At 52.1% G+C, this 57,671-nt stretch carries 45 protein-coding genes and 1 pseudogene; 30 read left to right on the top strand and 16 right to left on the bottom strand.

Annotation, left to right across the window (positions count from 1 at the left end; translation table 11 throughout):
• The first annotated feature begins 42 nt into the window (after nt 1-42).
• The 4 genes from prpR to V7028_RS06385 all read left to right on the top strand — a co-directional run bounded on the left by prpR (nt 43) and on the right by V7028_RS06385 (nt 2,632).
• Nucleotides 43-1,629 (top strand): propionate catabolism operon regulatory protein PrpR, encoded by a 1,587-nt coding sequence (gene prpR / locus V7028_RS06400; protein ID WP_334119255.1) that lies wholly within the window; start codon nt 43-45, stop codon nt 1,627-1,629.
• Nucleotides 1,619-2,047 carry an alternative ribosome rescue aminoacyl-tRNA hydrolase ArfB gene (arfB, locus tag V7028_RS06395; RefSeq protein ID WP_442918698.1) on the top strand — a complete coding sequence of 143 codons (429 nt, stop codon included), beginning with the start codon at nt 1,619-1,621 and terminating at the stop codon, nt 2,045-2,047. The genes prpR and arfB overlap by 11 nt, the downstream gene beginning before the upstream one ends.
• The gene (locus V7028_RS06390) at nt 2,048-2,305 is read left to right on the top strand and encodes a YqaE/Pmp3 family membrane protein (RefSeq protein ID WP_334119254.1); all 258 of its coding nucleotides are present in this window, start codon (nt 2,048-2,050) and stop codon (nt 2,303-2,305) included.
• A gap of 105 nt (nt 2,306-2,410) precedes the next feature.
• On the top strand, nt 2,411-2,632 hold the full coding sequence (locus V7028_RS06385; RefSeq protein WP_334119253.1) for a hypothetical protein: 222 nt from the start codon (nt 2,411-2,413) through the stop codon (nt 2,630-2,632).
• Here V7028_RS06385 and rlmF read toward each other — a convergent pair.
• Entirely contained in the window at nt 2,629-3,534 is a 906-nt protein-coding gene (gene rlmF / locus V7028_RS06380; RefSeq protein ID WP_334119252.1) for a 23S rRNA (adenine(1618)-N(6))-methyltransferase RlmF, read from the bottom strand. The two genes, V7028_RS06385 and rlmF, sit on opposite strands and share 4 nt — an antisense overlap.
• Nucleotides 3,527-5,548 carry an AsmA family protein gene (locus V7028_RS06375; protein WP_334119251.1) on the bottom strand — a complete coding sequence of 674 codons (2,022 nt, stop codon included), beginning with the start codon at nt 5,546-5,548 and terminating at the stop codon, nt 3,527-3,529. The genes rlmF and V7028_RS06375 overlap by 8 nt, the downstream gene beginning before the upstream one ends.
• A 204-nt stretch (nt 5,549-5,752) precedes the next feature.
• Here V7028_RS06375 and V7028_RS06370 point away from each other — a divergent pair, with 204 nt between their 5' ends.
• Nucleotides 5,753-5,902 carry a hypothetical protein gene (locus tag V7028_RS06370; protein ID WP_334119250.1) on the top strand — a complete coding sequence of 50 codons (150 nt, stop codon included), beginning with the start codon at nt 5,753-5,755 and terminating at the stop codon, nt 5,900-5,902.
• 37 nt (nt 5,903-5,939) lie between these two features.
• On the opposite strand, the gene V7028_RS06365 is transcribed toward V7028_RS06370, so the two are convergent.
• A complete protein-coding gene (locus tag V7028_RS06365) occupies nt 5,940-6,908 on the bottom strand; it encodes an HpcH/HpaI aldolase/citrate lyase family protein (protein WP_334119249.1) in 969 nt (322 codons plus the stop codon).
• 73 nt (nt 6,909-6,981) lie between these two features.
• Nucleotides 6,982-7,968 (bottom strand): malate dehydrogenase, encoded by a 987-nt coding sequence (locus V7028_RS06360; RefSeq protein ID WP_008248504.1) that lies wholly within the window; start codon nt 7,966-7,968, stop codon nt 6,982-6,984.
• Between the two features lie 160 nt (nt 7,969-8,128).
• Here V7028_RS06360 and V7028_RS06355 point away from each other — a divergent pair, with 160 nt between their 5' ends.
• From V7028_RS06355 to V7028_RS06325, 7 genes are all read left to right on the top strand, one after another.
• Entirely contained in the window at nt 8,129-8,857 is a 729-nt protein-coding gene (locus tag V7028_RS06355) for a GntR family transcriptional regulator (protein WP_334119248.1), read from the top strand.
• Between the two features lie 194 nt (nt 8,858-9,051).
• Entirely contained in the window at nt 9,052-9,465 is a 414-nt protein-coding gene (gene sdhC, locus V7028_RS06350) for a succinate dehydrogenase, cytochrome b556 subunit (RefSeq protein ID WP_334119247.1), read from the top strand.
• Complete coding sequence (gene sdhD / locus V7028_RS06345; RefSeq protein ID WP_334119260.1) at nt 9,465-9,845, top strand: succinate dehydrogenase, hydrophobic membrane anchor protein; 381 nt, start codon at nt 9,465-9,467, stop codon at nt 9,843-9,845. Before sdhC ends, sdhD begins: the two co-directional genes overlap by 1 nt.
• Before the next feature lie 2 nt (nt 9,846-9,847).
• On the top strand, nt 9,848-11,629 hold the full coding sequence (gene sdhA, locus V7028_RS06340) for a succinate dehydrogenase flavoprotein subunit (protein WP_334119246.1): 1,782 nt from the start codon (nt 9,848-9,850) through the stop codon (nt 11,627-11,629).
• A 22-nt stretch (nt 11,630-11,651) separates the two neighbouring features.
• Complete coding sequence (locus V7028_RS06335) at nt 11,652-12,368, top strand: succinate dehydrogenase iron-sulfur subunit (protein ID WP_305566806.1); 717 nt, start codon at nt 11,652-11,654, stop codon at nt 12,366-12,368.
• A 72-nt stretch (nt 12,369-12,440) separates the two neighbouring features.
• Nucleotides 12,441-12,713, top strand: coding sequence for an FAD assembly factor SdhE (locus V7028_RS06330; protein ID WP_334119245.1), 273 nt, complete (start codon nt 12,441-12,443; stop codon nt 12,711-12,713).
• 26 nt (nt 12,714-12,739) lie between these two features.
• On the top strand, nt 12,740-14,047 hold the full coding sequence (locus V7028_RS06325; RefSeq protein ID WP_334119244.1) for a citrate synthase: 1,308 nt from the start codon (nt 12,740-12,742) through the stop codon (nt 14,045-14,047).
• 1 nt (nt 14,048) lies between these two features.
• On the opposite strand, the gene V7028_RS06320 is transcribed toward V7028_RS06325, so the two are convergent.
• Nucleotides 14,049-16,637 (bottom strand): chemotaxis protein CheW, encoded by a 2,589-nt coding sequence (locus tag V7028_RS06320; protein WP_334119243.1) that lies wholly within the window; start codon nt 16,635-16,637, stop codon nt 14,049-14,051.
• A 381-nt stretch (nt 16,638-17,018) separates the two neighbouring features.
• Between V7028_RS06320 and V7028_RS06315 the strand changes: the two genes are divergently transcribed.
• The 4 genes from V7028_RS06315 (at nt 17,019) to zapE (ending at nt 23,850) form a co-directional block, all read left to right on the top strand.
• Nucleotides 17,019-19,877, top strand: a complete 2,859-nt coding sequence (locus V7028_RS06315; RefSeq protein ID WP_334119242.1) for a 2-oxoglutarate dehydrogenase E1 component — start codon at nt 17,019-17,021, stop codon at nt 19,875-19,877.
• 68 nt (nt 19,878-19,945) lie between these two features.
• Nucleotides 19,946-21,226, top strand: a complete 1,281-nt coding sequence (gene odhB, locus V7028_RS06310) for a 2-oxoglutarate dehydrogenase complex dihydrolipoyllysine-residue succinyltransferase (protein ID WP_334119241.1) — start codon at nt 19,946-19,948, stop codon at nt 21,224-21,226.
• A 10-nt stretch (nt 21,227-21,236) separates the two neighbouring features.
• Complete coding sequence (lpdA, locus tag V7028_RS06305) at nt 21,237-22,673, top strand: dihydrolipoyl dehydrogenase (protein ID WP_334119240.1); 1,437 nt, start codon at nt 21,237-21,239, stop codon at nt 22,671-22,673.
• An 85-nt stretch (nt 22,674-22,758) separates the two neighbouring features.
• Entirely contained in the window at nt 22,759-23,850 is a 1,092-nt protein-coding gene (gene zapE / locus V7028_RS06300) for a cell division protein ZapE (protein WP_334119239.1), read from the top strand.
• 113 nt (nt 23,851-23,963) lie between these two features.
• Here the strand turns inward: zapE and V7028_RS06295 are convergent, their stop codons facing one another.
• The gene (locus tag V7028_RS06295; RefSeq protein ID WP_334119238.1) at nt 23,964-26,339 is read right to left on the bottom strand and encodes a Tex family protein; all 2,376 of its coding nucleotides are present in this window, start codon (nt 26,337-26,339) and stop codon (nt 23,964-23,966) included.
• 11 nt (nt 26,340-26,350) lie between these two features.
• On the opposite strand from V7028_RS06295, the gene V7028_RS06290 reads away from it, so the two are divergent.
• The 3 genes from V7028_RS06290 (at nt 26,351) to V7028_RS06280 (ending at nt 29,070) form a co-directional block, all read left to right on the top strand.
• Nucleotides 26,351-26,758 carry a hypothetical protein gene (locus V7028_RS06290; protein ID WP_334119237.1) on the top strand — a complete coding sequence of 136 codons (408 nt, stop codon included), beginning with the start codon at nt 26,351-26,353 and terminating at the stop codon, nt 26,756-26,758.
• 106 nt (nt 26,759-26,864) lie between these two features.
• Nucleotides 26,865-27,074 carry a YdcH family protein gene (locus tag V7028_RS06285; protein ID WP_257512765.1) on the top strand — a complete coding sequence of 70 codons (210 nt, stop codon included), beginning with the start codon at nt 26,865-26,867 and terminating at the stop codon, nt 27,072-27,074.
• Nucleotides 27,075-27,105: 31 nt separating this feature from the next.
• The gene (locus tag V7028_RS06280) at nt 27,106-29,070 is read left to right on the top strand and encodes an ATP-dependent DNA helicase (RefSeq protein WP_334119236.1); all 1,965 of its coding nucleotides are present in this window, start codon (nt 27,106-27,108) and stop codon (nt 29,068-29,070) included.
• Between the two features lie 4 nt (nt 29,071-29,074).
• Here the strand turns inward: V7028_RS06280 and V7028_RS06275 are convergent, their stop codons facing one another.
• Nucleotides 29,075-29,923: an outer membrane protein assembly factor BamD gene (locus V7028_RS06275; protein ID WP_334119235.1), complete on the bottom strand. Its 849-nt coding sequence runs from the start codon at nt 29,921-29,923 to the stop codon at nt 29,075-29,077.
• Between the two features lie 114 nt (nt 29,924-30,037).
• Here V7028_RS06275 and V7028_RS06270 point away from each other — a divergent pair, with 114 nt between their 5' ends.
• The 8 genes from V7028_RS06270 (at nt 30,038) to V7028_RS06235 (ending at nt 39,548) form a co-directional block, all read left to right on the top strand.
• A complete protein-coding gene (locus tag V7028_RS06270) occupies nt 30,038-31,201 on the top strand; it encodes an RluA family pseudouridine synthase (protein ID WP_334119234.1) in 1,164 nt (387 codons plus the stop codon).
• On the top strand, nt 31,173-32,006 hold the full coding sequence (locus V7028_RS06265) for a polyphenol oxidase family protein (protein ID WP_334119233.1): 834 nt from the start codon (nt 31,173-31,175) through the stop codon (nt 32,004-32,006). Before V7028_RS06270 ends, V7028_RS06265 begins: the two co-directional genes overlap by 29 nt.
• A 353-nt stretch (nt 32,007-32,359) precedes the next feature.
• Nucleotides 32,360-34,198, top strand: a complete 1,839-nt coding sequence (locus V7028_RS06260) for a PHA/PHB synthase family protein (protein WP_334119232.1) — start codon at nt 32,360-32,362, stop codon at nt 34,196-34,198.
• 21 nt (nt 34,199-34,219) lie between these two features.
• The gene (locus V7028_RS06255; protein WP_334119231.1) at nt 34,220-35,398 is read left to right on the top strand and encodes an acetyl-CoA C-acetyltransferase; all 1,179 of its coding nucleotides are present in this window, start codon (nt 34,220-34,222) and stop codon (nt 35,396-35,398) included.
• A 27-nt stretch (nt 35,399-35,425) separates the two neighbouring features.
• On the top strand, nt 35,426-36,169 hold the full coding sequence (gene phbB / locus V7028_RS06250) for an acetoacetyl-CoA reductase (RefSeq protein WP_334119230.1): 744 nt from the start codon (nt 35,426-35,428) through the stop codon (nt 36,167-36,169).
• Between the two features lie 197 nt (nt 36,170-36,366).
• Complete coding sequence (gene phaR, locus V7028_RS06245; protein ID WP_334119229.1) at nt 36,367-36,975, top strand: polyhydroxyalkanoate synthesis repressor PhaR; 609 nt, start codon at nt 36,367-36,369, stop codon at nt 36,973-36,975.
• 9 nt (nt 36,976-36,984) lie between these two features.
• Entirely contained in the window at nt 36,985-38,346 is a 1,362-nt protein-coding gene (rimO, locus tag V7028_RS06240) for a 30S ribosomal protein S12 methylthiotransferase RimO (protein ID WP_334119228.1), read from the top strand.
• 20 nt (nt 38,347-38,366) lie between these two features.
• The gene (locus V7028_RS06235) at nt 38,367-39,548 is read left to right on the top strand and encodes an acetyl-CoA C-acyltransferase family protein (protein WP_334119227.1); all 1,182 of its coding nucleotides are present in this window, start codon (nt 38,367-38,369) and stop codon (nt 39,546-39,548) included.
• A gap of 78 nt (nt 39,549-39,626) precedes the next feature.
• Here V7028_RS06235 and V7028_RS06230 read toward each other — a convergent pair whose 3' ends face one another.
• The 9 genes from V7028_RS06230 to mfd all read right to left on the bottom strand — a co-directional run bounded on the left by V7028_RS06230 (nt 39,627) and on the right by mfd (nt 56,031).
• Nucleotides 39,627-44,744, bottom strand: coding sequence for a calcium-binding protein (locus V7028_RS06230; protein ID WP_334119226.1), 5,118 nt, complete (start codon nt 44,742-44,744; stop codon nt 39,627-39,629).
• 17 nt (nt 44,745-44,761) lie between these two features.
• Complete coding sequence (locus V7028_RS06225; RefSeq protein WP_334119225.1) at nt 44,762-45,268, bottom strand: hypothetical protein; 507 nt, start codon at nt 45,266-45,268, stop codon at nt 44,762-44,764.
• A 411-nt stretch (nt 45,269-45,679) separates the two neighbouring features.
• A complete protein-coding gene (locus V7028_RS06220; RefSeq protein ID WP_334119224.1) occupies nt 45,680-46,150 on the bottom strand; it encodes a hypothetical protein in 471 nt (156 codons plus the stop codon).
• A 99-nt stretch (nt 46,151-46,249) separates the two neighbouring features.
• Nucleotides 46,250-47,578 (bottom strand): TolC family protein, encoded by a 1,329-nt coding sequence (locus tag V7028_RS06215; protein ID WP_334119223.1) that lies wholly within the window; start codon nt 47,576-47,578, stop codon nt 46,250-46,252.
• 4 nt (nt 47,579-47,582) lie between these two features.
• Complete coding sequence (locus tag V7028_RS06210; protein WP_334119222.1) at nt 47,583-48,887, bottom strand: HlyD family type I secretion periplasmic adaptor subunit; 1,305 nt, start codon at nt 48,885-48,887, stop codon at nt 47,583-47,585.
• On the bottom strand, nt 48,880-50,598 hold the full coding sequence (locus V7028_RS06205; RefSeq protein ID WP_334119221.1) for a type I secretion system permease/ATPase: 1,719 nt from the start codon (nt 50,596-50,598) through the stop codon (nt 48,880-48,882). Before V7028_RS06205 ends, V7028_RS06210 begins: the two co-directional genes overlap by 8 nt.
• Nucleotides 50,599-50,661: 63 nt before the next feature.
• The gene (serB, locus tag V7028_RS06200) at nt 50,662-51,537 is read right to left on the bottom strand and encodes a phosphoserine phosphatase SerB (RefSeq protein WP_334119220.1); all 876 of its coding nucleotides are present in this window, start codon (nt 51,535-51,537) and stop codon (nt 50,662-50,664) included.
• Nucleotides 51,534-52,562, bottom strand: a complete 1,029-nt coding sequence (locus V7028_RS06195; RefSeq protein WP_334119219.1) for a tetratricopeptide repeat protein — start codon at nt 52,560-52,562, stop codon at nt 51,534-51,536. Before V7028_RS06195 ends, serB begins: the two co-directional genes overlap by 4 nt.
• A gap of 4 nt (nt 52,563-52,566) precedes the next feature.
• A complete protein-coding gene (mfd, locus tag V7028_RS06190; protein ID WP_334119218.1) occupies nt 52,567-56,031 on the bottom strand; it encodes a transcription-repair coupling factor in 3,465 nt (1,154 codons plus the stop codon).
• A gap of 125 nt (nt 56,032-56,156) precedes the next feature.
• Between mfd and ispD the strand changes: the two genes are divergently transcribed.
• The 3 genes and pseudogenes from ispD to V7028_RS06175 form a co-directional block, all read left to right on the top strand.
• On the top strand, nt 56,157-56,888 hold the full coding sequence (gene ispD, locus V7028_RS06185) for a 2-C-methyl-D-erythritol 4-phosphate cytidylyltransferase (protein ID WP_334119217.1): 732 nt from the start codon (nt 56,157-56,159) through the stop codon (nt 56,886-56,888).
• Entirely contained in the window at nt 56,885-57,382 is a 498-nt protein-coding gene (gene ispF / locus V7028_RS06180; protein WP_334119216.1) for a 2-C-methyl-D-erythritol 2,4-cyclodiphosphate synthase, read from the top strand. Before ispD ends, ispF begins: the two co-directional genes overlap by 4 nt.
• A pseudogene (locus tag V7028_RS06175) lies at nt 57,382-57,671 on the top strand (hypothetical protein); the annotation flags it as partial. The gene ispF and the pseudogene V7028_RS06175, both read left to right, overlap by 1 nt.

Genomic DNA, 57,671 nt, shown 5'->3' with positions numbered 1-57,671 from the left:
TAAAACGTATAAATGTTTCAAATGCAACCTTAGGTATTTTGAATGAAACCCAGAATTGTGGTGTTCAGCATCAGTGCCTTGGCCGGTACACTGCGGGAAATCGCCCGCGACTACACCGGTTCAGCCAATATTGAGTTGGTGCCCAAGGCCTATGAAGACGCCTTGGCCTACGCCCGCAACCGCTACTACACCGACACGGCCGATGTATTCATTGCCGCGGGTTCAAATGGTGCGTTCCTGCAAAACCAGCTTGAAGCCCCTTTGGTGATCATTCGTACCGATGGGTTTGATGTAATGCAGGCACTGGCTTCTGCCAGAAAAGTATCTTCGGCAGTGGGTTTGGTCAGCTATGAACACGTGTTCGATGAACTGGAACAGTTTGCCCGCGCATTCGATGTGCCGCTGAACACCCGCACCTATCGCACCCCGGAAGATGCACGCCGCGCCGTACGTGAATTGGCGCAATTGGGCGTGCGGGTGGTGGTGGGGTCGGGTTTGGTCACCGAAATCGCCCAGGAAATGGGCATGGAAGCCATCCTCATTTATTCCCGCCAAGGCGTTGTAAAGGCATTTGAAGAAGCCATACGCCTGGCCAGCGCCAAAGCCACTGGCGGTGTGCGCCGAAGCAGCCAGGCCTACACCCACCACACCGAACAGGATCTGATTGGCACCAGCCCTGCGATCCAAAAGCTTCGCAGCACCATTCGGTTGTGCGGCAGCATCGATTTTTCCGTGCTTGTTCAGGGCGAAACCGGGGTGGGTAAAGAATTGGTGGCCCAGTCCATCCACACAGCCAGCCCGCGTGCCGGCAAACCGTTTGTGGCCATTAACTGCGCGTCACTGACAGAAAGCCTGCTGGAAAGCGAGCTGTTTGGTTACGAAGAAGGTGCATTTTCTGGCGCGGTAAAAGGCGGGCGCGCTGGCATGTTTGAAAGTGCGCAAGGCGGCACCGTGTTTCTGGATGAAATTGGCGACATGCCGCTGGCCTTTCAAACCCGGTTGCTACGCATTCTGGAAGACGGCACCGTGCGCCGCATCGGTTCGGCATCCTCACGCAAAGTTGATTTCCGCCTGCTGGCGGCCAGCAATGTGAATTTGCAGCAGGCTGTAGAAGAAGGGCGTTTTCGTGAAGACTTGTATTTCCGCTTGAACGAAATGCTGATTCAAATTCCGCCACTTCGCGAACGGCCTGAAGACATTGGCGAGCTTGCGGGTTACTTTTTGCGAACCACACCTGTGCGGGTCAGCAAAGTAAAGTTCGATGATTTTTTGAACGCAGCCTTGCCTGTGCTGCGCACCCTGCCTTGGCCCGGCAATATTCGGCAACTTAAAAACGTGTGCCGTAGGGCGGCGGTGCTGATGTTGCAGGAAGGTAATGTGCACCAATGGCGTGACTGGTTTCCTGATTTGTTGGGCCCATCGGTCAGTGTGCCAGCAGCGAAGTTCGGTGACATGAATGCGTTGGCTGTCGCCTACAGCAGGGCATCGAAAAACGACCGCCCTGAAATTGTTCGCAAGGCACTTGAGTTGAAGGATGGGGAAGTGCAAAAGGTGGCTGATGGTTTGGGAATCAGCAGGTCAACCGTGTGGCGGTTGGGGAAAGGCCAGGAAAAAATTAATGAAGCTTGAACCAGAACCCATGTCTTTCATGCCCCCCGTCATTGCTGAATCTGAAGTTGAGTTCACCGCCATTCGCGCTCAAGGTGCAGGTGGTCAAAACGTCAACAAGGTATCGAGCGCAGTTCATCTGCGTTTCGACATTCGTTCATCCTCTCTGCCCGAATACATCAAGGAAAAACTGCTTTCCCTGCAAGACCAGCGCTTGACCAAGGACGGAGTGATTGTCATCAAGGCACAAACTACGCGCAGCCAGGAGCAGAACCGGGTCGATGCGTTGGCGCGCCTGAATGAATTGATTGCCGAGGTGGCCAAGCCCATCAAGGCTCGGCGCGAAACTCGCCCAACCTTGGGTTCCAAGCGCCGCCGCCTGGAAGGCAAAACCATTCGGGGGCAAGTCAAGGCCTTGCGGGGAAAGGTGCAAGACTAGTTGAAACGTGCAGGCCCAAGTCTATGTCAGTATCAAGAGTGTGAATTATTTGCAAACTTGGGCAATAATGAGCACGAACCTCAACCACTTGGAGAATCAATGGACCTTATCCGCATACTGATCGCTATTTTGGTGCCGCCTCTTGGTGTGTTTTTGCAAGAAGGGCTGGGCAAACATTTCTGGATCAACATCATTCTGACTTTGCTTGGCTACATCCCCGGTATTGTTCATGCGGTTTACATTATTGCCAAAAAATGAAGCCACAGGAATACGCCTGAAAGTTACAACACAATGTATCTTGTATATCGACTTGGCGTTTCGCCCGTTAGTATCCACACAATTACAATCATTAAGGAACTCATGATGCAAGCTACAAAAATAGTCGGAATTCTGTTGATCATTGCCGGTACCTTGGGCCTTGTGTACGGCGGCTTCAGCTACACCGAAGAATCAACCGCAGCCAAAATCGGTTCACTGGAAATTACCGTGGATCAGGAAAAAGACGTGAACGTGCCCATGTGGGCCGGTGTGGGTGCCATAGTGGCGGGTGCTTTGCTGTTGCTTGCCGGTGGCCGTCGGGGCTAAAAAGTCCACGCAACAATGCGCGTGGTTTTGTTGCCTTGTTCCATTTCAACTTCCAGAACGTCCCGGGCGCCCACATTGCGAATCAATCGCTTTGCGGGTGCAACGTTCTCAGCCTTGGAAATCAAGGTTGTAAACCACTTGCATTGCTTGCCGAACTGCGCACTCTCGTTGATCATGGTTTGCAGAAAACCACTTTCCCCGCCTTCGCACCACAGCTCGTTTTTCTGACCACCAAAGTTCAAGGCAGCCTGTGATTTCGCCGCAGGTTTTTCCCCGCGATTGAATGCCAGGCTGTTCACCTTGCGCTGGTTGCTTTTCATCGCTTCCTTTTGCGAGGCATGGAATGGCGGGTTGCAGACACTTAAATCGAAACGCTCGCCCGGTTTGATCACTCCGTCAAAAATTTTTCGTTTGTCGCGCTGCAGGCGCAAATCAATCAAATGTTTCAGTGCTTCATTTTTATCAAGCACAGCAGCAAGGTTCTTCATCGCTGCTTGATCAATTTCAGTGCCCGTACATTGCCAGCCATGCACTTGCGCGGCCAGCAGCGAATAGATGCCATTGGCGCCCGTGCCAATGTCGAGCATTCGAACCGGGCGCGAATCAGAGGCCACAATGCCCACGCTTGACAGCAGATCGGCCACGTAATGAATGTAATCCACCCGGCCCGGAATGGGTGGGCACAGGTAACCATCCGGAACATTCCAGCCTTCGATTCCGTAGTGATGTTTCAACAGTGCGCTGTTCAATGCCTTCACAGCCGCAGGGTCGGCAAAGTCAATTGACTCGCTGCCATATTTGTTGGGTTTCACATGTTTTTTAAGGGCAGGGTAGGTCGACGCAAGCGCCGTAAAGTCATAGCCCTCGTTGTGCAGGTTCTTGGGGTGAAACGCCTTATTCATTTGTTGCCTTTTTAGACCTTTGTGCTTTGCTTCGAGCGGCCAAGTCGTAACAGCCAGTTTTGTTGGCGTCTTGTTTGGGGTCTGGCGTGCCTGCGTCAAGGAGGGGTATAAGGGCAGCCAGTGGATTGAGCAGTGCAAGCAATGCAGCGCCCGCCAGTTTGCCAGCAAGCGGGCCTTTTTGCACGGATACTTTTGGCGACCCCATGGTGCCTGTCACCAATAACGGTGTGCGCAAGCTCACCGGGCTGAAATCCTTGGGTGTTACGACCACCCGCAAGTCCAGGGCTTCTGTCTTCATGGAAATTGTGCCGTTAACCCACAGTGCGGAATCGGGCGTGTCAATCACAAATGCACGGGGGCGCAGCACGCCATTGCTGGCTTGCAGGTCCGCGAATGCGCACTTCATTTCCAGCACATCGTCTCCCCGGAACCACACGCCAAGCGCCTCGGCAGCATCCAGGCCAGCCGCCTCGATGATCAGGTGCGACATGGTGCCATTGCTGACCTCGGTTCGAACACTGCCCGCAAGGCTTCCCAAAATTTCCGCAGTTGAACGGCCTTTGCCTTTCAGTTTGGCCGCGCCATTCATGCGCCCTGTGACGTAAGGTGGCTGGTTTGATGGGCGGGTCAGTTTCAACCACTGTTCAAGCTGCACGCCAGCCCAGCCCAAATCGACTTCCCACAACGCAATGTCTTCGCGACCATCAAGCTGCACTATGCCTGCCAACTGGCCTTGCGCGGTTTTGGCTTCAATGTCGGAAATCCGAAGAACACCGCCGGTCAGCCCCAGATGGGCACGCAGCGGGCGCAAGGGTTTTAAAATTTCACTGCCCAGATCAAGGTTGTCGATGTCAATCTGTACGTCGGCATCCATGGCCCGCAGGGATGGCAAATCGAATGGTTTGTCAGGCAGCACCCGGCCTGTGGAATTTTCGGATTTCTCGGTTTTTGCTACGGGAGTGCCCACCGTGGGGCCCAGGTCGGCCAGAATCAGCGAGGGGCCTTTCAATACGCCTGAAAGCAATGGCGTTTCCCTGCCGCCTTCGTACACAAAATCGCCTTTCAGGCGACTGTTTCCAATGGTCGCGCTGGCAATATTGGTTTTCCATACCGGGCCTTCGCGACTTAACTCGCCTTCGGTGCGGAATGGCGGGGTGCTTGGCAAGGTAATGCCCAAGGCTTCGCCGGCCATGGCCAGCGAAGGGCCACTGACCACAAAATGACCAGACAGCTGTTGCATTTGCAGTGCATCTGTTGCTTCGCCTTTGAACGTCAGTTTCGCGCCGCCCAAGACAATGTCCAGAGTAACTGGTATGGGTTCTGCATTTTGTGCCACCCAAGGCAGAACGCCTGTGGAGGCCAGTTTGATCATGAGTTTCTTCTTTTGATAGCTGCCTTTCGCGTTCACTTTCAAGGCATTTTCACCGGAGTCGCCCTCTTGCAGGGCGAGAGTTGCATTCAGGTCGAGCGCAAGGGGTTCGTCGTTGTAGCGAATGGTGCCAGCTTCAATGGCGAGCAAACCGAAGCTCGGCAACGGCGTGGGTTTGGTGTCGGGCTTTTTTTGGGTAAAGTGCCAGGAAGCGCGGCCGTCAGCCAAACGCTCAATGTTGCCATCCAGAACATCGGCTTTCAGTGTTTTGATGTGCAAGGGCAGGTCGGGATCGTTGCGCCAGGCGAGCAAATCCCGGTAGCGCAATGCCAGCGCAACATTTTTTCCCTGAAGCATATAAGGTGCTTTGCTCCAGTCGGGGGAACCCAACTCAAAGAAACCCAACTCTAGTCGAACTCCGCCAATCAGGCGCAGTTTGAAGGCCGGGTTCTCGTTCGATTCAGTCAGGTCAACTTTCCGTTTCAAAGAGTCGCTTAAAAACTGTTCTGCAGGTTTGGCCAGAAAAGACCATCCCATCAATTCAAATATGCCAACAGCCAATACGATGAAGCCAATGCCGCTTGCCGTGGCGAACAGCCATGGGCGTTTGCGGCGCAGTTTCCTGGTGAATCGTGTTTGGTTCAAAATAGACCTGTGTTAGTGTTGCCGGGTGTAAATTTTTGCGTATGTTTCCACAAGTGGTTAACGCACACGACGCAAGTAAAGTCAACCAAGGTCAACGTAATTGCAGCATACTCGTTATATGGAATATTGAAATGTAAGGGCTTTCGGCCATCTTGTGCCGATTCAGACATCAAACCAATTATCGTTCAAAGGAAAGCTTCATACATGAAAACATTTTTTTCCATTTTGGCCCTTGTTGCATTGTTGGGCGGATGTGCTATTCATACGCCTTCAGGTTCGGTGATTGTAGATCCTCATGACGGTCATGGTGGTGGTTTCTGCCCGCCGGGTCAGGCCAAGAAAGGTAACTGCTGATTATTTGTCAAACGAATGCGTGTCGATGGGACGAGAGTTACTTCGCACGCATCCGCAGTACTTCAAAAAAGTACCTGTAGCTCGCCCTGTCATGCAACTCGCCCTTCACTTGGATGGGCCCCCAATCCGCTTTTTGTGCTTCGGTCAACACCAGCACTGCCTCTTCCACTTCAGAATCTGTGGGCAACATGGCCGACATGATGTGAACAATCTGATCCGGGTGGATGCTCCACATCCGCGTAAACCCAAAATCCCTTTTCGCACGTTGCGCATCTTCAGCCGCCATTTCGGGCTGGCGAATGTTGCGCGTTACATTGTGTGATGGCACCTTGCCAAACCGGTGGCACGCCGCTGAAATTTCCAGCTTTGCGCGGCGCACCAGCGGGTTCTCAAACTGCCCTGGTGAATTCAATGCTGTTTTGGGAATGGCGCTTCGATGACTTGAAATAAAATCCATGATGCCAAAGGAAAGTGATTCAACTTCTTCCATGCCGGCAATGTTGTGCACTGCCGCCAAAGCGCCATGGGTTTCAATCAACACATGCAAGGGTGGTGGTTCAACTCCGGCCTTTGCGCATTGTTCGCGAATAAGGGCAGTGGCCAGTTTTACATCATCAAAATTCTCGGGCTTTGGCAGCATCAGGTAGGCGGGCAGCGGCACACCCTCACGCAATACGATGGGCAATTCCAATTCAAACGCCGGGTCTTGCACCGGGTGGAGGCGAACGCCGGGTCTGCGCGTTTCCTTGCCGTAGCGTGCAGAAAAATCAGTCAGGCTTTGCGAGGCCCAGGTTGCAATCTCGGTGACCTGGCCCACCACCGCACCGTCTTCCAGGTCCAGTGTAATGTCGAAGCAAGCACCAATTTCAGCACGAATTTGCAGGGCTTTCTCGAAGTACTTGGGGCGGCCAGTGTAGTGGTCGCACACTGGCAGGTTCACCTGCGCATGGTCTTCGCTGTACAAAATGGTGGAAATGTTCGCCAAATCCAGGTTGTGCTTTTTCACGCGATGTTTCCTCGGTTGCAAATAAAAAAAGCCAGCATCTCTGCTGGCCTTTTTATCACGAATTGCTTGTGAATTACTTGCCCAGCAAGTGCTTCACGCCTTCGCGTTCTTCCATCAGTTCGTTCAGGGTAATGTTGATGCGTTCCTGGCTAAATGCATCAATTTCCAGCCCCTTCACAATTTCGAACTTGCCGTTGGCACAGGTTACAGGGAAACCAAACTGTGTGCCTTCGGGAATGCCGTATGAGCCATCGGAAGGAATGCCCATGGTGACCCACTTGCCGTTGGTGCCCAGCACCCAGTCGCGAACGTGATCGATCGCGGCATTGGCAGCAGAAGCGGCAGAAGACAATCCACGTGCTTCAATAATGGCAGCACCACGCTTGCCCACTGTTGGCAAGAACGTGTTGGCGTTCCATTCCTGGTCGTTGATCATGTCTTTCACTGATGCACCGTCGATTGTTGCGAAACGGTAGTCGGCGTACATGGTGGGTGAGTGGTTGCCCCACACAGCCAGTTTTTCGATGGATGCCACCGGCTTGCCGGTTTTGGCAGCAACCTGGCTCAATGCACGGTTGTGGTCCAAGCGTAGCATGGACGTAAAGCAGTTCGGGTCAAGGTCCGGGGCAGATTGTTGTGCAATGTAAGCGTTGGTGTTGGCGGGGTTGCCCACAACCAGCACCTTCACAGTTGGCTTGGCGTTGTCGTTCAGTGCCTTGCCCTGTACAGTGAAAATTGCGCCGTTGGCTTCCAGCAGGTCTTTGCGTTCCATGCCTTTGCTGCGGGGGCGTGCGCCAACCAGCAGGGCCACGTCCACGTCTTTGAATGCGGTGGCAGGGTCGTCTGTAATTACTACACCTTGTAGCAACGGGAATGCACAGTCTTCCAGTTCCATGACCACACCCTTGACTGCGGGCAGGGCAGGTGTAATGTCCAGCAACTGCAAAATCACGGGCTGGTCTTTGCCCAGCATGTCGCCATTGGCGATACGGAACAACAAGCTGTAGCCGATTTGGCCAGCAGCACCTGTAACGGCAACTCGCATTGCGGGTTTGGTCATGTCAAACACTCCAAAGGATTAAAAATCGAAGGCCATAGTTTAGCGCCAAACACTGACACCTTGTTGACTAATCTGGTGGTTTAGAGGGGTTTAACTTTTAAAAGTCCTCTATAAGATATAAGATACGCAATAATCTGAAAAAACAAGATCGAGAGACACTTTGCAGCCTGTAAATCCTACCTTCAGCCCGCTTTACCAGCAAATCAAAGGTTTGCTGCTGAAAAGCCTTCAAGATGGCGAATGGAAGCCAGGCGAACTCATCCCGTCAGAAACGGAGCTTGCGGTTCGCTATGGCGTAAGCCAGGGTACGGTGCGCAAGGCCATTGATGAACTTGCTGCTGAAAACCTGGTTGATCGCAAGCAGGGGCGCGGCACTTTTGTGGCCACGCACAACGAGGCCAAATCGGAATACCGGTTTCTGCGATTGGCTGCCGACGAAGAACCCGACGTCAGGCCCAAATCCACCTATTTGTCTGTTGAGCGCGTGCGCGCAAGCTCCCAAATTGCCAAGCTGCTGGACATCAGGCCCAGCGATTCCGTATTTGTGGTCAAGCGGGTGATGCGGTTTGACGGTGTGCCCCGCATTTTCGATGAAATCTGGCTGCCCGCATCCCAGTACAAAGGGCTCACGCTAGAGCGGCTTCAACTATGGAATTCCACCTTGTACGGTTTTCTGGAAAGCAGCTTCAATGTGCGCATGTTGCGCGCCAACGAACACATCAAGGCAGTAAGTGCCCAGGGCGAGCATGCCAGTATTTTGCAGGTCGAAGCAGGTACACCTTTGTTGCTGGTCGAGCGCCTTTCAATGACGTATGCTGACAAACCAGTAGAGCTTCGCCGTGGCTGGTATTTGACCGACAAATTTTCATACAGGAATGAATTGTATTGAATTGATACAAGTCTTTTGCGCGCAAAAGAATGCATTTGTGTCACTTAACGCCCAAAATCAAAAATTACACGCTTTAAGCCCTGGTTCATTTGGTTCAGAATATATCGTTGTCCGATATTGGTTTTTTAAAGGATTCAGGCCGCAAGGCCTAGGGTTTTGGCCCGTTTTCCAATCACTTTTATAAGAACACGAGCATGTCAAACACTGTTGCGAAGAAACGTCCGGAATACCGGAACATTCATGTCACACAAATTCTGAAATACAGATTGCCGTTGGCGGGCAAGTTGTCAATTCTGCATCGCGTCAGCGGTGCGGTGCTGTTTTTGGCGCTTCCCGTTATTTTGCTGCCGCTTTTCGACAAAAGCATCACTTCTGAACTGACCTTTCTCGAAATGCAATCGCTGGTCAGCAGCCCGCTGGTTAAAATTGTGTTGCTGGGCCTGATCTGGTCATACCTGCATCACTTTGCCGCCGGCATTCGCTACCTGGCGCTTGATGTACACATGGGCACTGAAAAATACGCAGCGAGCAAAAGCGCGGGCATTGTATTCGCAGTCAGCTTGAGCCTGACCGCCCTGTTTGGCCTGAAACTGTTCGGAGCGTTTTAATCATGGGTAACAATATTGGTTCAAAGCGCCTGGTGGTTGGTGCGCATTATGGTTTGAAAGAATGGGTGGCCCAGCGCATTACCGCGGTCATTATGTCCTTGTACACCATTGGCCTGTTTCTGGCGGTGCTGTTCACCCCTGATCTCGATTATGTGAAGTGGGTTGGTTTCTTCAACTTCACCGTGTTCTCTTTTCCCTTGGGAAAAATGCTGGCTTTGCTGGCCATTTTGTCCCTGTGCTATCACGCCTACATCGGTATCCGCGACATCTGGATGGACTACGTCAAGCCCACCGGCATTCGCCTCACGTTGCAAGTATTTACAGCCTTGTGGTTGCTCGGCGCTGCCGGCTACGCGGCTGACATTCTCTGGAGGGTCTAAAAGTGACTGCAGTTAAAACTTCCCTTCCACGTCGCAAATTCGACGCGGTGATCGTCGGTGCGGGTGGCGCAGGTATGCGCTGTTCGCTCCAGTTGGCAGAGGCTGGTCTGAATGTGGCCGTGCTGTCCAAAGTATTTCCCACGCGCTCGCACACCGTGGCCGCGCAGGGTGGTATTGGCGCATCGTTGGGCAATATGTCCGACGACAGCTGGTACTGGCACATGTTTGATACCGTGAAAGGTTCCGATTATCTGGGCGACCAGGACGCCATTGAATTCATGTGCCGTGAAGCCCCCAAAGTGGTTTACGAACTTGAACACTTCGGCATGCCTTTCGACCGCAACCCCGATGGCACCATTTACCAGCGCCCGTTTGGTGGCCACACGGCCAACTTCGGTGAAAAGCCGGTTCAGCGTGCCTGTGCTGCAGCCGACCGCACGGGCCACGCCCTGTTGCACACCCTGTATCAGCGCAACGTGCGTGCGCGCACCCAGTTCTTCGTTGAATGGATGGCGCTTGACATCATTCGCGACGCCGACGGCGACGTGGTGGGTGTAACCGCCCTGGAAATGGAAACCGGCGAAATGATGGTTCTGGAAGCCAAAACCACGGTGTTTGCCACCGGTGGTGCAGGCCGTATCTGGGACGCCTCCACCAACGCCTTTATCAATACAGGCGACGGCATGGGCATGGCAGCACGCGCTGGCATTCCTCTTGAAGACATGGAATTCTGGCAGTTCCACCCCACAGGCGTGGCTGGTGCCGGTGTTCTGGTTACAGAAGGTGTTCGCGGCGAAGGCGGTATTTTGCTCAACAGCGAAGGCGAGCGTTTCATGGAACGCTATGCCCCAACCCTGAAAGACCTGGCCCCACGCGACTTCGTGTCCCGTTCAATGGATCAGGAGATCAAGGAAGGTCGTGGTTGCGGGCCCAACAAAGACCATGTGCTGCTGAAGCTCGACCACCTGGGCGCAGACACCATCATGAAGCGTCTGCCTTCCATTCGTGAAATCGCGATCAAGTTTGCCAACGTGGATCCGATCAAGGAACCCATTCCAGTGGTGCCAACCATCCACTACCAGATGGGCGGTATTCCAACCAATGTGTATGGTCAGGTTGTTGCACCGAAAGTATCGGGCGGTCCAAGCGAAATTGTCAATGGCATGTATGCCATTGGTGAATGTGCCTGTGTGTCCGTTCACGGCGCAAACCGTTTGGGAACAAACTCGCTGCTCGACCTGATTGTGTTTGGTCGTGCAGCTGGCAACCACATCGTGAACAGCAACCTGAAAACACGCACCCACAAAGAACTGCCAGCCGATGGCACTGACTTGACCATGGCCCGCGTCGATAAGCTGATGAATTCGACCAGCGGTGAAAACGTGCGTGTTGTGGCCGATGCAATTCGCAAAGGCATGCAGTACCACTGTGGCGTGTTCCGCACCACCCAGTTGATGAACGAAGGCGTTGCAAAAATTGTTGATCTGGCCGCACAGGCAGACCACATTCACCTGAAAGACAAATCCAAAGTGTTCAACACCGCATTGGTTGAAGCACTGGAACTGGCCAACCTGCAGGAAACCGCCAAGGCCACCATGGTTTCGGCCGCAGCTCGTGAAGAAAGCCGTGGTGCACACGCACACAGCGACTTTCCCGAGCGCGATGACGACAAGTGGATGCGTCACTCCCTGTGGTACTCCGAAGGCAACCGCCTGGACTACAAGCCAGTGAACCTGAAGCCACTGACAGTTGAAACCTTCCAGCCCAAAAAGCGGACGTTCTAATCAAGGTTACGAGGTACAGAAAATGAGCGAAAAGAGAATCGTACGTTTTGAAATTTATCGCTACGACCCCGACACGGGCGAAGCACCAAAAATGCAAAAGCTGGAAGTGGAGCTGGAACCCACCGACAAAATGTTGCTCGACGCGCTGATGCGCATCAAGAGCGATGTGGATGAGTCGATTGCCTACCGCCGTTCATGCCGCGAAGGGGTGTGCGGAAGCGATGCCATGAACATCAACGGCAAGAACGGTTTGGCTTGCATCACGAACCTGCGCGACCTGAAGCAGCCCATCGTGTTGAAGCCGCTCCCCGGTTTGCCAGTGGTGCGCGACTTGATCGTGGACATGACCCAGTTTTTCAAGCAATACCATTCCATCAAGCCTTACCTGGTGAATGAAACACCTCCACCTGACAAAGAGCGTTTGCAGTCTCCCGAAGAGCGCGAGGAACTGGATGGTTTGTATGAATGTATTCTGTGTGCGTGCTGCTCAACCAGCTGCCCATCATTCTGGTGGAACCCCGACAAGTTCGTGGGCCCAGCCGGTTTGCTGCAGGCCTACCGCTTCATTGCAGACAGTCGCGATCAGTCCACTGGTGAGCGTTTGGACAACCTGGAGGATCCCTACCGCTTGTTCCGTTGCCACACCATCATGAACTGCGTGGATGTGTGTCCAAAGGGCCTGAACCCCACAAAAGCAATTGGCAAGATCAAGGAATTGATGGTGCGTCGCGCCGTCTAGAACCCTTGTTCGGATTTTTTTATTCAAATCGGGGTTGTGCACTGCAAAACCCCGTTTTTTTTGTTGTAATTTATGTCTAATCAGAGTCATCAGTCCGATCCAACCCAACGGGCCCGTTTGCGCTGGCGTGCAAGGCGTGGTTTGTTGGAAAACGACCTGATTATTCAACGATTTTTCGACAAGCATGAAATGGAGTTGACCGACGACGACGTGCACGCACTGACCGTGCTGTTCGAGGAAATCGACAACCACCTGCTTGACCTGTTTCTTGGCCGCAAAGAGCCGGACGGGGATCTGGACACGCCCAGTGTGCGTCGGGTGATCCAGATGATGCGAGAACTTTAATTTCAATCCCATTAGAAGGAAATCCGATGAGCACAGAACACAAGGCCACGCTGTCGTTTACTGACGGCACCCCTTCGGTAGAATTTCCCATTCACAAAGGCACCATTGGTCCCGATGTGATCGACATCCGCAAGCTGTATGGTTCGACTGGCAAATTCACCTACGATCCAGGCTTCCTTTCAACGGCCTCTTGCAATTCATCCATCACTTACATTGATGGTGACAAGGGCGAATTGTTGTACCGTGGTTACCCCATTGAGCAATTGGCCCAAAACTGCGACTTCATGGATGTGTGCTACCTGCTGTTGAATGGCGAATTGCCCAACGCAGTTGAAAAGATCAAGTTTGATGAACTGGTCACCAAGCACACCATGGTGAATGATCAAATGAATTTCTTCTTGCGCGGTTTCCGCCGCGACGCGCACCCCATGGCCGTGATGACTGGTTTGGTCGGTGGCATGTCAGCGTTCTACCCCGATTCCATGAATCTGCTGGACAAAAACCAGCGCGACATTTCCGCGATCCGCCTGATCGCAAAAATGCCGACTTTGGTGGCCATGGCCTACAAATACGGCATTGGCGCACCGAACATTTACCCCAAGAACGAACTTGGTTACACCGCCAACTTCATGCGCATGATGTTCGGCAATCCGTGTGAAGAGTATCAGGTGAATGATGTGCTGGTTCGCGCCATGGACCGCATCTTCATTTTGCACGCAGACCACGAACAAAACGCATCCACTTCCACAGTTCGCCTGTGTGCGTCTTCCGGGACCAACCCGTTTGCGGCCATTGCTGCAGGTGTTGCCTGCCTGTGGGGCCCATCACACGGCGGTGCCAACGAAGCTTGTTTGAACATGTTGACCGAAATTCAGGCCAACGGCGGTGTGGAAAAAATTGGCGATTTCATTGCCAAGGTGAAAGACAAGGATTCCGGAGTACGCCTGATGGGCTTTGGCCACCGCGTGTACAAGAACTACGACCCGCGTGCCAAGCTGATGCGTGAAACCTGTCACGAAGTATTGAACGAACTGGGCCTGCACGACGACCCATTGTTCAAGATCGCCATGGCTTTGGAAAAAATCGCCCTGGAAGACGAATACTTTGTGAAGCGCAAGCTGTACCCGAACGTGGACTTCTATTCCGGCATCGTTCAAAAAGCGATCGGCATTCCAGTGCCATTGTTCACAGCGATTTTCGCGCTGGCCCGCACTGTGGGTTGGATCGCCCAGTTGAACGAAATGATTGCAGACCCCGAGTACAAAATCGGTCGTCCACGTCAGTTGTTCAATGGTGCAGCGCACCGCGATGTAAAGCCCATCGATCAGCGTTAATTCATCGCCCGATTGTTTCGGATGAAAGCCCCTTGTTCATGCGAGGGGCTTTTTTTATTCCTGTCTCCAGTTGACGCAGCAAATGTTCACTGTTGAGCAACACCAGTACATTGTTTGATGTCTTGATTAGTCCTTGAACAATGCCGCCCTGTTCTTGCAGACGGTCTGATTCGTGAATGGCAGACATGGGCAGGCTAGGTATTTCTCCCAGTTCGTCCACAGCCAATGCCACTTTGGCATTGTTCCCTCCCGTTCGGAGAAGAATCATCTGCTGACGTTGACCCGTGTCGGGTTCGCTGCCTGAACTGGAAAGAAATTCAGATACGTCCACAATCGTAATCGCCTGTTTGCGGTGCAAGGTGTTGCCCAATATCCAGTCTGGCGAGTTTGGCAGACTGACAATCTGATTGCAAAGAAACGCCTCCTCAGCGTCTTCACTGTCAATGCCGTACCAGTGTCTGCCCACACGGAATGCGGCAATGTCCACCGTCTGTTCTTTCTGGCCTGCGTGCCGGAATTCTTCAAAGCTGATTTCCTCAGACTGTTTGTTTTCCTGTTTCAATGTGCCGATTTCCAGGCCATACAGGCAAATCAGATTGTTTTGATAAGTGTCTGAATCGCTCTTGAATTCTCTGTAAGAGCCCGAGTTGCACAGCCCATAGGCAAGAAGTTTTCCGGCGATGTTGAAATAGCCCAAGTCTGTCGCCTGTTTGACAAATTTGCGGTTCTGTTTCCAGGGCAAGGTAAACTTGCCATTTTCAGTGAACTGGTCGGTGGTTGATGAGATGATTTGCTGTTTCTCATCAACAATAAATGCAAAAGCCTTGTGTTTGCTTTCCCCCATGGATTCATTCAGGATGGCTTCAAACTGCGGCTCACTGTCAAATACCAGCGCAATTGCCCCAATGCATTGGGATGGATTGTCCGCGTTCTCGAACACGGCTGCGGAATAAATGTAGGTGGGTCGATCTTGATAAAGATCGGTTTTTTCAAATTTTGACACGCAGTATTGCGACTGGTTTTTTAGCTGCATCACGTTGTGTATCCAGCCCGCCTCGATATGTTTTCCGGGCTCTACCTCGGATGCGCTGTCGCAGATTACGCAACCGTTTCGGTCAAGCAGAAAAATGTTTGTGTATACCGTGTAAAGGCTGTGAATATGCTTTAGGCAATTGGCAGCATTCAGTCTCGTTTCCGGGTTTTCCGCATTCAGGAGTGCCTCTTTTAGCGTGGGGTTCAGTGCCCACCAGCGGCAATCGTTTGCACGTTCGTACAGATTGCGGTCCATCAAATCCATGGCAAGCATGGCGTGAATTTGTTGCTCGTTCTGGTAACCATTGATTTCAGTATTGACGAGATTATTCAAGGAATCACTGAACAAGGTTTTTGTCCGTTCGCCAGCTCGACTGATTTCCCATAAAAGCGTTTTCCCGAACGAGTTTCCCAGTGCTGAATTTGAATTTCGCTGGGCTATGTTGCCATTCCAGATGCTTCGGTTCAATTGCCGTTGTATCTGTGCTGCCTGGCTCTGAAAGTCTTGAATTCTGGCGTCAATCAAACCGGCATTCGGATCAATTTCCGATAGCCCGCCTTCTTCGCCCGCATGCTGTTGGCCAAATGCGTGGCTTAGCGGCACAAGGCAAAATCCCTTCCAGCCCGGCCCTGAGTAGCCTTGGTAGCCACGCGTGGGTCGTATGCAGCAAAGGTAAGCGACTGGCCCTATTTGGGTAATGCCCCACTCGGCCTGATCCGAGAGCGTGATAATTTGTCCTTGGCCCACATACTGCGAATTACTTGAAATAAGCACTTTGCCCGCTGCGTCGCTTACTCCGCACACACGCCACTCTGGTGGTGTATCGGGCAAACGCGGGCCAATCACCTTCGAGAACAGCGCTTTACTCTCTTCTTCAAGATTGAACACGAGCGCAATATACCCCTTGGTCTGGCCCGATACCGTCATCTTCCAGGCATAAATCAATTCATCGGATTTGTCGTTCATTCGTAAAGGGCGAAACGCCTCTGCATATTGTGCACTTGCAGCAACCTTGTGCTTGATCCATTTCAGGTCTTCGCCCGGGGCAAGTTCGCCCAGCATGTCGACAATCACGTCACCATGCTGGTCCAGCAAAATTACGTTTTCATAAACAGAATAGTTGCTTGTGTAGTTCTTCATCCTTTGGCGGATATGGCCGCTGGCCTCCTCGCTCAAGGAAGAATGCTGAGCGTCGATGCAATGTCCTGTGAAAGCCGAGTCAGTGACCAGGAAACCAATGTCGGCCGTTCTTTCGTACAGGTTTCTGACTAATATATCGATTGAATTTTGAGCCCGTGAAGCGAGCAATTCGACAGTTTGGCGGGTGGATTGTTTCACCAGAAAATTCGTAAGGTCGCTGGCCAGTTGCTGAAAGTGTTGGCGAGTATCTGCTATTTCAGTACCCACTTGAGTCAATTCGCCCAGCAGGCTCAGGTTGTTCCACGTTGATTGTAGGTCTCGAAGTTCGTCGATCAGGTCGTGGACACTGTCCAGGTTTTTTGCCATGTCAATGTGCGCGGAGTCCATTTCGATACCCCGATACTTTCGGATTGCCATGCCCTTATCCCTTCGTTGGAATTAGATTTATGGTCTGCGAAATGCTGGAAAGAGTGATCCCCATATGGAGTGGGTTTCCCCCTCTATGGTGGTGTTTTCAGATGCTGTGGCAAATCGTTTCCTGAAAACCACATATTTTTGGTCTGCCTTGTCAGATCATTTTAGGGTCTCGTATCTAATCTGCTATCCTTTGGGCTTAACTCTTAAAACAGTCGTCATTGGCTGTTTTTTGCTATCTGGTTAGGGGCAGGGGCTCCACAAACCAGACGGGGAGTGCGGTTTAACCCACGTGTGTAGGGATTCGGTCCGATGGCAATAGCCAAGGTCGAGTCCGAACCCCACATCTTTGAAACGAGAAACTCGGAAAAAGGTGAAGCGCAAATGATGCGATCATTTCAACAAAACTCGTATTTGTTCGGGGGCAATGCGCCCTATGTCGAAGAAATGTACGAGTCCTACCTGGACAACCCAGGCTCCGTGCCGGAAAAATGGCGCGCCTATTTTGACCAAATGCAAATGGTGCCTTCCGCTCACGGTGACGTGAACGAGAAAGACGTAGCCCATGCGCCGGTGGTTCAATCCTTTGCTCAACGTGCCAAGAAAGGCTTCATTCAGCCGCAGATTCATTCTGCTGACCTGGAAGTGGCCAAGAAACAGGTGCATGTACAGTCAATCGTGGCTGCATACCGCTTTCTGGGCTCACGTTTTGCTGATCTGGATCCGCTTAAGCGCCAGGAACGTCCAATTATTCCCGAGCTTGATCCTGCCTTCTACGGTTTGACTGAAGCGGACATGGACATCACGTTCTCCGCCACCAATACCTATTTCGGTCACGATCAAATGACCCTTCGCGACATTGTGAAGGCATTGCGCGACACCTATTGCCGCTCCATCGGCATTGAATACATGCACATTAGCGACCCCGCCCAGAAGCGCTGGTTGCAGGAACGCATGGAAACAAGCCTTGGAACCCCCCAGTTAAGTACACAGGAAAAACTGCACATTCTTGAGCGCCTTACCGCAGCAGAAGGTCTTGAGCGCTATTTGCACACACGTTATGTGGGCCAGAAGCGCTTTTCGCTGGAAGGTGGCGAGTCGTTTATCGCGTCACTGGATGAAGTAGTTCAACGTGCCGGTAAAGTCGGTGTTCAGGAAACCGTAATCGGCATGGCCCACCGTGGTCGGCTGAACGTGTTGGTGAACATTCTGGGCAAAAGCCCAAGCGTATTGTTTGAAGAATTTGAAGGCAAGCAAGCCGATGACCTGCCCGCCGGTGACGTGAAGTATCACCAGGGCTTTTCATCCGATGTGACCACCCCCGGTGGCCCCATGCACTTGTCTTTGGCGTTTAACCCGTCGCACCTTGAAATCGTCAACCCTGTTGTTGAAGGTTCTGTAAAGGCCCGTCAAGAACGCCGTGGCGACAAAGAAGGCCGCCAGGTTTTGCCAGTGCTGGTGCACGGTGATGCCGCGTTTGCCGGGCAGGGCGTTGTGATGGAAACCCTGAACCTGGTGCACACTCGCGGCTACGGCACGGGTGGCACGGTCCACGTCGTGATCAACAACCAGATTGGTTTCACAACATCTGACCCTCGCGACAGCCGCTCCACGCTGTACTGTTCAGACGTGGTCAAGATGATTGAAGCCCCCGTGTTTCACGTGAACGGCGACGACCCCGAGGCAGTTATTTTCGTAACCCAGCTTGCGCTTGATTTCCGCATGGAATTCCAGCAAGACGTGGTGATCGACATCGTGTGTTTCCGCAAACTGGGTCACAACGAACAGGACACCCCTGCCGTAACCCAGCCGCTGATGTACAAAACCATTGGCAAGCACCCCGGCACACGTGCTCTGTATGCCGAGCGTTTGGTAATGCAGGGTATTTTGAAAGAAGATGGTGCGGAAAAACTGATAGCCGACTTCCGTGCTGCCATGGACGAAGGCAAGCACAATCGTGCCGACCCCGTTCTGACCAACTACAAAAGCAAGTTTGCCGTGGACTGGTCGCCTTACCTGAACAAAAAGTGGACCGATGCTGCTGATACTTCGGTGCCAATTTCCGAAATCAAACGTTTGTCCGAACGCATCACCACCGTGCCAGACACCTTCAAGGTGCACCCGCTGGTGCAAAAAGTAATTGCTGACCGCGCAGCCATGGGGCAAGGTGAAACCTTGCTTGACTGGGGTATGGGCGAGCACCTGGCTTACGCCTCGCTGGTGTCTTCGGGTTATGCTGTTCGCATGACTGGTCAGGATTGCGGGCGTGGCACCTTCACGCACCGTCATGCAGTGCTGCACCATCAAGGTCGCGAAAAATGGAATGAGGGTACTTACATTCCCCTTGAAAATGTGTCGGAAGGTCAAGCGCCGTTCAACGTAATTGACTCCGTGTTGTCCGAAGAAGCTGTGCTCGGTTTTGAGTACGGTTACTCCACCGCAGAACCCAACACATTGGTTATCTGGGAAGCGCAGTTCGGTGACTTCGCCAACGGCGCGCAAGTAGTTATCGACCAGTTTATTTCCTCCGGTGAAGTGAAGTGGGGTCGCGCTTCCGGTTTGGTCATGATGTTGCCGCATGGCTACGAAGGCCAGGGCCCGGAACACTCTTCAGCGCGCATTGAACGCTATTTGCAGCTGTGTGCAGAAAACAATATGCAGGTGTGCCAGCCCACAACGCCAGCACAAATTTTCCACCTGCTGCGCCGCCAGATGATCCGCTTGTTCCGCAAGCCCCTGATCATCATGACGCCGAAGTCTTTGTTGCGTCACAAGGAAGCCACCTCTTCGCTGCAAGACTTGTCCAAGGGTCACTTTCAGACCGTCATTGGTGACCAGGGTGAACTGGAAGCCAGCAAGGTCAAGCGAGTAGTCCTTTGTTCCGGCCGTGTGTATTACGACCTGGTCTCCAGCCGTCGCGAGCGCAACATCAAGGATGTCGCGATCGTGCGTGTAGAACAGTTGTATCCATTCCCGCACAAGTCACTCAGCGCCGAATTGCGCAAGTACCCGAACATGACTGATGTGGTGTGGTGCCAGGACGAGCCACAAAACCAGGGCCCTTGGTTCCAGATTCAGCACAACGTTCTGGAAAACCTGTCGGATGGTCAACGCTTGGGGTATGCAGGCCGTCCGGCCTCTGCTTCCCCGGCAGTTGGCTACTATGCCAAGCACAACGAGCAGCAAAAAGCGCTGCTGGACGCTGCATTTGGCAAGCTCAAGGGTTTTGTGATCACAAAGTAAACACAGGAAGCGGGCTGGCCATGGTGGTCGCCCGCACTTGAACAAAGAATCAAAAAGGAAAATATTCCATGGCAATCGTAGACGTGGTCGTACCACAACTGTCCGAATCTGTCGCCGAAGCAACGTTGTTGAATTGGTATAAAAAACCCGGTGAAGCCGTTAAGCGCGATGAAAACCTGATAGACATTGAAACTGACAAGGTGGTACTTGAAGTGCCGGCACCCTTGGCTGGTGTCATTGTTGAAATTTTGTGTGAAGACGGCGCCACTGTGGTGGCGGGTCAGCTTTTGGCCAAAATTGACACCGAGGCAAGCGCTGGCGAAACACCTTCGGAAGTCAAACCTTCAACCCCGTCAGCGGCTGCGCCCGCAGCAGCACCGGCCGTGTCAGCCCCTTCAGGCCATGCCGATGGTTCAGTCGCCATGCCAGCCGCTGCCAAAATGATGGCTGAAAACAAGCTGAGTGCTGATCAAATCGCCGGTTCCGGCAAAGACGGCCGCATCACCAAAGGCGATGTAATCGGTACATTGAATGCACCTGCTGCGGCACCAGCCGCCAAGCCTGCTGCTGCACCTGCTCAGGCCGCCAAGCCTGTCAGCTTGTTGCCTGAAGTGAAAGCGCCGCTCGACCCTTCGACACTGATTGAAGGCCGTCCGGAACAGCGCGTGCCAATGAGCCGTTTGCGTGCACGCGTGGCAGAACGCCTGGTTCAATCGCAGCAAACCAATGCCATCCTCACTACGTTTAACGAAGTGAACATGAAGCCGGTCATGGACTTGCGCAACAAGTACAAAGACAAGTTCGAGAAAGAACATGGTGCCAAGCTGGGCTTCATGGGTTTCTTTGTGAAAGCGGCAGTGGCTGCCTTGAAAAAGTACCCAGTGTTGAACGCATCTGTAGACGGTAACGACATTGTTTACCATGGCTACTTCGACATCGGTATTGCCGTGGGTTCTCCCCGTGGTTTGGTGGTGCCCATTATTCGCAACGCCGATCAAATGAGCATTGCTGACATTGAAATGAAAATTTCGGAATTTGGCCAGAAGGCCAAAGACGGCAAGTTGACCCTTGACGACCTCACCGGCGGTACGTTCTCCATTTCCAACGGTGGTGTGTTCGGCTCCATGTTGTCCACACCCATTATCAACCCACCCCAGTCCGCAATTTTGGGCATTCACGCCACGAAAGAACGTGCAGTGGTTGAGAACGGCGAGATCGTGATTCGCCCCATGAATTACCTGGCCATGAGCTATGATCACCGCATTATTGACGGTCGTGAAGCGGTACTTGGCCTGGTTGCAATGAAGGAAGCCCTGGAAGACCCAGCACGCTTGCTGCTGGAACTGTAAGGGGATATTCATGAGCACACAATACGACGTTGTAGTAATTGGCGCGGGCCCCGGCGGTTACATCGCCGCGATTCGCGCGGGTCAGCTTGGCATGAAAGTGGCCTGTATCGAAGGCAATGCTTACGATGATCCAAAAGGTGAGCCACGTTTGGGCGGTACCTGCCTGAATGTGGGTTGTATTCCATCCAAGGCCTTGCTGGCATCTTCCGAAGAATTCGAGAAGATCCAGCACCACGTAGAAGACCACGGCATTTCCGTGACTGGCGCGAAAATGGATGTGGCCAAGATGGTCAAGCGCAAGGACGACATTGTTGCCAAAATGGTTGGCGGCATTCAGTACCTGTTCAAGAAAAACAAGGTCACCCAGATCAAGGGTTGGGCCAGTTTTTCCGGCAAGGTAGAGGGTGGTTTCGAACTCACCGTGAAAAGTGCTGCAGGTGAGGAAAAAGTCACTGCCAAGCAGGTGATCGTGGCCACAGGTTCCAAAGCCCGCCACTTGCCAGGCATCGCCGTTGACAACGAATTGGTATGCGACAACGAAGGTGCCTTGAAATTTGGTGCCGTGCCCAAGAAGCTGGGTGTTATTGGCGCGGGTGTGATCGGCCTGGAGCTGGGTTCTGTGTGGCGCCGTTTGGGCGCGGATGTCACGGTGCTTGAAGCCATGCCCAATTTCCTGGCTGCTTGCGACGAAGGCGTTGCCAAGGAAATGCAGAAAATCTTCACCAAGCAAGGTTTGAAGCTGAACATGGGTGTGAAGATTGCTGACGTAAAAGCCAGCAAGAAAGGCGTTTCCGTGGCGTACACCGATGCCGAGGGCAAAGACCAAAAGCTGGATTGCGACAGGTTGATCGTGTCGGTGGGCCGCGTGCCCAACACCGATGGTTTGAACCTGGAAGCCGTTGGCCTGAAAACCAACGACCGTGGCCAAATTGATGTGGATGCACACTGCCAAACATTGGTGGCTGGTATTTATGCAATTGGCGACGTGATCCGCGGTGCCATGCTGGCCCACAAAGCCGAAGAAGAAGGTGTGATGGTTGCGGAAATCATGGCGGGGCAAGCTGGCCACTGCAATTACGACACCATTCCCTGGGTTATTTATACTTCTCCTGAAGTGGCTTGGGTTGGTAAAACCGAGCAACAGTTGAAAGAAGAAGGCCGCAAATACAAGGCAGGACAGTTCCCGTTCATGGCCAATGGCCGTGCGTTGGGGCAGGGCGATTCCCAAGGCTTCGTGAAAGTGCTGGCCGATGCTACCACCGATGAAGTGCTGGGTGTTCACATCATCAACAGCCATGCGTCCGATCTGATTGCAGAAGCTGTGATGGCCATGGAATTCAAGGCTTCTTCTGAAGACATTGGCCGCATTTGTCATGCGCACCCCAGTTTGTCTGAAGTGGTGAAAGAAGCGGCTTTGGCCTGCGACAAGCGTCAACTGAACGGTTAATTTTTCGTTCAGTGCATTTTCCCCAAACGGCTGGTGAATTGCTTCATCGGCCGTTTCTGATTGAATTAAATCAAATCCCGCCATCGTGAACGTTCAGGACTATTACAAACAGATTTTGATTGAGCGTGGTTACCAGTCGGATGCGGCACAGCAAAAGGCTGTGGACCGCATGCAATTGTTTTACGACGAGTTTGTGGAATACAAAAAAGCACGCAGCAGCGTCATCAAGAAATTTTTGAATCGCCCGGCAGTGCCCAAAGGTCTTTATCTGTGGGGCGGGGTGGGGCGCGGCAAAAGCTTCTTGATGGATTGCTTTTACAATTCCGTAACTGTGCAGCGCAAGGTGCGTTTGCACTTCCATGAGTTCATGCGCGGAGTACATGCCGAGCTTGATGACCTGAAAGGTGTTCAAGATCCGCTTGACGAAGTGGCAGCCCGAATCGCCAAGCGCTACCGCCTGATTTGTTTTGATGAATTTCATGTCTCCGACATTGCCGATGCCATGATTCTGTATCGCCTGCTGGATGGCCTGTTTGCCAATGGCGTTACTTTCCTGATGACATCGAACTACAAACCTGATGACTTGTATCCGGATGGCTTGCATCGCGACCGCCTGTTGCCTGCCATTGCCTTGCTGAACAAGCAGCTGGATGTGATCAATGTGGATGTGGGTGTGGATTACCGCCGCCGCACACTTGAACAATTGAACACCTACCTGATGCCCCTTGATGCACAGGCCGACAGGCAACTGACGGAAGACTTCAACCGACTGGCGGAAATGGCTGACGAAGAAGCCGAGCTTCACATTGAATCACGCGTGATCAAGGCTGTTCGGCGCGCGGGTTCAGTGGTGTGGTTCGATTTCCCCACCTTGTGTGGTGGTCCGCGTTCACAAAATGATTACCTTGAAATTGCCAGCCAGTTTCAAACCGTGATTTTAAGCGGTGTGCCCAAGATGGGCGCCGGTATGGCTTCAGAAGCCCGCCGCTTCACCTGGCTGATTGATGTGCTGTACGACCACAAAGTGAAGCTGATTATGTCGGCAGCGGTTGAGCCTGAGGCGCTTTACACCGAAGGTGCAATGGCGCATGAGTTTTTCCGTACGGTCAGCCGCATTGTTGAAATGCAGTCGAAAGAGTATCTGGATTCGCCGAAACGAAATGCTGTTCGGCTGTGATGCGGTTCGCAGTACGCCACTCATTCTGCCTTGATCAAGTCGAATTCCCCGCATTGATACTGGCTCAGGGAATGCGACTTCGCAAATTCCATGTAAAGAACCAGGCATGCCGCTTACTTGCTTCCCTTCGCCTTCGCAAACGCAGCAGCAAACGCATTGTTCGCAAACCCTGCACCTTGTTGCGAACCCGAAGCCGCACCACCACCACGCCGATCGCCGCGAGAATTTCCTCGTGCGTCACCAGCCCTGTTGGCCTGAACCGGTCGCCCGGCATTCTGTCGTGGTGCTGCCTTGGGCACATCGTCTCCCATTTTCATGGTCAGTGAAATCCGTTTGCGGGGAATGTCCACCTCAAGCACTTTCACTTTCACAATCTGGCCAGTTTTAACCACGCTGTGCGGGTCTTTCACAAAGGTATTCGACAGGGCGGATACATGCACCAAACCATCCTGATGTACGCCAATGTCTACGAATGCGCCGAAGTTGGCCACGTTGGTCACCACGCCTTCCAGCGTCATGCCCGGCTTCAGGTCGGCCATGGTGTGTACTTTGTCGTCAAACTTTGCGGTTTTGAAACTGGGGCGCGGGTCGCGGCCCGGCTTTTCCAGTTCCACCAAAATGTCCTGCACGGTGGGCAAACCAAAGCGTTCGTCCACAAACTCAGTGGGTTTCATTTCCTTCAAAACCTCGCGGTTTCCCACCAGGCTGCCCACGGGCTTTTTGGCCTTGGCTGCCATTTTTTCCACCACAATGTAGGCTTCGGGGTGAACTGACGAGGCGTCCAGCGGATTTTCCGCACCATGAATACGCAGAAAGCCTGCGGCCTGCTCGAAGGTTTTGTCGCCAAGGCGCGGCACTTTGCGCAAATCCTCACGGCTTTTGAACTGACCATTGGTGTTACGGAATGTCACCAGTGCTTTTGCAACGGATGCATTCAAGCCGGAAACCCTTGACAACAATTGCTCTGAAGCGGTGTTCACTTCCACACCCACCGCGTTCACACAATCCTCCACCACTGCGTCCAAACGCCCACTTAGCTGGCGCTGGTCTACATCGTGCTGATACTGCCCCACGCCAATCGATTTTGGGTCGATTTTCACCAACTCGGCCAATGGGTCTTGCAAGCGGCGGGCAATTGAAACTGCACCGCGAATGCTCACGTCCAGTTCCGGCAATTCAGCCGAGGCCAAAGCGGAAGCAGAGTACACCGACGCACCGGCCTCACTTACCATCACGCGCGTGGCTTTCAGGTCTTTGTGCTGCGCAAGCAGGTCGGCTGCAAGTTGATCGGTTTCGCGGCTGGCTGTGCCGTTGCCAATTGCGATCAACTCGACATTGTGTTTCATACAAAGCGCCGCAAGCAATGCAATGGATTCATTCCATTGGCGGCGTGGTTCATGTGGGTAAATGGTGGCGTGTTCAACCACCTGTCCTGTGCTGTCGATTACGGCCACTTTCACGCCGGTTCGAATACCAGGGTCAAGGCCCATGGTTGCTTTACCGCCTGCGGGCGCGGCCAGCAGCAGGTCTTTCAGGTTTTTGCCGAACACGGAGATGGCTTCTGCTTGTGCTGCATCGCGCAGGGTGCCAATTACTTCGCTTTCCAGTGTGCTGGCTAGTTTGATTTTCCAGGTCCAGCGGCAGGTTTCGTTCAGGAATTTGCCACGTGGGCTGTCATCGCGTTCAATGCCGTGCAGGCGTGCAATCTCAGACTCAAAAGGGTGCGGCGCACGCGGGTTTTCCGCTTCCCACACCTCGGGCAAATCAACTTTCAATGTCAGGAAGCCTTGTTCGCGACCGCGCAGCATGGCCAGCATGCGGTGCGATGCTGTACTGGCCAGCGCTTCCTGATGTTCGAAATAATCCTGAAACTTGATGGCTTCAGCGGCTTTTTCAGGCACCACGGCAGCGCGAATTGCGCCTTCGCTGTTCAGGCGATTTCGCAGCAAGGCCAGCAAGGCGGCGTTCTCTGAAAACTGTTCCGCCAGAATATCGCGGGCACCGTCCAGTGCCGCCTTGGTGTCGTTGATCTGGTGCTCGGCGTTCAGGTACCCACCAGCCAATACCTCAGGCACTGCATTTTTATTTGCAAAAATTTCCTCTGCCAGGCCCTGTAAGCCAGCCTCGCGCGCAATTTGTGCACGGGTACGGCGTTTGGGTTTGTAGGGCAAGTAGAGGTCTTCCAGCGTTTGCTTGTTCTCGGCTTTTTCAATCGCGGTTTTCAATTCGGGTGTCAGTTTGCCCTGGCTTTCAATCGATTCCAGAATGCTGCTGCGCCGGTCTTCAAGTTCACGCAGGTACACAAGGCGTTCTTGCAGGTCGCGCAATACGGCGTCATCCAGCCCGCCGGTTGCTTCTTTGCGGTAACGTGCAATGAAGGGAACGGTCGAGCCTTCATCCAGCAAATCTACGGCAGCTTTGATTTGTGATTGTGCTGCGCCCAATTCTTGAGCCAACTGGGCGATAATTCGATTTCGAACAAGCGACATGGGTTTGGTCTATGAGTTTTCAAAGTAAGCAAGTCATTGTGCCACAGCTTGTGAAGTCCTTTCCCAAGTGGGTGTCGCGTGTACCCACCCTTGTTCTTTCTGTTTCCATGGTGTTTCTTGCCGCCTGCAGCACAGTACAACTTCAAGCGAATAAACCTACGCCGCCAGCAAACCTGGAAGAAGCCAGGACATATGTCGGGAATCGAGAGAAAAAGCTCGAGTATCTGGAATATGAGTTGAACGAACAGTCTCGCGCCTGTTACAAGAAGTTTTTTGTGTCCAGCTGCCTTGATGATGTGCGCCTGCAAGGCGCTGAAATTCGACGCGCCCACCTGGAAGTACAGGGGCAGGCAGAAGACTTGATCCGTTTGAACGATTACGCCCAGCGGCGCAGCAAGAACACCAGCCCCGGCAATTGACTACGCCATTAACCCGGGTGACCCCCTTGGGGTAGATTGTTTCCAGCCCCCTTATACTTGCGGCTACAATAGGCAATAACACTGAGCCGGTTCAATTTTTATATCCATGGTCCACACAGAAGACATCGAATCGATCAAACGCCGCATTGTTGAATTGCAAGTGGAGCACCGCGATCTGGATCAGATCATTGCCATGCTGACTGCGCAACCCGGTTTCGATCAGCTTCAAATTCGCAGACTGAAAAAGCGCAAGTTGCAGATCAAAGACTCGATCACCCTGTTGCAGATCCAGCTTGAACCGGACATTCCTGCTTAAACTTTTCTGCCTAAACGTATCCACGCCCTGCATGTTTGATTTTTCTGAACCCTTGAATGAGGCCTTTGCCCCCGGCGGCGCTTTGGCACGCCGCCTGGCCGGGTTCTCCGCACGCGAATCGCAAATTGAAATGGCGCAGGCCGTTGGGCAGGCCATTGAAAGCCAAACCGCATTGGTTGTGGAGGCGGGCACCGGCACGGGTAAAACCTTCGCGTACGTAGTCCCAGCTTTGTTGTCAGGGCGCCGTGTGTTGTTGTCCACGGCCACCAAAACTTTGCAGGACCAGCTTTTCACCAAAGACCTTCCCTTGGTGCGTGAAGCACTGGGCGTGCCTGTCAATGTCGCCCTGTTGAAGGGGCGACAGAATTATGTGTGTCACTTTCATCTTGAACGTGCCTTGAAAGAAGCGCGCCTGCCTTCCCCGCGTGAAGTGGATCACCTTCAAAAAGTCAAAGTGTTTGCTGGTCGCACCCGCACCGGTGACAGGGCTGATTGCGCTGGCGTGCCCGAAGATTCCGCAGTGTGGAGCTGGGTGACGTCCAACAAAGACAACTGCCTGGGTGGTGAATGCCCGAATGCGTCTGAATGTTTTGTGAACAAGGCACGTCGCGAAGCGCTGGACGCTGAAGTGGTTGTGGTGAATCACCACTTGTTTCTGGCCGATTTGGCCTTGAAAGAAGAAGGCATAGCCGAGCTTCTTCCCGCCTGCGATGTGATTGTTTTCGATGAAGCCCACCAGTTGCCCGACATTGCCACCAGCCTGTTGGGGCAAGCCATTTCCACGGCGCAATGTCAGGAATTTCTGCGTGATGTGTTGATCGAAGGTAGAACGTCGAGCGCCGATGCTGGCGATTGGGATGCTGTGTTGCGTCCCATGGAACTGGCACTGAAAGAAATTCGCCGCATTGTGGGCACAGAAATTGAGTCAGCACGTTTTACGCACGCACAATTTCTGGCCCTCAAGGGCGTGGCTGCTGTATGCGCTGATTTTGAAAGCCGGCTTGAAAGTTTGATCGAAATGATCAGCCCTTTGTCGGTGCGCAATGAATCGTGGGTAAAACTGATGGGGCGCGCAAGCGAGTTGTGCCTGCGCTGGCAAGACTGGTTTTCTCCGGCCACGGCGCAAGATGACGCGCAGTCGGTACGCTGGGTCAGCGTGTCCACCCACGTTGTGCAGTTCTGTGATTCACCGCTGGATGTGTCCAATGCATTTGCGAAGCTGTACGCTGAACAACCCAAGGCCTGGGTGTTCACCAGCGCCACATTGAGCATCAAGGAAAGCCTGCAACACTTCACCTTGCAGGTGGGGCTTGATGACTGCAAGCAATTGTTGCTGCCCAGCCCTTTTGATTATGAATCACAGGCCTTGCTGTGCGTGCCCGATAATCTGCCCTTTCCCAATGAACCGCAGTTCAGCAAAAAGCTGTGCGATGCTGTGTGGCCATTGTTGCAAGCCAGTGCGGGTGGGGTGTTTTTTCTGTGCACCAGCCACCGCGCTGTGAAGCAGGTGGGTGAATACCTGCGTGATCGAATTGAAAAAGACGAGTTGGACTGGAGCCTGCTGGTGCAGGGTGAGGCCTCAAGGGCGGAATTGCTTGAACAGTTCAGGGTGTTGAACAACCCGGTTCTGGTGGGGGCTGCCAGTTTTTGGGAAGGCGTGGACATTCGCGGTGAAGGCTTGCGATTGGTGATCATCGACAAGTTGCCATTTGCACCACCCGACGACCCGGTTTTTCAGGCCAAAAGCGAGTTGATTAAAAACCGCGGCGGCAATGCGTTCCAGGATTTGTCATTGCCCGACGCAGCGATTGCCTTGAAGCAGGGTGCGGGTCGCCTGATTCGTGATGAAACGGACTGGGGGGTTTTGTTGATAGGCGATCGCCGTCTGGTTGAAAAAGGTTACGGCAAGCTGCTGTGGCGCAGCCTGCCGCCGTTCAAGCGCACGCGAGAATTGAAGGTGGCGATTGAATTCATGACTGACAAGCGTCGCAAATGAAAAATCAGTCTTTCCAGACCTGCCACCACCTAGCTTGAACTTTATCCTTTTCAGGCAAGTCCATGTTCCAGTAAGGGCTGTCTTTGAAGTTCAGGTGGATCACGCGTTTGGTGTCTGTAGCCAAAGCCGCCATGTTCAACTTTTCATAACTGCGCAGGCTGATGAACAAGGCTTCTTCAATGGAAGGAGTTTGTTCAAACCGGCGAACCACTTCCTGTGCACGGTTTACAGCAGCCAGATAGGCGCCACGCTTGTAATAGTAACGGGCCACGTGCAATTCGTTCTGGGCCAATGCATTCACCAAATATTGCAAACGTGACTTGCTGTCATTGTAGTATTTGCTGTCGGGGAAGCGGGTGACCACTTCCTTGAAGGCATCAAAAGCAGCACGGGTGCCCTTTGGATCGCGCGCGCTTTGCTCTTCACCGGAAAGCAGCGCGAAAATACCCTTGTCTTCGTTGAAGCTGATCAAGCCGCGCAGGTAGTACACGTAGTCCAGGTTTTGATGGTTGGGGTACAGCTTGATAAAGCGGTCTGTTGCGGCCAAGGCCTGCGCATTGTCGCCCGACTTGTAATAAGCGAAGGCAGTGTCAATTTGCGCTTGCTGGGCAAAGCGGCCGTAGGGGTAACGTGCCTCCAGTTTTTCAAGCAGCTCGATGCCGCGTTCATAGTTGGCAGCGTCTATCTCGGCCTTGGCTTCTTCGTACAGGCGGGCAGGGCTCCAGCCCTCGGTTTCATCAAATTGTTTTGCAGAGCCGCATGCGGCCAGCGCGAAAACAAGCGCGGGGATCAGGAATAACTGCGATAATGTGCGCAACCAGGCGGTGCGCGGGGCCAGTGTGGTTTTGTTCATGTGATTTCGAAACCCGAAGTGTCCCTGTTTGATCATCAATGGTTTTCCATTATATCGGGCAAAGCCCTTGCCGCCCACCGGCGGTGTACCCAATTGAAAGATTCGATTTTAAATATGACGTCCCAAATTCTCGACGGCGCTGAAAGCGCACAACCCGATCAGCCCTTGCAAGCCAGGGTGCCCATGGAATTGGGAGGCTCACGTTTGGACAAAGTCATTGCTGAGTTGTTCCCGCAGTATTCCCGTTCCCGTCTGCAAGGGTGGTTAAAAGAGGAGCGGGTACTGGTCAACGGTGTGGCTGCAGCCAAGGGCAACCAAAAAGTGCAGGGCATGGACCGCATTGAACTAAGCCCTGGTGTGCTGGCCCATATGCAGGCGCTGGTTCCGGAAGACATGAACCTGGACATTGTGGCCCGCACCGATGAATACACGGTGGTCAACAAACAGGCAGGGCTGGTGGTGCACCCCGCGCCCGGGCACTGGACTGGCACCTTGATGAACGGCCTGTACCACCTTGACCCTGAACTGATCCATGTGCCCCGCGCAGGCATTGTTCACCGGCTTGACGCCGACACCACCGGCCTGATGGTAGTGGCCCGCACCCAGGAAACCCAGGTGAAGCTGGTGCAAATGCTGCAAGCCCGTATTGTGAAGCGTGTGTATTTGGCCATGGTGTGGGGCCGCATTGCCAACCCGTTGACCGTGAACAACCCGCTTGGGCGCGACCCACGTAATCGCTTGCGCATGGCTGTGGTGGATCACGGCAAACCAGCCGTTACCCACTTCACGCCAGTGGCTTTTGGTGAATTGCTGGAAGTGCCGGTTACCTTGATGGTGTGTCGCCTTGAAACTGGCCGCACGCACCAAATTCGCGTGCATGCCCAACACGCGGGCTTTGCGCTGGTGGCTGACCCTGTTTATAAAATCAAGGGTGCAGGCAGTCATTCAGCGCTGCGGCTTTCATCGATCGAACTGCCAAATGGCGAAAACTTTGAACGACAGGCCCTACATGCCACGCACCTCAGCTTTCCTGATCCGGCGTATTTTCATGTGCAAGGTGACGATGAAGCAGCCGAGGACTGGGATGAAAGTCTGGGCAATCACGAGTGGCCTGAATATGTAGCCAAGGCGCCGCAAGACCTGCGTTTGCTGGGTGAAATGGCAGGAATCGATTTCCATTCAGACGAAGTGGAAGACGCGGTACTGGAGGAAGCGCACCAGCACAAGGCTTCCGTACTGGTGCGTTTTGATGAAGATGACCTCGACGAACTTGAATAAAACAATTCCACTTTCGAACATCGGTCCGCAATGGGCGGGTGTGAAAGTGGCTGTCACTGAAACCGGCTTTCGGGAAGGCAGTACAACGCCGTTTTCTTTTGGTTTCAATTTGGGAACGCATGTGGGTGATGTATTGGCAGACGTGCAAGGTCGCCGTAATGCATTGCAAACCCATGTGGGTGCGCCAATTGCCTGGTTAAACCAGGTGCATGGGTGTGAAGTGTTTTCCATCACAAACTTGGTCAATCCGATTGCCAATCCCGATCCAAATCCCCCGAATGCCGATGCTTGCCTAAGTACCCGCAGCGATGTGGCCTTGGCCATCATGACCGCCGATTGCCTGCCTGTGCTGTTCGCGGCAATCGATGTTTCTGGCAAGGTGGTGGGCGTTGCTGCTGCCCATGCCGGTTGGCGTGGTTTGCATGCCGGGGTTTTGCAAGCCTGTGCAAATGCATTGGTGCAGGCGTGTGCCGTGCCCGCAGTTCAGATAAAGGCATGGATAGGGCCAGCCATTGGCCCAGAGTCGTTTGAAGTGGGGCAAGAGGTATTGGATGCGTTTGTTCAACAAAATGCCTTGAATGCGGCCTGCTTCAAGCTTGGCCTGTCTTGCGGCAAATACCTGGCTGATATTTATGCTTTGGCCCGCATTGCCTTAAACGGCGCGGGTGTTGCCAACGTGGAAGGCGGCGGGTTGGACACCCTCACGGATTCACGCTGGTTTTCTCATCGGCGGGGTCAGCGGCAGGGGGTACCTTCGGGGCGTTTTGCAACGCTGATTCGGCTTCTTCCTTCGCAAGCCGTTTGATCCGTCTTGATTTCGTGCCCAGCAAATACACCAATACTGAACAGGGCAATGCGCCATAGAACAGAAAGGTGACCACGCCAGCCACGAAATTTGTTTCGGTGGCCGCCATCAACGTGACCACATACATCCAGCCAATCGGAACAATGTACATCTTTGCTAACTCTGGTGTGAAGCGAATACACTGGAGATGTTGCATGATTTTTGACCCTTCTGAAAACTGTCAGGGCCAGAGAGGTAAAATTATTTGACAAGTTAAAATGTTGCGGTGCACAATATAAGAAAGGCCGGTGAGCCACGGTGTGCGAAGTTGTGTTCAAGTGAACCCGGCAAGAGCGCCCTCAAAGGAGAGGAAGGTGAACAAACAAATTCCAGACTTCAACGAAGTCTTTGGACAGATTTTGCCTGTCGCAGAACAAATGCAACAGCAAATGCAATCGCAGTTTCAGCAAGCTTTGGGCGCGTTTGGCCAATTCAGTCAATTGCCCGCGTTGCAATCAATCGCGCCAATTCAAAACGCAACCATGGGGGCCATTCAGCCTTTCATGAATTCTGTCATGGGGGCTTGCCAAGCCACGCTTGGTCAAATCCCGGTGCATTCCCTGGGTCAAATTCAAACCGAATACGCGGCAGAATTGTCGGCCCTTTTTGCCTCAGCTTTTGCCCATCTGCCCAACACGGAAGGAAAGCCCACCCTACCTGTATCGCTTGACGCCTGGATTCAGGGCGACAAGCGTTTTGCTGCCCCCGATTGGCACGATCACGGTGTATATGAGTTCACCGCCGCCATGTATTCACTGAATGCGCGTTTCACCAAGCGGGTTGTTGATCTGGTGCCCGACGACAGTCCTGAAAAGCGCAAGGTGGAATACGCTGTGGAACAGCTGGTTGATGCACTAAGCCCGGCGAATTTTTTCGTAACCAATCCCGAAGCGCAAAAGAAGTTGCTTGAAACCAAAGGTGAAAGCCTGACGCAGGCGATTCAAAACCTGATGACCGACATGCAGAAGGGCCGCATTTCCCAAACGGATGAAAGCGCTTTTGAGGTGGGCGTGAATGTGGCCACCACCCCCGGGCATGTGGTGTATGAATGCGAGTATTTTCAACTGCTGCAATACAAACCCACTACAGAAAAAGTCGGCAAGCAGCCCATGCTGTTTGTGCCGCCTTGCATCAACAAGTACTACATTCTCGATTTGCAGCCAGACAATTCGCTGGTGAATTATGTGGTCAGCCAAGGGCACACCCTGTTCCTGGTTTCGTGGAAAAACCCGACTGATGCAGAAGGTCATTTCTGTTGGGATGGTTACGTTGAAGAGGGCGTGATCAAGGCCATTGAGGTCACCAAAGCCATTTCCAAACAACCCAAACTCAATGTGCTGGGTTTCTGCGTGGGTGGCACGCTGCTGGCCACTGCACTGTCAACCTTGGTCAACCGTGGCGACGACAGCGTGAACAGTGTGACGTTTTTGACCACCCTGCTTGATTTCACCGACACGGGTGCGCTGGGCGTATTTGTGGATGAAGAACAGGTAAAAGCCCGCGAGGAAAGCCTTGGCAAGGGCGGTGTGATGCTCGGCAAAGATTTGTCCAGTGCTTTTTCATCACTACGCCCCAACGACCTGATCTGGAACTACGTGGTGAACAATTACCTGAAAGGCGAGAAGCCACCCGTATTCGACTTGTTGTACTGGAACAGCGACAGCACCAACCTTGCAGGCCCCATGTTCGCTTGGTATTTGCGCAACGCCTACCTTGAAAACAAGGTGTGCCAGCCCGGCAAAGCGGTGGTATGTGGCACGCCGGTAGACCTGGGTTTGATCGATGTGCCGGTTTACATATTGGCCACCCGTGAAGACCACATTGTTCCGTGGACCAGTGCCTTTCAAACCAGCCACCTGGTCAGCGGCGACGTGCGCTTTTTGCTGGGTGCCAGTGGGCACATTGCCGGTGTGATCAACCCGGCCAGCAAGAACAAACGAAACTATTGGGTGTGTGAAGGTGAAATTCCCGACACACCTGAACAATGGTTTAAAAAAGCCAAGGAAGTACCGGGCAGTTGGTGGAGCGACTGGGCGCAATGGCTCGAACCCATGAAAGGTGGCGAGGTAAAAGCCCCAGCGAAACCGGGCAATGCCAAATACAAACCGATTGAGCCTGCGCCTGGACGATATGTGAAACAGCGCGTTGTATGAAAACTGAAAAGGAGAGTTGACATGACTGAAGTGGTAATTGTTGCTGCGGGTCGTACCGCACTGGGTAAGTTTGGTGGATCGCTTGCCAAAATTTCCGCCCCTGAACTGGGTGCCCATGTAATCAAGGGCTTGCTGGAAAAAACGGGCGTGAAGGGTGAACAGATTTCTGAAGTAATTTTGGGGCAGGTGTTGACTGCAGGTTCAGGCCAGAACCCGGCGCGCCAGTCTGTCATCAAGGCGGGCTTGCCCAATACCGTACCGGCACTGACGATCAACAAGGTGTGCGGTTCCGGTTTGAAGGCTGTGATGCTGGGCGCGCAGGCCATTGCGTGTGGCGATGCTGAAATTGTGATCGCAGGTGGTCAGGAAAACATGAGCGCTGCACCCCACGTGATGATGGGCAGCCGAGATGGTTTCCGCATGGGCGATGCCAAGCTGGTGGACAGCATGATCGTCGATGGCCTGTGGGACGTGTACAACCAGTACCACATGGGCATTACTGCTGAAAATGTGGCTGAAAAGTACGGTATCAACCGTGCTGAGCAAGATGAATTTGCAGTGAAAAGCCAGAACAAGGCCGAGGCCGCAATCAAGGCCGGCCGGTTTAAAGACGAGATTTTTCCGTTGAGCATTCCACAGCGCAAGGGCGACCCTGTGGTGTTTGATACCGACGAATTCCCCCGCCTGGGCGCCACGCTGGACAACATGACCGCGTTGAAGCCCGCATTCAAGAAAGATGGCAGCGTGACTGCAGCCAATGCTTCGGGTTTGAACGATGGCGCCGCTGCCGTGATGCTGATGAGTGCCGCCAAGGCCAAAGAATTGGGCTTGCCCGTGTTGGCCACAATTCAAGCATACGCCAGTGCTGGTCTGGACCCCACCATCATGGGCATGGGCCCTGTGCCAGCGTCCACAAAGTGTTTGGAGAAAGCCGGTTGGAAGCCCGCTGATCTGGATTTGATGGAAATCAACGAGGCCTTCGCCGCGCAAGCCTGTGCAGTGAACAAGGAAATGGGTTGGGATACTTCCAAAATCAATGTGAACGGTGGTGCAATTGCTTTGGGCCACCCCATTGGTGCATCAGGTTGCCGCGTGCTGGTAAGTTTGATCCATGAAATGAACAAGCGCGATGCCAGGAAAGGTTTGGCCTCGTTGTGTATTGGTGGTGGCATGGGTGTGGCTTTGGCTGTGTCGCGATAATTTTAAAAGAGAGGAAGGATGTCAATCATGAGTGAACCAAAAGTAGCGTACGTGACCGGTGGTATGGGCGGCATTGGTACAGCCATTTGCAAGAAGCTGTGCGAGTCTGGCTACCGCGTGATCGCGGGTTGTGGCCCCAATTCACCGCGCAAGGAAAAGTGGCTGGGTGAAATGCGCAGTGCAGGCTACGAGGTGTACGCCAGTGAAGGCAACGTGGCCGATTGGGACAGCACGGTTACTGCGTTCGAGAAGGTACGTGCCGAGCATGGCACCGTGTCCATTCTGGTGAACAATGCGGGCATTACCCGCGATGGCACGTTTGTCAAAATGAGCCGCGACGATTGGTCTGCTGTGATCGACACCAACCTGAACTCTTTGTTCAACGTCACCAAGCAGGTGATCGGTGGCATGATCGAGCAGGGCTTTGGCCGCATCATCAACATTTCATCGGTAAATGGCCAGAAGGGTCAGTTTGGCCAAACCAACTACTCCACAGCCAAGGCCGGTTTGCGTGGCTTCACCATGGCACTGGCGCAGGAAGTGGCTGCCAAGGGCGTGACGGTGAACACGGTTTCCCCCGGTTACATTGGCACAGACATGGTTCGCGCCATTCGCCCTGATGTGCTGGAAAAAATTGTGAATACCATTCCAGTGAAGCGTTTGGGTACGCCTGAGGAAATCGCTTCAATTTGCGCCTGGCTGGCGTCGGAAGACTCTGGTTTCTCGACCGGTGCCGACTTCTCGCTTAACGGTGGCCTTCACATGGGCTAATGCTTGGTACATTTTCGGCGACCAAGCGCCAAAAAGACGGTATGATGTTGCACTGCACGTTGAAAAGCGTGCAGTGCTTTGTTTTTTGTAAGTGCTTGTTTGTGCAAGATTGTTTGTAATGGCAGTGCACCTGCAACCAGACCGTTCACCCACGCAGGTGCGGCGGCGTATAACACCACAAAAAAGAGATGAGAGGCATGGCTGACGCAATACGACTGATCAAGAAATACCCGAACCGCCGTTTGTACGATACCCAAACCAGCAGTTACATCACCTTGGGCGATGTGAAGCAATTGGTGTTGGAAAACGAAGGCTTCCAGGTGGTGGATGCGAAAAGTGCTGAAGATTTGACCCGCAGCATTTTGCTTCAGATCATTCTGGAAGAGGAAACCGTGGGCGTGCCCATTTTCACTTCTCCCATGCTTTCGCAGATCATTCGTTTTTACGGCAATGCCATGCAAGGCATCATGGGCACGTTTCTGGAAAAGAATTTGCAAGCGTTCATGGACATCCAGAACAGCTTTCAAGATCAAGGCAAAAACGTGGGCGATGGCAGTCAGTTCGCCAACCCTGAATTGTGGTCACAGTTCATGAGTGTGCAAACGCCCGTCATTCAAAGCATGATGAGCAACTACATCGAACAAAGCAAAAACATGTTTGTGCAAATGCAGGACCAGTTTCAAAACCAGACCCGCAGCATGTTCACAAACTTCAAGTTTCCAAACCCGGGCGAATTTCCCGGCATGCCTGGCATGCCCGGTATGCCAAGTGCGGGTAAAGACAAACCGGACCCTACGAAAAAGTAACACCTGAATATGCAAGACGACACCTTTTCTGCCAAGCGCCCACCGAGTGTGGGCTTTGTTTCTTTGGGTTGCCCAAAGGCCCTTGTGGATTCCGAGCGAATTCTGACCCAATTGAAGGTAGAGGGGTACAACGTGTCCGCTTCCTATGAGGGGGCGGACCTTATTGTTGTAAACACCTGTGGTTTCATCGACAGTGCCGTGCAAGAAAGCCTGGACGCGATTGGCGAAGCCATGCATGCCAACGGAAAGGTGATCGTAACGGGTTGCCTGGGTGCCAAGAACGGCAACGAAGGCAAGGAACTGATTACTAGTTTGCACCCCAAAGTGCTGGCTGTAACTGGCCCGCATGCCACCGAAGAAGTGATGCAGGCGGTGCACATTCACCTGCCAAAACCGCACGACCCATTCATTGATTTGGTGCCCGACCATGGCGTTAAATTGACACCCAAGCACTACGCCTATTTGAAAATATCGGAAGGCTGTAACCACCGTTGCACTTTTTGCATTATTCCGAGCATGCGTGGCGATTTGGTGTCGCGCCCAATTGGCGAAGTAATACGTGAAGCAGAAAGTCTGAAAAAATCGGGCGTGAAAGAATTGCTGGTGGTAAGCCAAGACACCTCCGCGTATGGCGTCGACTTGAAATACCGCACCGACTTTGTCAATGGCCGCCCTGTAAAAACCCAGTTTCAGCAACTGGCTGAAGAATTGGGCGAGTTGGGTATTTGGGTGCGCATGCACTATGTGTACCCATACCCCCATGTAGACCGCGTGGTGCCGCTGATGGCCGAAGGCAAAATTTTGCCTTACCTGGATATTCCTTTTCAGCATTCACACCCCGATGTGTTGAAGCGCATGAAGCGCCCCGCCAGCGGCGAGCGCAACATTGAACGCATTCGTGCATGGCGCGATACCTGCCCCGACATCACCTTGCGCAGTACCTTCATCACCGGTTTCCCCGGTGAAACCGAAGATGAATTCAAGCACCTGCTCGACTTCATCGAAGAGGCGCAACTTGACCGTGTAGGTGTGTTTGCCTATTCACCAGTCGACGGTGCGGTGGCCAATGAACTGGACAACCCTGTGCCGGAAGAAGTGAAAGAAGAGCGCCGCGCGCGCCTTATGGCGCTGCAGGAAAAAATTTCACTAAGCCGCAACGAAGCGAAGTTGGGCAAAGTGATGCAAGTGTTGGTCGACGAAACCGACGAAGAGGGCATTGTGGCGCGCAGCAAAGCCGATGCCCCGGAAATTGACGGCAATGTGTTCATACCCATGCCTGAAAACCCAGCTCAGAAGCCTAAGCCGGGAGATTTTATCAATGTGCTGATTGATGATTGCGACGAGCACGACCTGTGGGGCCAAATCGTTTAATAAAAAATGGAGATAGAGCAATGACACGTGAAGTTGTGGTTGTAGCCGGTGTACGTACCGCAGTAGGTGACTTTGGTGGAAGTTTGAAAGACTTTTCCCCAACGCAGTTGGGCGCCATGGTTGTGAAAGAAGTGGTTGCACGCGCAGGTATAAGCGCCGACCAAGTGGGCCATGTGGTGTTCGGCCATGTGGTGAATTCCGAGCCACGCGACATGTACTTGTCTCGCGTAGCAGCCATTGAAGGCGGCCTGGACAAATCCACGCCAGCCCTTACGCTGAACCGCTTGTGTGGTTCTGGCCTGCAAGCAATTGTTACCGCCGCGCAAAGCATTATGCTGGGCGACACCGATGTGGCCATTGGTGGCGGTGCCGAAAGCATGAGCAAAGCCCCTTACATTTTGCCCGCCGCCCGCTGGGGCGCACGCATGGGCGACATGAAAGGCATCGACATGATGGTGGGTGCATTGCACGACCCATTCCATGTAATCCACATGGGCGTGACCGCCGAAAACGTGGCCAAAGAATTCAATGTAAGTCGCGAAGACCAAGACAACCTGGCTGTTGAAAGCCACAAGCGTGCAGCCAACGCCATTGCCAAAGGCTATTTCAAAGAGCAGATTCTGCCGATTGAAGTGAAAACCCGCAAAGGCGTGGTGATGTTTGACACTGACGAACACGTTCGTGGTGATGTAACCGTAGAAGGCATGGGCAAACTGAAAACCGTGTTTCAGAAAGACGGCACCGTAACGGCTGGCAATGCATCGGGTTTGAACGATGGTGCAGGCGCTGTGCTGTTGATGGAACGTGGCGCAGCTGAAAAGGCTGGCATGAAACCCATGGCGCGCCTGGTGGCTTATGCCAACACGGGTGTTGAGCCTACCATCATGGGCATTGGCCCAGTGTCTGCCACCAAGAAAGCCTTGGCAAAAGCCGGCTTGAAAATTGAAGACATGGACGTGATTGAAGCCAACGAAGCGTTTGCTGCACAGGCTTGTGCTGTGACCAAAGAATTGGGCATGGATCCCGCCAAGGTCAACCCCAATGGTTCAGGTATTTCAATCGGCCACCCCATTGGTGCCACAGGTGCAATTATTACCGTGAAGGCTTTGTATGAATTGCAGCGCGTTCAGGGGCGTTATGCATTGGTGACCATGTGTATTGGTGGTGGTCAGGGTATTGCGGCGATTTTTGAGCGGATGTAAAACAGAATTTAAATTCGCTTATTAAAAAATTTGCGGCATCTGGACTTTTGGTTCAAATGCCGCATTTTTTATGAGACTTTAAGCGTAGTCAGGATTTTCCATTAAATCGACCGCTGTCGTATTAATTTTGGTGTTGCCCCATGTTACTGCATCAGCAAAAATAATTTTGTCTAAAGAATCTGCGGTGTTACCTGTACCGCTAAAGTGATTGGCAATTTTCACATGGTCTGTGTTGGAACCCAGGTGTTGAATGTACAAGTCGTCGTAATAACGACCCAGTTTAATGTCACTACTTTTTACATCTACCAGGCGCAATGTTTCGACAAAATTCATTCCGCTTCCATCGGAAACATGAACGGTATCTTTGCCATCACCTGATTTATAAACGAAGGTATCACTTCCTTGGCCACCCTGAGTTTCGTCGTTTCCTGTGCCGCCGTTGATGGTGTCATTTCCATTTTCGCCGAGTATGACATCGTTACTGCCACCACCGGAAAGTGTATTTGCAGCACTGTCTCCATATAAAAAATCAGAGCTCTCAGTGCCAATTAAAACCAGGGCAGCAATGTTTGACTGAGTCCAGATCGAACCATCAGAAAACATAATTTGATCGATGCCTTTGTCGCCGTAATCAGAACTCAGAAAATGTTGTTCAACACGGATTTGATCACCACTGCTGAACTTAAAGTCAACAATCAAATCATCGTTTTCACGGCTCACCAACACATCGGTCGGCAAAATATTGTTGAATTTGATTGTGTTCGTGAATGGTGTGTTGTCATGGGAATAAAGATTACTGTTAATGGTGTCGTGGCCGTCACCTACACTGAAAATATAGGTGTTGTTGCCAGCTCCGCCTGACAAAAAATCATCCCCATGATTACCCTCAAGAATGTCATCGCCATTTTCGCCATCAAGTTCATCGTTTCCTGATTCGCCTTTCAAGTGATCGTTGCCTTCGCCACCGTACAGTCTGTCTTGGCCGTTTCCCCCGAACAGTTTGTCTGAGGCCCCGTCTCCAAATAAATCGTCGTTGCCGTTGTCTCCATAAATTGAATCGTCTCCATCCTCTCCAAAAATGGTGTCATCACCGTCATTACCCCTTAATACGTTATTGGTCTGGTATCCGGTAATGTTGTCATCTCCGATGGTGCCTGCTAGCACTTTGCTTTGAATTGTTGAGAAATTCCACGTTACATTGTTTGAAAAAACAAGTGAATCAATTGCTGTCAAATTGTTATTGGAAGTATCAAAATGATTCAAAATGCGAACTTCGTCGTTTGCACTGCTTTTGATTTTTATAAGCAGATCATTGTCATTTCTACTCAAAATAACGTCAGTCGACGATATGTCGGCAAATTTCAATATCTCTGTTTGAGTTCCGTAAATGCCATCCGCAGCATAGGTATCTATGGTGTCTCTACCGTGGCCTTTGCGGTAAATGTAAGTGTCGTTGCCCGCATCACCTATGAACAAGTCATCTCCTTTGCTGCCCTCTAGCACGTCGTTACCACTGGTTCCGTTAATTGTGCTGATCACTCCTGCATAAGAAATCGCTTTGGGATTGAATACACTTGATGACCAAATAGTGCCATCTGAGAATTGAATGCGGTCTAAAACATGATGCCCCGCACCATGAAAATTAAAATGCTGCTTAATTCGAATGGGGTCGTGCGGGTGAGAATTGATGACAATTAATAAATCTGAATTTTCTTTAAAGAAATTGACTTCAGAAGCCGTAGCATTTAGCAATTTTAGAGTTTCAACGTGATTGCCTTCATATTGATCAGCAATAATGGTGTCGCGGCCATCGCCTTTGCGGTATTGGTAAGTGTCGCTGCCTGCTCCTCCGTAAAGAAGGTCGTCGCCAAGGCCTCCGTCCAGTAGGTCGTTTCCGAAATCGCCTTCAAGTGTGTCGTTGCCCGCCTGGCCGAAAACGGAGTCATTTCCGTCGCCGCCGTTCAACAGGTCATTACCGTTACTACCATAAAGCCTGTCAGCACCAGCTTCACCGTAAAGAAAATCATTTCCTGCATCGCCATAAAGTATGTCGTTACCACTTCGGCCATACAAGGTATCGTTGCCATTGCCGCCACGCAATGTGTCAGCAGTTGTGTAGCCAGTTAATATGTCGTTACCCGTAGTGGATGCAATCACCTTGCTCTTAATGGTTGTGGCATTCCAGGCTAGGCCATCCGCAAATTCAATTGTTCCAAGGGACTGGTCAATGCCGTTGTAAGATTCAAAATGGTTTTTAACTAAAACAAAATCATTCGATGCGAATGTAAAATTAACTAACAAATCGTTTTCAACTCGACGTAGCTGAACTTCAGATGACGAAATATCTGTAAATTTTAAAGTATCAATATTGGCGGTGTCGTCTTTGAACACAGTAATAGTGTCTCGACCGTCGCCCTTGCTGTAAACGATTGTGTCTGTGCCGTAACCAGTGTGAATTTCATCATTTCCTTTGCTGCCAATCAACAAGTCGTTACCGAGGTCGCCGTTGATGTGGTCATTGCCTGTGCCCCCATCAATTACATCGTGAGATTCAAAGCCGATTAACGTGTCTTCACCCGCTAATCCAGAAAGTAGGGCAGGCTGATTTGCTACACCAGATGAATTTAATGGACCGATTAAATCATCTTCAGTACCCAAGAACCGGAAGTCCACCGCATTAGAAAATTTCCAGATTTTCTGCAAAACAGGGTCGCTGTCTAATTGAAGTTCAAAGGAACCTAATAGTTGGGATGTGGTTTCCTCTCCGCTAAAACTGGCTGCCAATTTGAAAAACGAAAGCGTGGTAATTTGATCCAACAATGGCTTATTCAAAACCAATTGCTTTAATTTCAAAGTGGCTTGGGTGGTGTCAAGTTTCACAGTTTGAGTTTGCGGATCGAAGGCTATGCCGATCGCCCCAAAAATCGGTTGAAATACCGTTTGCTTCAAAATTTCTGCTGTAAATTGGCCTTGTGCCATCTTAACGGCGTGTGAAATTGGGCCAGTAGCCAATACGAGATTGCCGTAAGGGTCTAGTCCATTCTTCAGTATTTCAGCCAAGGGTTTATTCAACAATTTTTCCAAGGCCAGAACTTCGCGTGCATCAGTGCGGTGTCGTTCCATAACAGGAGAAATATTGTCAACCCCCGCCCATTTCAGGAAAAGATTGTGTGTGTCGTTGAACAAATTCGAAATTGAGTATTCACCTTGTAGCTTGCTTTGAAGGTCGGTAACCACGGCTTGTAATGAACCGCTGGTGTCCAGCGCCATGGCTGTGTGCAAATCTGTAAGCTTGCCAGTACCCGGCAAATTGAAGAGTGTTTTAATATCCGCGCCAATTTCAACTTCAGTTCCATACACTGTATCTCGCTTGTTTGTGGCGAACCACACATCGTGCGACTCCCGCACATTGCCTGTTGAGTCGGTGTAAGTGGATTGTTGGCGGTGCTGGTTGTTTTGCAGGTCAGATTCAGTGTCATACCATGCGATTGAATAATCCAGGCTAATGGCAGCCACTTTCGCCTGTTCAAGGGTTAGTAATTCGCCTGCGTCCAGCTTGGCATTTGAATTGCTGTCTTTCCACACCTTCACGGTGTTCCATGCAGTGTCTGCATTTGTGAATTGCCGATCATTGTTCGAATCAAGCGCACGCAGCGCTTCGAAACCGTTTTCCGCAGATTGCCCTGCATCAAGGGTGTTATTGCCAAACAGTTCGCCGCCATGGTCAATCTGATTGTTGTTGTTCAGGTCGCTAACCAAAATACCATCATCCGCACCAGCCCAACCGGTTCGTTCTTTAAAACCATCGTTGTTGTGATCAAAGTAGATTGGCTTGTTGCCAATATTCAGTGTTTCAACGCCGTCTCCATCAAGATCAAGAACAATCGGCGAGGCTGGGTTTTCATAGATATGATCCACTCGGTTTAATTGATCAAGCCATTCCTGGCGGAAGAAGTCTGCAGCATCGCCAAGTAGTTCTCCAATGTAGTGAGCGCCTGCAATTGACCCCACCAAGCCTGCTATTAAAGACAAACCAGCCGCAATAATTGCCCCCGCAGGTCCAGTTAAGTAAAGTGGCGTAAGAGCGGCGCTTGCTAATTTTGCGGCCAAAATACCGCCTGCGAAACCGCCTGCGAAACCGCCTGCGAAATCGGTTGCCCAATCTTGAATTATTTGGTTGCCCGCTTGAGTGTCGCCAGCAGCATACGCAGCGTTGGCTTGCGTAGCCGCAAAACCCAATGCAAGCAGATCGCCAGCAATTCCGAGTTTATTCAGCGTGTTCAAGGCACCAGCACGTAGTGCCCAGTTATCCACATTTGGTAAATCGGGAGTGTTCGCCAAGGCAACGTACTTACTTTTTATATCCTGCAGTATTTGTGCACCAGCTTCGTGTTGAGCAAATCGATCTTGCATGAACTGACCAAGATTTCCCGTGTTGCTCAAAGGGATGGCGGGTGGCCTACCTTCTAGCCCGGTGGCATCGAAGTAACCACGAGTGTCGATAAGGGGTTGGCCATCGATACCTTTGTACACGGTGCCGTCAGTGTTTAACAACACCTTGATTTCTGTTGAATACACATCAGACTGCGCGCTAATGGCCTTAAACGCATCGGCTGCACCTTTTTCCGCAAGGTCTGCGCGGGGAATACCATCGATGCTTGTGATTTTTGCGTTTTCTAGCGCCGCAGGAATTTCAGTTTGCGAAAAGATACGATCTGCTTCGGCTGCGCCGGTTAGTGTACGAACTTCGCCCTCTGTGGCTGCTACGAAGCGACTAGAAACATTGTCCCAGGCACCGTTCGGAATACGTGTGCCGTCAGCGGTTTTTTCTCCGAACAGAAACTGGTTGGCAGGGGAGCCCTTGCCATCAGTTCCGACAATGTCCATGGGCTCGCCGACAATTTCGAGTTCGGCGAGTTTAAGTGCCAGGGCGCTGTTGTAACTTGGTGCATCTCTGTCAAATAAATCCAGAAACTTGGCGGCTTCTGTTTTATCGATGACGCGAATGTCTTCACCGTTGAGTAACATGCCTTTGATGATTTGAGAGTTGCTTATGCCATCTGCAGTAACGCCGCTATACAAAATGGTAGTTTTACCGCTTGCCTCTATGGAGATCTGGTTGATCAGGTCACGCAGTTGTTCTTTAGTGGTGATATCGGCCAACATCGCGTTGGCTTGTTGAGCTGTAAGTGCCATGAGAATGTGGTCCTGATTCAGAAGCCAAAGGTAACAGTAATGGGAGATTTGATGTGCTTGTTATATTCAGCTGCTTTAAATACAGTCACAGCCTCTTTGAATATGGCAACAAATTTATTGAATGAGTAATTGTTCAGCATTGGGTGTGAGGCGTCTGGTTGCTCTGTTACCATTTTTGTGACATCAACCATTCTGTTTTCCTGTGGGCGAATAGCCCAGATTTCCAGCAAAGCAGGCCAGTGGATAAAAAATGGATCCGCTTTGAAATCACCGGGTGTGCGTTTTGGTTCCATAATGATTCTGAACTTCGAGCCTGATAAATAGAGGGAGAAATATACCTTGAGTGTTTTAGGATCTTCGAAAGCCGGGTTGCCTGTTAGACCACCCCCTGTCAAGAAAAAGTCTCTTTCTCGATCCACGGTCCACATCCGTCGATGTTCAATCGGTTTTTCAAGATCAAGTTTGTAAGGTAGTTCGTATTTTTCTATGTCTTCTGCGGTTGGTATTTCATTTACAAAGGTCATGTGTTTTCCTTTCAAGTTTGTCTGGTGTTATTTGTCGAATATCTATGTCGTGGCCAGGTGCCGGAGAAGGGTGTAACTCATCACTTTAAGATGTTCTTCAAACATTTTTCATCAGCATTCTCCGGGAATGCAGTCGTTGATGAAGGGGATGATTGGTGTCCTGTTTTTTTGGCATGCTTCATAGCAGCTATGGCTTGGTTTGGAGTGTCTCGGGCTGTAGTAGAAATCGTAAGCCTAGAATAATGGATTAAGCAAATGGTGTAAAAGTGGTTGGGTTAATACTTTCACTCGCGATGGGTATCTGCACACACTCAAGTATTACAGGGCCTTTCGGTTGGCCGGGTTGGAATAAAAAGCAAAGTTGTTGCTCAGTTCTTGATATGCGGCTTGTAAGGTCAGTGCGGTCATGTTTTACACTCCTTTGCCCAGTTCAAGAATGCTGATGAATTCACACTTTTCTGTATTGAGTACCCCCGACCCTCGTTCCGCTGTGAATGCCTCCCTGAGCAAGGCCAGGGTTTCACCGTTGTCCGATTGAATGTCGTGTTTGAAGAAGTGTCCGGTTTCATCCATTTCACTGAACAGGTCGATTCGCAATGTTGTGGTGCGCGGTTGCCCCACCCGGTCGCCGCCTACTGTACTCAGCTGCCAAGTTTCAATGTAAAACGTTCGCCCGGCATTGTGAAAAATGTAAGCATCGTAGCGAGCTCGTTCAATATCCCCCCCTTTGATCCAGGTCAGGAATATGTCCCGTTCCCGGTCAATCGTCCAGCTTCTGGCGCGGCTATGTCCCACGCTGCCTGTCCGTTTAATGACCGCTTTTTCAATCGCTTCGTAGCGTGGCTTGTCGGCTTCTGGAATGTATTCGTTGATGAAAGGCATGGTGTGTTTCCTGAGGGTGCTTGGGTTTGATCGCAGCTATAGTTTAGTTTTGAGGGACATGGGTTGAAGTAGAAATAATGTTTTCACGCGTCAACGTAGCTAGTTTGGGCCTTGTGTAATCTGATCTACAACTCGCTCCACACCCAATTCACCTGTCAATTCCAGCAGTGAGAAATACGCTTGGTTGGCTTTTAATTCGCGTTCCAGCTTTTTCAGCTTTAGTTCTGTTTGTTTGGCCTGAATATTGGCTAGGTCAATGATGGAATTCAATTGGTGGCCAATGCCGGTTTCAATGGCCTTTTCTTGCTGCTCGGCGGCTGAAATTGCTTTGGCATAGGCCCTGGCAAAGTTCGAAGAAATCATCAGTTGCTTTTGGGCAGCAAAAGCTTCTTTCAACACGTCGGTTTGAACACTGTCTAGCTCGGCGCGCTGTTGAGTTAGGGCGGCGGCGGCTTTTTCAACTTGCGCTTGCGTGCCAAAACCACTGAACAGTGGAATGTCTACTTGAATGGCAAGAACATTTTGCTTAACCTGGTTACCCAATGTGCTCACTGTTTCAGATTTGCTTTGGGTGTTTTGTGCCACCAGCATTACTGTGGGGTGGTGTTCGCCTTGGGTTTTTTCAATATTCAATTCAGCGTTTTGAATATAAGTGTTTTGAATTTTAAGGTTCAGGTTGTTGCTTAAAATTGCCTGTTCCAGTTCATTTTGAACCACGGTGCTTTCGGGGGCTTTGAATTCTAGCTTTTTAAGCCACAAACTGCTTACTGGTTGGCCACTTAGTTGGGAAAGTTCCCACAGGTGGCGTTCAAGTGTCTCCTGCGCTTCATCCAATTCTGCTTGCCGCAGCTCAAGTTCTGAAAAGGCGGCGCTTAATTCCAAAGGGCTGGTTTCACCCCTGCCCATTCCGTATTGTGTTTGTTCATGCAACAAAGCCGTGCTGCGCAGTTTTTGGCCCGCCAGCGTTGTAACCAGTTCGCTTTGTTTGCATTCCATCAATTTTTCAACCCACTTTTGAATCAGGTTTTGTGTGGCTTCCAGTTCGCGGCTGTGCGCCTCGCTTTGGGCCAATCGCGATTGCTCAATTTGAAGCCATGCCGGCCTGTTGTAAATACTCTGTTGAAGGGAGATGCTGTTGTTCTGAATGGTATCCCGGGTGGTGTTCTCGTTCAGCAAGGGGTTGGATTGCTGGGTGTTTGCCACCCCGTTGTATAGCCTTGCGTTAACTTGCGGCAACCAGGCCGATTCGCTAATGGAAAGCTCTGCGTCGGCTATGTTTCGACCAGCCCGTGCTTTTGCCACTTCCCCAGAACTTTCAATGGCCTGTTCAAGCAGTTGTTCTATTGATTGGGCATGGGCTGGAAAGGCTGCCGCACACCACAGGCAGGCCAGCAAGGCCAGTTTTTTGTTGTTGCTTGTCACGGTCACGGTTTTAGTGCTCCGTCATCGCGGTGAACAGCCTGTCGGTAATGGGCTTGAACAGGTATTGCATCAGCGTTTGTTCGCCTGTAACAATCAACAGTTCAGCCGGAACACCGGCCTGTATGCGGTGTATTGCAATTTGCCCCAAGGCTTTTTCAGTGAAGCGCACCTTCACAGGTATGTGTGCTATGCCCGTTGATGGGTCGCTTAATTGGTCTGCGCCAATATTGTGAAGGCTGCCCTGAACTTCCAGTGTTTGCGCGGTTTTTAATGCACTGAAACGCACGGTGACCAATTGCCCGGCTTTGAGTTGGTCAACCAGCCCGGGTTCCAGTTGCGCGCTAATTTCAAGTTGCCCCTGGCTGGGTGCAATGTCCATTACTGCGGTATTGGCTGGCATGGCACTGCCCTGTGTGAACAATTGCAATCCTAGAACCTGACCTGCCACGGGGCTTTGAATATTGGTGTGATGGCGAATAAATTCAATTCGATGCAATTGCTCGTCCAGGTTTGCCAGTTCAGTTTGAACGTCATTCAGTAGTGTTTGGCTTTCAGCCTGCTGCTGATTGTGCAGCTGTTGCATTTTCAGGCGTGCCTGGCTTGTTTGCCCACGCAGTTGGCTGATTTGAATTTGATCTTGCGCCAGCGTTACTTGCAAACTGGTGATTTGCCCTTGAATCTCCACAAGCCGGTTGGCGGGCATGTACCCCTTGGCTACCATGTCTGAAAGTCCGCTTTGTTGTTGGTTCAAGCTTTCCAGTTGGCGTTGTTTGCTGCTTTGTGTGGTTTGCAGGGCCAGCAGGCTGTTGTGTGCAGTGCTAATTTCAACACCCAATGTGTTGATTTGATTTTGCAGTGCGCGCTGGCGTGTTTCAAACAGTTGTGTTTCTGCCTCCTGTTGCAGCGTTTGAAAGCTGGATGGTATGTTCACTTCCGCCGGGGCAGAATTTACAAGGGCTACTTTTATATTCTTTGCGCTTCGGGATTCAATTCGAAGCCGGTTCATTTTCGCTAAAAGTGCTTGGCGCTGAACTTCCAGCGCGTTCAATTGTGCCTGGCTGTCTGTGGTGTTCAGGCTGATCAGGGTTTGGCCTTTTTCTACCAGTTGCCCTTCATTTACCCAAATTTTCTCAATCACCCCGCCATGTGGATGAACAATGGTTTTCCGCTCGCCCTGGAATGTCAGGGTGCCGCTAACCACCACGCCCCTGTCCATGGCGACCAGGCTGGCCCAAAGCATGAATCCGACAAACCCCAGAAGCAGTGCAATCAGGCCCTTGCGGGAGGCATTTGTAATGTTGCTTTCTTCAAGCATGTTGCACCTGTGGGGCTTGGGGCTGCTGCTGTTTTTGCAGGTGAGCCAGTACTTCGGGGGTGTTGCCATACAAGGCCACTTCACCGTCTTTCAGCACCAGCAGTTTGTTACAGGCGCGCAATATGGATTTTTTGTGGGTGACCACAATGGCCGTGTTGCCTTGCTGCCAGTGTGCAAGCAGGGCATTCATTAAGGCGGTTTCCCCTGCGTCGTCCAGGTTGGAATTGGGTTCATCCAGCAGCAACAGGCGTGGTTTGTTATACAGTGCGCGTGCCAAGCCGATGCGTTGCTTCATGCCGCCCGATAGCCCTTCACCTTGTTCGCCCAACGCGGTGTCGTATCCCTTGGGTAGTTTCAAGATAAGTTCATGCACTCCGGCGGCCATGGCAGCTTCAATAACCTGCTGGTCGTTGTCGCAGTTAAAGCGGCCAATGTTTTGTGCCACAGTGCCTTCAAACAGCTCTACGCTTTGTGCAAGGTAACCTGTCCATTCGCCCAATTCATCGCGCTTGTATTGCGCAATGTCGGCTCCACCTACATCAAGGCGGCCTTGGGCCACGGCAAGTATGGCCGCAGTGGTGTGCAGAAAGCTGGTTTTACCCGATCCGCTGGGGCCTATTACGCCAACCACACTGCCTGCGGGAATTTTTAAGTGAATGTTTTTAAGCACCCATTGGCCCGATAGCGGGACTGCTGCATACACATTGTTGAATTCGATCAATGGTTGGGGTGTGGGCAGGCTGTGCGCGTTGTTGTGAAGCTGGCTGTTTTCCAGCAACAATTTCAAGCGGCCATGTGCCTGGCGTGCACCTGAAAGTGCCTTGCATGCAGAAGCCAGTGTGTCGACCGGTGCAAGTGCTTTGCCCATCAGAATGGAAGCGGCAATCATCATTCCACCGGTCAGGCTTTGTTCAAGCGCCAAATAGGCACCCAAACCCAACGCAGCGCTTTGTACAAACATGCGAAAGTATTTGCTGCTATTGGCCCAAGCCGACGTGGCGTCTGCCGATGCGGTGTGGTGTTGGGTGTGCTGATTTTGAATTTTCAGCCATTGCTTTTGAATGGCAGGCAGCATGCCCATGGCCTGAATGGAATTTGTGTTGCGAAGCACTGAATTCATTGTGTTTGCGCTGCGAATGGCCCATGTGCTGGATTGTTCGTCGTTGAATTGATTTTTACGAATGTGCAACAAGCTAAGGCTTATCGAAATAGTGATGCAGCAAAGGGCCATTACCCCGAACCAAGGGTGGAAGGCAAACAACAACAAAACGTAGAACAACACCCAAGGAACGTCGAACAAAGCCACGGCGCCCTGGCTGGTCATGAATTGTCGAATCAGTGCAAAATCACGAATTGCTTGGCCAGTGTTGTCTTTTCCCTGAGTTTTTAGTGCCCTTTGAAATGCAGCCTTGTGTATGTCGGTAATCAGTTGTTGTTCCATCGAGTTGCCAATGCGTGTCAGCATTGCAGTTCGATAATGGTCCAGCAGGGCGCTGAGTATATACAGGCCAATCACCAGGCCAGTAAGTGCCAGAAGTGTTGTGTGGCTTTGACTGCTTAGTACGCGGTCGTAAACCTGCAACATGTAAATGCTGGGCACCAGCGCAAGCAAATTGATGGCCGCGCTGAAAGCAATTAATACTTTCAGCCAGCGCCGGTGGCTTTGTAATGCTGTTTTGAATGGTGAGAAGTTTTCAGGAGGGGAGGGCATGCAACGCTGGGTCCATTGATTCTTGTTGGACTTTGTTGCATGCAGCTTTGAGAAAGTTCAATTTCAGCCAATAGTCGCTTCAAACCATTTACAAATCGTGTCTAGCCCACCGTGGTTGATGCAGAAATCAGTTTTTTCCTGCACCACTGGTTTGGCATGAAACGCCACACTGGCACCTGCAATTTCCATCATTTTCAGGTCGTTCGAGCCATCGCCCACCACAATGGCGCGTGAAGGGTCGCAGCCCAGAATTTCGCAGGTTTCAAGCACGGTGTCGCGCTTTACATCGGCATCCACAATGGTGCCCAGCACGCGGCCTGTTAAGTGGCCTTCCACAATTTCTAGTGTGTTGGATCGGGCGTAATCCAGCCCCAGCACGTCTTTCATTTTGTCGGTAAAAAAAGTAAAGCCACCGCTGACCAGCAGTGTTTTCCACTTGTTGGCTTTGGCATAGGCAATCAGTTCTTCTGCGCCGGGGGACAAGCGCAGGCGCTCTTCAAACACAGCGTTCAAGCAACTTTCCGGAACACCCTTCAGCAAGGCAACACGGCGATTCAGGCTTTCAGAAAAGTCTTTGATTTCGCCACGCATGGCGGCTTCGGTAATTGCCGACACCTCTTTTTTTTTGCCTGCAAAATCAGCAATTTCGTCAATGCATTCAATGGTAATCAGCGTGCTGTCCATGTCCATGGTCAGCAGTTTGAATTCACTGGCTTGAAATTCTGCTTCCAGAATTGCGAAGTCAAAGTGGTGCGCGCGGCTTAATGGTCGCAATGTGTCGGTAATGGCTGTTTTAGGCAGCGTGTAGGCTTCCGGAATTTCAATGCAGGCTTGTTGGTCAACCACTTCAACGCCCAACGCAGGCAGGTTCAGTGCATCCAGTGCGGTGTGCACTTGTGCTGTGGTCAGTGTTCTGGAGGAAAAGAATAATTGGCTCATGGTGTGCTCTCCGTGGGTTGCGCGGATTCTACCTTGTCATTTGCAGGAATATCGCCGGCGGGCGCTCGAAGTTGTGCCAAGAGCTGTCTGGATGGTTCGTGACCTTGTTCCGCCGCAAGGTTTAGCCATTGTAACCCCAAGGGCTTGTTGACGGGAAATCGGGTCCCTTCATGCAACAGGCTGCCCAACAGGTGCATGGCCTCGAGAACACCTTGCTGTGCGGCGGAATTCAACAGTGCCAGCACGGCCGGGTCTTCGGGTTGCAGGGGGGCTTCATTTTTCAACACCAGGTCGGCCAGTTCATGGCTGGCTTGCGGGTGGCCCAGGCGTGCCGCCCTGCGCAGCCAGAACATACGGTCTTCGCCTTCAAAGTGGCTCAGGCGGTAAAGCGCGGTGGTGTTTTGTGCATTGGCCAGTTGGTACAGCAGGCGTTTTTTTTGTTCGCACAAATCGTTCAAGGCGCAATATGCTTCTGTTTGTCCTTGATCCAGTCGTTCAAGCGCGTATTCTGCGCATGCAAGGTGCGTTTCTGCGCAAGCATTCAAGTGTTGTTGCGCTTCAATTTTGCTGTGTCCATACGGATGTTCAAGCGTGCTTTGCAGCAGTGTTTCAGCGTAAAGAAGTTGCGAGGGGTGGTGTTGCTCCCGTGAAGCCCTGCGAAGCCAGCCCAAGCCTTCTGCCAGTTGTTTATGAAGGTCGCGGGTGTTTGCATCGAACACGTCCAGCATTAACAACTGGCCCAAATAGTATTGGGCCGGGGTGTGGTCTTGTACCGCTGCCTTGCCCAGCCAAACCCTTGCCACCTTCAGGTCGCGCGGCACCGCGTCGCCACGCAGGCGCATCAAGCCCAGCGTGGTTTGAACTTCTGCATCACCAGCCTCGGCTTTGGGCAACAATGACTTGTAAACGTGTATGCCTTCTTCTTGTTCAGCTTGTGCCCACGCGTTGTGGGTTGCTGAACACATGCCCATGGCAAGCGCCATGAGCCAAGGGGTACACCAGTTGGGCATGCGGTACCTGTTCATTTGCCTATACCAATTGTTTAATCAGGCCTTTGAGAAACTGTACACGGTCGCTTACTTTAGGAAAACTGCGCGTGATGCGCAAGCGTTCAGCTCCTGCCAGTTTCATGTCTTTTTCTTTCTGAATCATCAGAATAATTTTTCCTGCGTCCACATTGGGCTGTGCATCAAACTGCACCACAGTGGCGTCGGTTGAGCTGTCAATTTTTGCAATACCCAAGGGTTTGGCCAAAATGCGCAGGCGGTGTGTTTCCAACAGCGCTGTGGCGGCTTCTGGCAATTTTCCAAAACGGTCGATCAATTCTTCTTGAACCTCAGAAACAAAGTCCATTTCTTCGGTGCTGGCCAGTCGTTTGTACAGGGTCAGGCGTTCATGCACATCCGGGCAATAGTCTTCAGGCAACAGGGCTGGCGTGTGCAGGTTAATTTCAACTGTTGCGTTCAGCGGCGCGGTCAAATCGGGTTCTTTGCCGGCCCGCAAACTGCGCACCGCGTGGTTCAACATGTCGGTGTACATCTGGAAACCCACCTCGTGCACATTGCCACTTTGGTTGGCACCCAACACTTCACCTGCACCGCGAATTTCAAGGTCGTGCATGGCCAAATAGAACCCGCTACCCAAGTCTTCCATCATGGTAATCGCTTCAAGGCGGCGCTCTGCGTTTTTGCTCAGGCCATCTTCGTTGTTCACCATCATGTAGGCATAGGCTTGGTGGTGCGATCGGCCCACGCGGCCACGCAATTGGTGCAGTTGCGCCAGGCCGAATTTGTCAGCGCGGTGAATCACAATGGTGTTGGCGGTGGGTACATCAATACCGGTTTCAATGATGGTGGTGCACAACAACAGGTTGAATCGCTGTTGGTAAAAATCGCGCATCACGCGTTCAAGGTCGCGTTCATTCATTTGCCCGTGGGCAATGCCAATGCGCGCCTCGGGCAGAATTTTTTCAAGTGCCTCGCGCCGGTTTTCAATGGTGTCCACTTCGTTGTGAAGGTAGTACACCTGCCCGCCGCGCTTTAGTTCACGCAGCACGGCTTCGCGAATCACGCTGTCGGTTTCACGGCGTACAAAAGTTTTGATCGACAAGCGGCGTTGCGGTGCAGTGGCTATTACCGAGAAATCGCGAATGCCTTCCATGCTCATGGCCAGTGTGCGCGGAATGGGGGTGGCGGTTAAGGTAAGTACATCGACTTCAGCGCGCAGATTTTTCAGCGCCTCTTTCTGGCGCACACCGAAGCGGTGTTCTTCATCAATAATCACCAGGCCAAGGCGTGAAAATTCCACATCGGAACTGAGCACTTTGTGCGTTCCAATAATAATGTCGGCTTTGCCCGTGTTGATCAGTTCAACCGCATCGCGAATTTCCTTGGGCGACTTGAATCGAGACAACTCAACCACCTTCACGGGCCAATCTGAAAAGCGATCCGAAAAGGTTTGAAAGTGTTGCTCGGCCAACAGCGTGGTGGGGGCCAGCAATACCACCTGTTTGCCGTCCATCACGCTGACGAATGCGGCACGCAATGCCACTTCGGTTTTGCCAAAGCCCACGTCGCCACACACCAAACGGTCCATGGGGCGGGGGGAAGTCATGTCGGCAATTACGGCGCGAATGGCGGCGGCCTGGTCTGCGGTTTCCTCGAAACCGAATTTTTCAACAAAGGCTTCGTAGTCGCCAATGCTTAACTTGAATTCATGGCCTTTGCGCAGCGCGCGGCGGGCGTACAAATTCAATAATTCAGCTGCGGTGTCGCGCACCATTTTCGCAGCTTTCTTTTTGGCTTTTTCCCACTGGCCTGAACCCAGTGCATGCACTGGTGCGCTCTCGGGGTCGGAACCGCTGTAACGCGCGATCACATGCAGTTGGGCCACCGGTACAAACAGGTTGGATCCGTTGGCGTATTCGAGGTGAAGGAATTCGGATGCGCCTTCACCCAGGTCCATGCTGATCAGCCCTTTGTAGCGGCCAATGCCGTGCTGTTGGTGCACCACGGGGTCACTGATCTTCAGTTCCGACAAATCGCGAATCATCGATTCAACGTTGCTTTGCCTTTCCTGCTGCCTGCGTGCACCACGGCGGCGTGGCGACAATGAAAACAGTTCGGTTTCTGTTACAAATGCAACCTGTGCTTCCAGCCCGCGGTGCACACCAAAGCCTTGGTCCAGCACGGCTGTGCACAGCACAAAGCGTTCACCACTTTCCAGTGCGCTTTGCATCGTTTCAGTTTGGTGGGGTTTTAGTTTGTGTTCCAGAAAATACTGGTTCAGGGTTTCGCGGCGGCCGTCGCTGGGCGCAACCATAATCACTTGTTTGTAGCTGCCTGCACCTGTGCGTTCCACCAGGTTGCGGAATTTGAATATTGGGTCGTCGGCCTTTCGGTCTGCTGCCAGTTCGGGCAGCAATGCGCCGCTGTATTCGGGTACCAGTGCATTTTTGGATGCGGACAAATTCACGCGCGCAGCATTCTCGAAGCTGCTGAAAAATTCATTGGCATTCAAATAAATTTCAGAAGGGCGAAGAATGGGCCGCTGAATGTCTTTCGACAAAAAATCAAAACGGCTTTGTGTGTCTGCTGCAAAAGTTTGCAAGGCTTGATCCACATCGCCGTGTTGAATGAACACCAGTTCTTTTTCGGGCAGGTAGTCGACCAAACTGGCCGTGTTCTCGAAAAACAGGGGCAGGTAATACTCAATGCCCGCGCTGGCCACACCGGTGCCCATGTCGCGGTAAATGGATACTTTGGAGGGGTCGCCTTCAAAACGTTCCCGCCACTTGCTGCGAAACTGCGCGCGGCTTTGCTCATCCATCGGGTATTCACGGCCGGGTAGCAGGCGCATTTCCCGCACCGGGTACAGGCTGCGCTGGGTGTCTACATCGAATGTTTTGATCGATTCAATTTCATTGTCAAACAAGTCAATGCGAAAAGGCAGCGCAGTGCCCGTGGCAAACAAGTCGATAATGCCGCCACGTATGCAGTACTCACCCGGGGTCATTACTTGTGACACATGGCTGTAGCCTGCGATCGTCAATTGCTCGCGCAGCTTTTTCTCATTCAGCTTGTCGCCGGTTTTAAAATAAAACGTGCTGCCCGCTAAAAATGAAGGTGGGGCCAGTTTTTGAATGGCAGTACTGGCCGCTGTTATCAGCACATCCAGATCACCTTGCTGGGTTTGGTACAGCGTGGCCAGGCGTTCGGACACCAGATCCTGGTGGGCGGACAAACTGTCGTAGGGCAATGTTTCCCAATCGGGCAGATAATGCACCTTCAAGCCCGGGGCAAACAGGGCGATTTCTTCTTGCAGGCGGGTGGCGTCGTGCGGGTTGGCGCAGGTGATCAGGCACAGCCTGTCCTGCTGCTGTGCCTGTGTGCACAGTTGGGCCAGCAAAAATGCATCGGCACTGCCGGGCGGATGTGCCAAGCTGAGCCTGTGCCCGCCGGTTAACTGAAAAGAAGAAGTAAAATGTGACAGCATAAGGTTTGCCCGCTTGGATACTGCAACCATCCTGGTTTTCCAGTGGGCTTCAAGTTCGGGTTTTGGGTCGATGAATCAAGGCCCGTATTATACGGCGGCAAGTGCCGACATAGGAACAGACTTTCATGGCAAAAGCTGCCAGGTATTTTGGATTGGTGCCCGCAGGTGGTGCCGGGCGCCGTTTTGGGGGCAGCACTCCCAAGCAGTACGCCTTGCTGGGCGGAAAAACCGTGCTGGAACACAGTGTGCAGGCGCTTTTGGTCGACCCGCGTGTTGAAAAAGTATTTGTGGTGGTGGCCCAGGAAGATTCAATGGCCCAGGCTTTGTTCGCGGACAACCCCAAGATAAAGTGTTTGCCTGTGGCCGGTGCGGAACGTGTGAACACGGTTTTGAACGCATTGAATCTGTTGCTTGAGAACTTCATGGTGAATGAAACCGACTGGGTGTTGGTGCACGACGCCGCGCGCCCCGGCCTGAATGCAGCGGCACTGAAGGCTTTGATTGACCAGGCCAGTGAACATGTTGCCGGTGGTTTGCTGGCTTTGCCCGTGGCAGATACCCTGAAAAAAACCACAGTGGCCGAGGAGGGCGAAGTGATTGCCCAGCACACCGTGCCGCGAGTCCATTTGTGGGCCGCCCAGACACCACAAATGTTTCGGGCTCAGGCCTTGAGCATGGCAATTTCGGAATGTATTTACAAAGGCCTTCAGTTGACTGACGATGCCAGCGCCATCGAGACCATGGGCATTGGCCCCCTGATTGTGCCGGGGCACATCGAGAACATGAAAATTACCCAGGCCGACGATTTGCGCATTGTGGCCAGGTTGCTGGGCTTGAGTCAGGAGAACACACAATGAGTGAGATCAGCCGCCTGCGTGTGGGGCAGGGCTATGATGTGCACCGTTTGGTTGCGGGTCGAAAGCTTGTTTTGGGTGGTGTGCACATTCCGTCTGAATTTGGATTGCTGGGCCATTCCGATGCAGACGCTTTGTTGCATGCAATTACAGATGCCATTTTGGGTGCTTGCGCAATGGGCGACATTGGCACGCATTTCTCCGATACAGACCCGCAGTTTGAAGGTGCCGACAGTGGCATGCTATTAAAAACCGTGATCAGCAAAGCCAAACAAAAAGGTTTCAGCCTGCTCAATGTGGATTCAACACTGATTTGCCAAAGCCCCAAGCTGGCACCCCACATGGCGGCCATGCATGAAAGCTTGAGCGCCTTGTGTGGCTTGCCGCCAGATGCAGTGAACATCAAGGCCAAAACCAACGAAACCCTGGGCTACCTGGGGCGCAAGGAAGCCATTGAGGCGCAGGCCGTGGTGTTGATGGTCAAGGACGCTTCTTGATGGCAGCACGTTTTATTCTGGCGATCAGCACCAGTTCCGGAGTGGCCAAGGTGGCTGCAGTGGCCGAGTTCCTTGATGGTGGGGCTGCCGCACAAACCCTGTTCAACTATGAAATTGTCGATTACAAAAGCCAGTCAGCCCAGCTGTTGCCCATGCTTGAACAACATTTGAAAGCGGCAGGTTTGCAATCCAGTCAATGCGCCGCAATTGCGGCAGACATAGGTCCAGGCGGGTTCACCAGTTTGCGAACCGCCTGGACCTATGTCTGCCGCAATTGCGGCGCATTGAC

The organism is Limnobacter sp., assembly GCF_036846585.1.
Lineage (GTDB): Bacteria > Pseudomonadota > Gammaproteobacteria > Burkholderiales > Burkholderiaceae_B > Limnobacter.
This window is presented reverse-complemented; position numbering and strand designations above follow the sequence as displayed.

Excerpts from the sequence above, each read along its gene's own strand:
- prpR (WP_334119255.1), top strand. The coding sequence starts at position 43 with ATGAAACCCAGAATTGTGGTGTTCAGCATCAGTGCCTTGGCCGGTACA.
- arfB (WP_442918698.1), top strand. The coding sequence starts at position 1,619 with ATGAAGCTTGAACCAGAACCCATGTCTTTCATGCCCCCCGTCATTGCT.
- V7028_RS06385 (WP_334119253.1), top strand. The coding sequence starts at position 2,411 with ATGCAAGCTACAAAAATAGTCGGAATTCTGTTGATCATTGCCGGTACC.
- rlmF (WP_334119252.1), bottom strand. The coding sequence starts at position 3,534 with ATGAATAAGGCGTTTCACCCCAAGAACCTGCACAACGAGGGCTATGAC.
- V7028_RS06370 (WP_334119250.1), top strand. The coding sequence starts at position 5,753 with ATGAAAACATTTTTTTCCATTTTGGCCCTTGTTGCATTGTTGGGCGGA.
- V7028_RS06360 (WP_008248504.1), bottom strand. The coding sequence starts at position 7,968 with ATGACCAAACCCGCAATGCGAGTTGCCGTTACAGGTGCTGCTGGCCAA.
- sdhC (WP_334119247.1), top strand. The coding sequence starts at position 9,052 with ATGTCAAACACTGTTGCGAAGAAACGTCCGGAATACCGGAACATTCAT.
- V7028_RS06335 (WP_305566806.1), top strand. The coding sequence starts at position 11,652 with ATGAGCGAAAAGAGAATCGTACGTTTTGAAATTTATCGCTACGACCCC.
- V7028_RS06330 (WP_334119245.1), top strand. The coding sequence starts at position 12,441 with ATGTCTAATCAGAGTCATCAGTCCGATCCAACCCAACGGGCCCGTTTG.
- V7028_RS06325 (WP_334119244.1), top strand. The coding sequence starts at position 12,740 with ATGAGCACAGAACACAAGGCCACGCTGTCGTTTACTGACGGCACCCCT.
- V7028_RS06320 (WP_334119243.1), bottom strand. The coding sequence starts at position 16,637 with ATGGCAATCCGAAAGTATCGGGGTATCGAAATGGACTCCGCGCACATT.
- V7028_RS06315 (WP_334119242.1), top strand. The coding sequence starts at position 17,019 with ATGATGCGATCATTTCAACAAAACTCGTATTTGTTCGGGGGCAATGCG.
- odhB (WP_334119241.1), top strand. The coding sequence starts at position 19,946 with ATGGCAATCGTAGACGTGGTCGTACCACAACTGTCCGAATCTGTCGCC.
- lpdA (WP_334119240.1), top strand. The coding sequence starts at position 21,237 with ATGAGCACACAATACGACGTTGTAGTAATTGGCGCGGGCCCCGGCGGT.
- V7028_RS06295 (WP_334119238.1), bottom strand. The coding sequence starts at position 26,339 with ATGTCGCTTGTTCGAAATCGAATTATCGCCCAGTTGGCTCAAGAATTG.
- V7028_RS06290 (WP_334119237.1), top strand. The coding sequence starts at position 26,351 with ATGAGTTTTCAAAGTAAGCAAGTCATTGTGCCACAGCTTGTGAAGTCC.
- V7028_RS06285 (WP_257512765.1), top strand. The coding sequence starts at position 26,865 with ATGGTCCACACAGAAGACATCGAATCGATCAAACGCCGCATTGTTGAA.
- V7028_RS06280 (WP_334119236.1), top strand. The coding sequence starts at position 27,106 with ATGTTTGATTTTTCTGAACCCTTGAATGAGGCCTTTGCCCCCGGCGGC.
- V7028_RS06275 (WP_334119235.1), bottom strand. The coding sequence starts at position 29,923 with ATGAACAAAACCACACTGGCCCCGCGCACCGCCTGGTTGCGCACATTA.
- V7028_RS06270 (WP_334119234.1), top strand. The coding sequence starts at position 30,038 with ATGACGTCCCAAATTCTCGACGGCGCTGAAAGCGCACAACCCGATCAG.
- V7028_RS06265 (WP_334119233.1), top strand. The coding sequence starts at position 31,173 with ATGAAGATGACCTCGACGAACTTGAATAAAACAATTCCACTTTCGAAC.
- V7028_RS06255 (WP_334119231.1), top strand. The coding sequence starts at position 34,220 with ATGACTGAAGTGGTAATTGTTGCTGCGGGTCGTACCGCACTGGGTAAG.
- phbB (WP_334119230.1), top strand. The coding sequence starts at position 35,426 with ATGAGTGAACCAAAAGTAGCGTACGTGACCGGTGGTATGGGCGGCATT.
- phaR (WP_334119229.1), top strand. The coding sequence starts at position 36,367 with ATGGCTGACGCAATACGACTGATCAAGAAATACCCGAACCGCCGTTTG.
- rimO (WP_334119228.1), top strand. The coding sequence starts at position 36,985 with ATGCAAGACGACACCTTTTCTGCCAAGCGCCCACCGAGTGTGGGCTTT.
- V7028_RS06235 (WP_334119227.1), top strand. The coding sequence starts at position 38,367 with ATGACACGTGAAGTTGTGGTTGTAGCCGGTGTACGTACCGCAGTAGGT.
- V7028_RS06230 (WP_334119226.1), bottom strand. The coding sequence starts at position 44,744 with ATGGCACTTACAGCTCAACAAGCCAACGCGATGTTGGCCGATATCACC.
- V7028_RS06225 (WP_334119225.1), bottom strand. The coding sequence starts at position 45,268 with ATGACCTTTGTAAATGAAATACCAACCGCAGAAGACATAGAAAAATAC.
- V7028_RS06220 (WP_334119224.1), bottom strand. The coding sequence starts at position 46,150 with ATGCCTTTCATCAACGAATACATTCCAGAAGCCGACAAGCCACGCTAC.
- V7028_RS06210 (WP_334119222.1), bottom strand. The coding sequence starts at position 48,887 with ATGCTTGAAGAAAGCAACATTACAAATGCCTCCCGCAAGGGCCTGATT.
- V7028_RS06205 (WP_334119221.1), bottom strand. The coding sequence starts at position 50,598 with ATGCCCTCCCCTCCTGAAAACTTCTCACCATTCAAAACAGCATTACAA.
- serB (WP_334119220.1), bottom strand. The coding sequence starts at position 51,537 with ATGAGCCAATTATTCTTTTCCTCCAGAACACTGACCACAGCACAAGTG.
- V7028_RS06195 (WP_334119219.1), bottom strand. The coding sequence starts at position 52,562 with ATGAACAGGTACCGCATGCCCAACTGGTGTACCCCTTGGCTCATGGCG.
- mfd (WP_334119218.1), bottom strand. The coding sequence starts at position 56,031 with ATGCTGTCACATTTTACTTCTTCTTTTCAGTTAACCGGCGGGCACAGG.
- ispD (WP_334119217.1), top strand. The coding sequence starts at position 56,157 with ATGGCAAAAGCTGCCAGGTATTTTGGATTGGTGCCCGCAGGTGGTGCC.
- ispF (WP_334119216.1), top strand. The coding sequence starts at position 56,885 with ATGAGTGAGATCAGCCGCCTGCGTGTGGGGCAGGGCTATGATGTGCAC.